General features: G+C 70.9%; 56 protein-coding genes and 2 pseudogenes (1 of these 58 cut by a window edge). 30 read left to right on the forward strand and 28 right to left on the reverse strand.

Annotated elements, in window-relative coordinates; translation table 11 throughout:
* The 3 genes in view from ACFZCY_RS03615 to ACFZCY_RS03625 are tightly spaced (at most 12 nt apart) and all read left to right on the forward strand, a layout consistent with a single transcriptional unit that may run on beyond the window.
* On the forward strand, positions 1-289 hold the 3' portion of the coding sequence (locus ACFZCY_RS03615) for an ABC transporter permease (protein ID WP_391169397.1). 530 nt of this gene lie to the left of the window's left edge; the window shows 289 of its 819 coding nt (coding positions 531-819); its start codon lies beyond the left edge, outside the window; the stop codon is at positions 287-289.
* Complete coding sequence (locus tag ACFZCY_RS03620) at positions 286-1374, forward strand: ATP-binding cassette domain-containing protein (protein ID WP_391169066.1); 1089 nt, start codon at positions 286-288, stop codon at positions 1372-1374. Before ACFZCY_RS03615 ends, ACFZCY_RS03620 begins: the two co-directional genes overlap by 4 nt.
* A 12-nt stretch (positions 1375-1386) precedes the next feature.
* Positions 1387-2133 carry a hypothetical protein gene (locus tag ACFZCY_RS03625; RefSeq protein WP_391169067.1) on the forward strand — a complete coding sequence of 249 codons (747 nt, stop codon included), beginning with the start codon at positions 1387-1389 and terminating at the stop codon, positions 2131-2133.
* A 14-nt stretch (positions 2134-2147) separates the two neighbouring features.
* On the opposite strand, the gene ACFZCY_RS03630 is transcribed toward ACFZCY_RS03625, so the two are convergent.
* Together ACFZCY_RS03630 and ACFZCY_RS03635 are read right to left on the reverse strand one after the other, a co-directional pair.
* Complete coding sequence (locus ACFZCY_RS03630) at positions 2148-3170, reverse strand: zinc-binding dehydrogenase (RefSeq protein WP_391169069.1); 1023 nt, start codon at positions 3168-3170, stop codon at positions 2148-2150.
* 20 nt (positions 3171-3190) lie between these two features.
* Positions 3191-4048 (reverse strand): PhzF family phenazine biosynthesis isomerase, encoded by an 858-nt coding sequence (locus ACFZCY_RS03635; RefSeq protein ID WP_391169070.1) that lies wholly within the window; start codon positions 4046-4048, stop codon positions 3191-3193.
* An 85-nt stretch (positions 4049-4133) separates the two neighbouring features.
* Here ACFZCY_RS03635 and ACFZCY_RS03640 point away from each other — a divergent pair, with 85 nt between their 5' ends.
* On the forward strand, positions 4134-5036 hold the full coding sequence (locus ACFZCY_RS03640) for a LysR substrate-binding domain-containing protein (protein WP_391169072.1): 903 nt from the start codon (positions 4134-4136) through the stop codon (positions 5034-5036).
* Here the strand turns inward: ACFZCY_RS03640 and ACFZCY_RS03645 are convergent.
* From ACFZCY_RS03645 to ACFZCY_RS03655, 3 genes are all read right to left on the reverse strand, one after another.
* Positions 5033-5464, reverse strand: coding sequence for an NUDIX domain-containing protein (locus ACFZCY_RS03645; RefSeq protein WP_391169074.1), 432 nt, complete (start codon positions 5462-5464; stop codon positions 5033-5035). The genes ACFZCY_RS03640 and ACFZCY_RS03645 overlap by 4 nt on opposite strands.
* A gap of 100 nt (positions 5465-5564) precedes the next feature.
* Positions 5565-6719: an SPFH domain-containing protein gene (locus ACFZCY_RS03650; protein ID WP_391169076.1), complete on the reverse strand. Its 1155-nt coding sequence runs from the start codon at positions 6717-6719 to the stop codon at positions 5565-5567.
* Positions 6720-6731: 12 nt separating this feature from the next.
* Positions 6732-6983, reverse strand: a complete 252-nt coding sequence (locus ACFZCY_RS03655) for a hypothetical protein (protein ID WP_391169077.1) — start codon at positions 6981-6983, stop codon at positions 6732-6734.
* 240 nt (positions 6984-7223) lie between these two features.
* Here ACFZCY_RS03655 and ACFZCY_RS03660 point away from each other — a divergent pair, with 240 nt between their 5' ends.
* Positions 7224-8294 carry a hypothetical protein gene (locus tag ACFZCY_RS03660; RefSeq protein WP_391169079.1) on the forward strand — a complete coding sequence of 357 codons (1071 nt, stop codon included), beginning with the start codon at positions 7224-7226 and terminating at the stop codon, positions 8292-8294.
* A gap of 14 nt (positions 8295-8308) precedes the next feature.
* On the opposite strand, the gene ACFZCY_RS03665 is transcribed toward ACFZCY_RS03660, so the two are convergent.
* Both ACFZCY_RS03665 and ACFZCY_RS03670 read right to left on the reverse strand, forming a co-directional pair.
* Positions 8309-8866, reverse strand: a complete 558-nt coding sequence (locus ACFZCY_RS03665; RefSeq protein WP_391169080.1) for a hypothetical protein — start codon at positions 8864-8866, stop codon at positions 8309-8311.
* Positions 8867-8936: 70 nt separating this feature from the next.
* On the reverse strand, positions 8937-11021 hold the full coding sequence (locus ACFZCY_RS03670) for a restriction endonuclease (protein ID WP_391169081.1): 2085 nt from the start codon (positions 11019-11021) through the stop codon (positions 8937-8939).
* Positions 11022-11211: 190 nt separating this feature from the next.
* Here ACFZCY_RS03670 and ACFZCY_RS03675 point away from each other — a divergent pair, with 190 nt between their 5' ends.
* The 5 genes from ACFZCY_RS03675 to ACFZCY_RS03695 are packed head-to-tail and all read left to right on the forward strand — an operon-like array spanning position 11212 to position 15657.
* The gene (locus ACFZCY_RS03675) at positions 11212-11640 is read left to right on the forward strand and encodes a hypothetical protein (protein WP_391169083.1); all 429 of its coding nucleotides are present in this window, start codon (positions 11212-11214) and stop codon (positions 11638-11640) included.
* Positions 11640-12299 (forward strand): hypothetical protein, encoded by a 660-nt coding sequence (locus ACFZCY_RS03680; RefSeq protein ID WP_391169084.1) that lies wholly within the window; start codon positions 11640-11642, stop codon positions 12297-12299. The genes ACFZCY_RS03675 and ACFZCY_RS03680 overlap by 1 nt, the downstream gene beginning before the upstream one ends.
* Positions 12299-13972, forward strand: a complete 1674-nt coding sequence (locus tag ACFZCY_RS03685) for a putative T7SS-secreted protein (protein ID WP_391169086.1) — start codon at positions 12299-12301, stop codon at positions 13970-13972. The genes ACFZCY_RS03680 and ACFZCY_RS03685 overlap by 1 nt, the downstream gene beginning before the upstream one ends.
* A gap of 52 nt (positions 13973-14024) precedes the next feature.
* Positions 14025-14321: a YrhB domain-containing protein gene (locus ACFZCY_RS03690; protein ID WP_391169088.1), complete on the forward strand. Its 297-nt coding sequence runs from the start codon at positions 14025-14027 to the stop codon at positions 14319-14321.
* 7 nt (positions 14322-14328) lie between these two features.
* Complete coding sequence (locus ACFZCY_RS03695; RefSeq protein WP_391169089.1) at positions 14329-15657, forward strand: YrhB domain-containing protein; 1329 nt, start codon at positions 14329-14331, stop codon at positions 15655-15657.
* Positions 15658-15719: 62 nt separating this feature from the next.
* Here the strand turns inward: ACFZCY_RS03695 and ACFZCY_RS03700 are convergent.
* The 3 genes and pseudogenes from ACFZCY_RS03700 to ACFZCY_RS03710 form a co-directional block, all read right to left on the reverse strand.
* Positions 15720-16037, reverse strand: a pseudogene (locus tag ACFZCY_RS03700) (GMC oxidoreductase); the annotation flags it as partial.
* Positions 16038-16137: 100 nt separating this feature from the next.
* Positions 16138-16308, reverse strand: a pseudogene (locus tag ACFZCY_RS03705) (GMC family oxidoreductase N-terminal domain-containing protein); the annotation flags it as partial.
* Between the two features lie 14 nt (positions 16309-16322).
* Positions 16323-16655: an NAD(P)-binding protein gene (locus ACFZCY_RS03710; protein WP_391169091.1), complete on the reverse strand. Its 333-nt coding sequence runs from the start codon at positions 16653-16655 to the stop codon at positions 16323-16325.
* A 124-nt stretch (positions 16656-16779) separates the two neighbouring features.
* On the opposite strand from ACFZCY_RS03710, the gene ACFZCY_RS03715 reads away from it, so the two are divergent.
* Entirely contained in the window at positions 16780-21687 is a 4908-nt protein-coding gene (locus ACFZCY_RS03715; RefSeq protein WP_391169093.1) for an RHS repeat-associated core domain-containing protein, read from the forward strand.
* A 9-nt stretch (positions 21688-21696) separates the two neighbouring features.
* Positions 21697-22068 (forward strand): DUF6193 family natural product biosynthesis protein, encoded by a 372-nt coding sequence (locus tag ACFZCY_RS03720; protein ID WP_391169095.1) that lies wholly within the window; start codon positions 21697-21699, stop codon positions 22066-22068.
* A gap of 64 nt (positions 22069-22132) precedes the next feature.
* Here the strand turns inward: ACFZCY_RS03720 and ACFZCY_RS03725 are convergent, their stop codons facing one another.
* Positions 22133-23530: a DUF1996 domain-containing protein gene (locus tag ACFZCY_RS03725; RefSeq protein WP_391169096.1), complete on the reverse strand. Its 1398-nt coding sequence runs from the start codon at positions 23528-23530 to the stop codon at positions 22133-22135.
* Between the two features lie 137 nt (positions 23531-23667).
* Here ACFZCY_RS03725 and rpmG point away from each other — a divergent pair, with 137 nt between their 5' ends.
* From rpmG to rpsR, 4 genes are read left to right on the forward strand one after another with little or no spacing between them, the layout of a single operon-like run.
* Positions 23668-23832, forward strand: a complete 165-nt coding sequence (gene rpmG / locus ACFZCY_RS03730) for a 50S ribosomal protein L33 (RefSeq protein WP_391169098.1) — start codon at positions 23668-23670, stop codon at positions 23830-23832.
* 5 nt (positions 23833-23837) lie between these two features.
* Positions 23838-24095, forward strand: coding sequence for a type B 50S ribosomal protein L31 (locus ACFZCY_RS03735; RefSeq protein ID WP_391169099.1), 258 nt, complete (start codon positions 23838-23840; stop codon positions 24093-24095).
* Positions 24092-25258, forward strand: a complete 1167-nt coding sequence (locus ACFZCY_RS03740; RefSeq protein WP_391169101.1) for a GTP-binding protein — start codon at positions 24092-24094, stop codon at positions 25256-25258. Before ACFZCY_RS03735 ends, ACFZCY_RS03740 begins: the two co-directional genes overlap by 4 nt.
* A gap of 29 nt (positions 25259-25287) precedes the next feature.
* Positions 25288-25530, forward strand: coding sequence for a 30S ribosomal protein S18 (gene rpsR / locus ACFZCY_RS03745; protein ID WP_391169103.1), 243 nt, complete (start codon positions 25288-25290; stop codon positions 25528-25530).
* Positions 25531-25542: 12 nt separating this feature from the next.
* On the opposite strand, the gene ACFZCY_RS03750 is transcribed toward rpsR, so the two are convergent.
* Complete coding sequence (locus ACFZCY_RS03750) at positions 25543-27750, reverse strand: PQQ-binding-like beta-propeller repeat protein (protein WP_391169105.1); 2208 nt, start codon at positions 27748-27750, stop codon at positions 25543-25545.
* Between the two features lie 515 nt (positions 27751-28265).
* Between ACFZCY_RS03750 and ACFZCY_RS03755 the strand changes: the two genes are divergently transcribed.
* Positions 28266-28991, forward strand: a complete 726-nt coding sequence (locus tag ACFZCY_RS03755; RefSeq protein WP_391169106.1) for a DUF899 family protein — start codon at positions 28266-28268, stop codon at positions 28989-28991.
* Positions 28992-28995: 4 nt separating this feature from the next.
* Here the strand turns inward: ACFZCY_RS03755 and ACFZCY_RS03760 are convergent, their stop codons facing one another.
* The 4 genes from ACFZCY_RS03760 to ACFZCY_RS03775 all read right to left on the reverse strand — a co-directional run bounded on the left by ACFZCY_RS03760 (position 28996) and on the right by ACFZCY_RS03775 (position 31304).
* Positions 28996-29160 (reverse strand): twin-arginine translocase TatA/TatE family subunit, encoded by a 165-nt coding sequence (locus ACFZCY_RS03760; protein WP_391169108.1) that lies wholly within the window; start codon positions 29158-29160, stop codon positions 28996-28998.
* A gap of 58 nt (positions 29161-29218) precedes the next feature.
* Entirely contained in the window at positions 29219-29800 is a 582-nt protein-coding gene (locus tag ACFZCY_RS03765; protein WP_391169109.1) for a TerD family protein, read from the reverse strand.
* 61 nt (positions 29801-29861) lie between these two features.
* Positions 29862-30635, reverse strand: coding sequence for a hypothetical protein (locus ACFZCY_RS03770; RefSeq protein ID WP_391169111.1), 774 nt, complete (start codon positions 30633-30635; stop codon positions 29862-29864).
* Positions 30636-30728: 93 nt separating this feature from the next.
* Entirely contained in the window at positions 30729-31304 is a 576-nt protein-coding gene (locus ACFZCY_RS03775) for a TerD family protein (protein WP_391169112.1), read from the reverse strand.
* 138 nt (positions 31305-31442) lie between these two features.
* Between ACFZCY_RS03775 and ACFZCY_RS03780 the strand changes: the two genes are divergently transcribed.
* On the forward strand, positions 31443-31838 hold the full coding sequence (locus ACFZCY_RS03780; protein WP_391169114.1) for a BlaI/MecI/CopY family transcriptional regulator: 396 nt from the start codon (positions 31443-31445) through the stop codon (positions 31836-31838).
* A 5-nt stretch (positions 31839-31843) separates the two neighbouring features.
* Positions 31844-32782 (forward strand): M48 family metalloprotease, encoded by a 939-nt coding sequence (locus ACFZCY_RS03785; protein ID WP_391169116.1) that lies wholly within the window; start codon positions 31844-31846, stop codon positions 32780-32782.
* Positions 32783-32808: 26 nt separating this feature from the next.
* Here the strand turns inward: ACFZCY_RS03785 and ACFZCY_RS03790 are convergent, their stop codons facing one another.
* The 4 genes from ACFZCY_RS03790 to ACFZCY_RS03805 form a co-directional block, all read right to left on the reverse strand.
* Positions 32809-33264: a TerB family tellurite resistance protein gene (locus tag ACFZCY_RS03790; RefSeq protein WP_391169118.1), complete on the reverse strand. Its 456-nt coding sequence runs from the start codon at positions 33262-33264 to the stop codon at positions 32809-32811.
* Positions 33265-33371: 107 nt separating this feature from the next.
* Positions 33372-34352, reverse strand: a complete 981-nt coding sequence (locus tag ACFZCY_RS03795; RefSeq protein ID WP_391169119.1) for a sporulation protein — start codon at positions 34350-34352, stop codon at positions 33372-33374.
* A gap of 37 nt (positions 34353-34389) precedes the next feature.
* Positions 34390-34611, reverse strand: coding sequence for a hypothetical protein (locus ACFZCY_RS03800; RefSeq protein ID WP_391169121.1), 222 nt, complete (start codon positions 34609-34611; stop codon positions 34390-34392).
* Between the two features lie 220 nt (positions 34612-34831).
* Positions 34832-35452 carry a helix-turn-helix transcriptional regulator gene (locus ACFZCY_RS03805; protein WP_391169122.1) on the reverse strand — a complete coding sequence of 207 codons (621 nt, stop codon included), beginning with the start codon at positions 35450-35452 and terminating at the stop codon, positions 34832-34834.
* Positions 35453-35556: 104 nt separating this feature from the next.
* Between ACFZCY_RS03805 and ACFZCY_RS03810 the strand changes: the two genes are divergently transcribed.
* Complete coding sequence (locus ACFZCY_RS03810; RefSeq protein ID WP_391169123.1) at positions 35557-36777, forward strand: FAD-dependent monooxygenase; 1221 nt, start codon at positions 35557-35559, stop codon at positions 36775-36777.
* 111 nt (positions 36778-36888) lie between these two features.
* Entirely contained in the window at positions 36889-38127 is a 1239-nt protein-coding gene (locus tag ACFZCY_RS03815) for a hypothetical protein (RefSeq protein ID WP_391169124.1), read from the forward strand.
* Positions 38128-38195: 68 nt separating this feature from the next.
* Here the strand turns inward: ACFZCY_RS03815 and ACFZCY_RS03820 are convergent, their stop codons facing one another.
* Positions 38196-39554, reverse strand: a complete 1359-nt coding sequence (locus ACFZCY_RS03820) for an aminotransferase class I/II-fold pyridoxal phosphate-dependent enzyme (RefSeq protein WP_391169125.1) — start codon at positions 39552-39554, stop codon at positions 38196-38198.
* A gap of 85 nt (positions 39555-39639) precedes the next feature.
* Here ACFZCY_RS03820 and ACFZCY_RS03825 point away from each other — a divergent pair, with 85 nt between their 5' ends.
* From ACFZCY_RS03825 to ACFZCY_RS03835, 3 genes are all read left to right on the forward strand, one after another.
* A complete protein-coding gene (locus tag ACFZCY_RS03825; protein WP_391169126.1) occupies positions 39640-41028 on the forward strand; it encodes an aminotransferase class I/II-fold pyridoxal phosphate-dependent enzyme in 1389 nt (462 codons plus the stop codon).
* 91 nt (positions 41029-41119) lie between these two features.
* Complete coding sequence (locus ACFZCY_RS03830) at positions 41120-41380, forward strand: ribbon-helix-helix protein, CopG family (protein WP_391169127.1); 261 nt, start codon at positions 41120-41122, stop codon at positions 41378-41380.
* Positions 41377-41820 (forward strand): PIN domain-containing protein, encoded by a 444-nt coding sequence (locus ACFZCY_RS03835; RefSeq protein WP_391169128.1) that lies wholly within the window; start codon positions 41377-41379, stop codon positions 41818-41820. Before ACFZCY_RS03830 ends, ACFZCY_RS03835 begins: the two co-directional genes overlap by 4 nt.
* A gap of 258 nt (positions 41821-42078) precedes the next feature.
* On the opposite strand, the gene ACFZCY_RS03840 is transcribed toward ACFZCY_RS03835, so the two are convergent.
* From ACFZCY_RS03840 to ACFZCY_RS03850, 3 genes are all read right to left on the reverse strand, one after another.
* Positions 42079-43323, reverse strand: a complete 1245-nt coding sequence (locus ACFZCY_RS03840) for a SpoIIE family protein phosphatase (protein WP_391169130.1) — start codon at positions 43321-43323, stop codon at positions 42079-42081.
* A 426-nt stretch (positions 43324-43749) separates the two neighbouring features.
* Positions 43750-44010, reverse strand: a complete 261-nt coding sequence (locus tag ACFZCY_RS03845; RefSeq protein ID WP_391169398.1) for a hypothetical protein — start codon at positions 44008-44010, stop codon at positions 43750-43752.
* Positions 44011-44065: 55 nt separating this feature from the next.
* Positions 44066-44644: a DUF5994 family protein gene (locus ACFZCY_RS03850; RefSeq protein ID WP_391169132.1), complete on the reverse strand. Its 579-nt coding sequence runs from the start codon at positions 44642-44644 to the stop codon at positions 44066-44068.
* Between the two features lie 263 nt (positions 44645-44907).
* Between ACFZCY_RS03850 and ACFZCY_RS03855 the strand changes: the two genes are divergently transcribed.
* Both ACFZCY_RS03855 and ACFZCY_RS03860 read left to right on the forward strand, forming a co-directional pair.
* Positions 44908-45432: a DUF5994 family protein gene (locus tag ACFZCY_RS03855; RefSeq protein ID WP_391169133.1), complete on the forward strand. Its 525-nt coding sequence runs from the start codon at positions 44908-44910 to the stop codon at positions 45430-45432.
* Positions 45433-45659: 227 nt separating this feature from the next.
* Positions 45660-46157 carry a GNAT family N-acetyltransferase gene (locus ACFZCY_RS03860; protein ID WP_391169134.1) on the forward strand — a complete coding sequence of 166 codons (498 nt, stop codon included), beginning with the start codon at positions 45660-45662 and terminating at the stop codon, positions 46155-46157.
* 284 nt (positions 46158-46441) lie between these two features.
* Here the strand turns inward: ACFZCY_RS03860 and ACFZCY_RS03865 are convergent, their stop codons facing one another.
* Genes ACFZCY_RS03865 through ACFZCY_RS03875 form a run of 3 tightly spaced genes read right to left on the reverse strand, consistent with a single transcriptional unit; the run spans position 46442 to position 49275 of the window.
* Positions 46442-47440, reverse strand: coding sequence for a zinc-binding dehydrogenase (locus ACFZCY_RS03865; protein ID WP_391169400.1), 999 nt, complete (start codon positions 47438-47440; stop codon positions 46442-46444).
* A 32-nt stretch (positions 47441-47472) separates the two neighbouring features.
* The gene (locus ACFZCY_RS03870) at positions 47473-48528 is read right to left on the reverse strand and encodes an aldo/keto reductase (protein ID WP_391169135.1); all 1056 of its coding nucleotides are present in this window, start codon (positions 48526-48528) and stop codon (positions 47473-47475) included.
* Between the two features lie 60 nt (positions 48529-48588).
* Positions 48589-49275: an SDR family oxidoreductase gene (locus ACFZCY_RS03875; protein ID WP_391169136.1), complete on the reverse strand. Its 687-nt coding sequence runs from the start codon at positions 49273-49275 to the stop codon at positions 48589-48591.
* Between the two features lie 117 nt (positions 49276-49392).
* Here ACFZCY_RS03875 and ACFZCY_RS03880 point away from each other — a divergent pair, with 117 nt between their 5' ends.
* Positions 49393-49953: a TetR family transcriptional regulator gene (locus ACFZCY_RS03880; RefSeq protein WP_391169137.1), complete on the forward strand. Its 561-nt coding sequence runs from the start codon at positions 49393-49395 to the stop codon at positions 49951-49953.
* Positions 49954-50449: 496 nt separating this feature from the next.
* On the opposite strand, the gene ACFZCY_RS03885 is transcribed toward ACFZCY_RS03880, so the two are convergent.
* Entirely contained in the window at positions 50450-51334 is an 885-nt protein-coding gene (locus ACFZCY_RS03885) for a LysR substrate-binding domain-containing protein (protein WP_391169139.1), read from the reverse strand.
* A gap of 219 nt (positions 51335-51553) precedes the next feature.
* On the opposite strand from ACFZCY_RS03885, the gene ACFZCY_RS03890 reads away from it, so the two are divergent.
* The 3 genes from ACFZCY_RS03890 to ACFZCY_RS03900 all read left to right on the forward strand — a co-directional run bounded on the left by ACFZCY_RS03890 (position 51554) and on the right by ACFZCY_RS03900 (position 53689).
* Positions 51554-51733 (forward strand): hypothetical protein, encoded by a 180-nt coding sequence (locus tag ACFZCY_RS03890; RefSeq protein ID WP_391169140.1) that lies wholly within the window; start codon positions 51554-51556, stop codon positions 51731-51733.
* A gap of 139 nt (positions 51734-51872) precedes the next feature.
* Positions 51873-52874, forward strand: coding sequence for an ATP-binding cassette domain-containing protein (locus ACFZCY_RS03895; RefSeq protein ID WP_391169141.1), 1002 nt, complete (start codon positions 51873-51875; stop codon positions 52872-52874).
* Positions 52871-53689 (forward strand): ABC transporter permease, encoded by an 819-nt coding sequence (locus tag ACFZCY_RS03900; protein WP_391169142.1) that lies wholly within the window; start codon positions 52871-52873, stop codon positions 53687-53689. Before ACFZCY_RS03895 ends, ACFZCY_RS03900 begins: the two co-directional genes overlap by 4 nt.
* Positions 53690-53774 lie beyond the last annotated feature (85 nt).

Genomic DNA, 53774 nt, shown 5'->3' on the forward strand with positions numbered 1-53774 from the left:
CCTCGGCGCCTCCCGCTTCACCGCCTTCCGGCGCGTCACCCTGCCGATGATCGCGCCCGGCGTGGCGGCCGGCGCGGTGCTCGCGTGGGCGCGGGCGCTGGGGGAGTTCGGCGCCACCATCACCTTCGCGGGCAACTTCCCCGGCCGCACCCAGACCATGCCGCTGTCCGTCTACCTCGCGCTGCAGAGCGACCCGGCCGCCGCCATCGCGCTGAGCCTGGTGCTGCTCGCCGTGTCCATCGCGGTCCTCGCCGGGCTGCGCGACCGCTGGATGGGGGCCTCCGCGTGACCACCCGCACCTCCGCGACACGGCAGGGCACCGGCGGCCTCGACGCCCATCTCCTCGTGGACCGCGGCGGCTTCCGGCTGGACCTGCGGCTGACCGCCGCCCCCGGCGAGGTGGTCGCCCTGCTCGGCCCCAACGGCGCGGGCAAGACCACCGCGCTGCGCGCCCTGGCCGGGCTCACCCCGCTCACGGCGGGCCGGCTGAGCCTGGACGGACGGGCGCTGGAGGAGCCGGAGCGGCGGCTGCGGATCCCGCCCGAGTCCCGCCCGGTCGGCGTCGTCTTCCAGGACTATCTGCTCTTCCCGCATCTCACCGCCCTCGACAACGTGGCGTTCGGCCCCCGCTGCCACGGCGTCCCCAAGGCCGAGGCGCGCACCCAGGCCGCCGGCATCCTGGCCCGGATGGGCCTGGACGGCCATACGGGCGCCAAGCCGCGCCGGCTGTCCGGCGGCCAGGCCCAGCGCGTCGCGCTCGCCCGCGCCCTGGCCGTCCGCCCCCGGCTGCTGCTGCTGGACGAGCCGCTGGCCGCGCTGGACGCCCGTACCCGGCTCGACGTACGGTCCGGACTCCGCCGCCACCTCGCCGAGTTCGAGGCGGTGGCCGTCCTGGTCACCCATGACCCGCTGGACGCGATGGTGCTCGCCGACCGGCTCGTCGTGCTGGAGGACGGGCACGTCGTCCAGGACGGCACCCCGTCCGAGGTGTCCCGCCGCCCCCGTACCGACTACATCGCGAGCCTCGTCGGCCTCAACCTGTACCAGGGGCGCGCCGAGGGCCACACCGTACGGCTCGACGGCGGTACGGCCATCACCACCACCGACGACCTCACCGGCCCGGCCTTCGTCGCCTTCCCGCCCGCCGCCGTCACCCTCCACCGCGACCGCCCCGACTCCAGCGCCCGCAACGCCTGGCACGCCGAGGTGACCGGCCTGGAATCGCACGGCGACCAGATCCGCGTCGCCCTCACCGGCGAACTGCCGCTCCTCGCCGACCTCACCACCGCCGCCGTGGCCGACCTCGGCCTCCACCCGGGCCGCACCGTCTGGTGCACCATCAAGGCGGCCCAGACACACGCCTATCCGGCCTGACAAGATGGCCCGATGAGCGGGCGGGGCGAGCGGAATCCGATATGGCGGCGGCGGCTCATCGCGGGGTCGGTGAGTCTGCTGGCCCTCGGGGTGGCCGTCGCCCACCTCGTGGCGCCGGACCTGACGATAGACAACGTCACCGTCGCGCTGCTGGTCATCGCCATCGTGCCCTGGCTGCGTGACCTCTTCACCAGCATCGAACTGCCCGGCGGGCTCCGGGTGGAGTTCCGGGACGTCGAGCAGCGCGTCGAGGCGGCCGAGGCCATGGCCGACGCCGCGCTCGTCGCCGGTGGCGAGGGCGCGGGGCAGACCGACGACCCGGCGGCCCTGGACGAGGTCCACCGGCTGGCCGCCGAATACCTGTCGGTGCGTGATTCCATGCGCCCCGGATCGGCCCGTACGCAGCGCATGAACGGCATCTTCGCCCGCCTGGTGCGCGCCACCCAGCGCATCGCGGACCCCGAGCTGGACGACTGGCTCACGTCATCCGACGGCGGTCTCCGGCTCGCGGCCTACGCCCGTCTGTACGCCGTACCGGACGGTGCCACGCTGGACATCCTGGCGTACGCCGTCACCGAGGAACCCCTCGCCTTCGGCCAGTACTGGGGGATCCGCGCCCTCGACAAGGCCGTCGACCTCGTCGGCCCCGAGAACGTGCGGTCGAGCGTCGTCCGCCGCCTGGAGGACTGCCGCCCGAGCGGCGCCGACCGGGCCCATCTGCTGAACCGCCTGACAGCGAAGATCCACGGCCTTCCGTAGGGGGCACAAGGGGGTCACGCGTCGGTGATGACCACCTTCCCGAAGTGGCCCCGGTCCGCGAAGTGGCGGTACGCGGCGGGCGCTTCGGGATACGGGAAGGCGCGGTCGATCACCGGGCGCAGCCGGTGCCGCTCCATCGCCCGGTTCATCTGCTCGAACATCTCCCGGCTGCCCACGAACATCCCCTGCAGCGTGACCCCCTTGCGCACCACCGCCATGGGGTCGACCCCGCTGCCGTCGGCCAGCACCCCGATGACGCTGATCCGCCCGCCGGTGCGGACGGCGGTCAGCGACTGGGGCAGCGTGCCCGCCCCGCCGACCTCCACGACGTGGTCCACGCCGCCGCCGGTCGCCTCGTACACCGTCTGCCCCCACGCGGGCGTCGTCACGTAGTCGATCCCCTCGGCCGCGCCGAGCGCGCGCAGCCGCGCCAGCTTGGCGTCGCTGCTGGAGGTGGCGATGACGTGGGCGCCGCTCAGCGCGGCGAATTGCAGCGCGAAGAGCGAGACGCCGCCGCTGCCGAGGGTCAGCACGGTCTGCCCGGGAGCGGCGCCGCCCGCGGTCACCACCGCGTGCCAGGCGGTCACGGCGGCGCACGGGAGGGTGGCGGCCTCGGCGAAGTCCAGGTGGGCGGGGGCGGCGACAAGGGCGTCCTGGTCGAAGAGGACGTACTGGGCGAGGACGCCGTCGGACGGGCCGCCGAGCGCGCCCGCGGTCCGGTCCGCGGTGGCCGCACCGGAGATCCAGTGCGGCATGAAGACGCTCGCCACCCGGTCACCGGCCGCCCACCGGGTGACCTCGGCGCCCGCGTCGACCACCTCGCCCGCGCCGTCGGACAGCGGCACCAGGCCGGGGGTGAGGGCGCGTCCGTAGCTGTCCGAAGCGATCATCAGGTCGCGGTAGTTGAGCGACCAGGCGCGCATCCGGACCAGCACCTGGCGCGGCCCGGGGGCGGGCACCTCGCGTTCGCCGGGGCGGAGGGCGTCCACTCCGGTGAAGCGGGGCAGTTCGAAGCAGCGTGTCGTCGTCGTTGTCATGGTCGTTGTCGTTTTCGTTGTCATGCGGGGATCCTCACGGCGTGGCCGCTGACGCGGACACGGGTGTCGTCGGGGTCGATGTCCACCAGCAGTTCGCTGGGCCGCCCCATGTCCTCGCCCTGCCGGATCCGGACCCGGGACGCCTCCGTGACCAGGCCGTTCGCGCGCAGATAGCCGCCGAACGCGGCGGCCGCGGCGCCGGTGGCCGGGTCCTCCACGACACCGCCGACCGGGAACGGATCACGGGCGTGGAAGTCGAGCCGGTCCGGGTCCGGGCGGTGCACCAGATGCACGGTGGTCCAGCCGTGCCGCCGCATCAGCTCCTCCAGCGCGCCGAAGTCGTACGCGAGGTCCGCGAGCCGGTCACGGGTGGCGGCGGCGAGGATCAGGTGGTCGTTGCCCGCGAACGCGACGTGCGGGGGCAGAGCCGGATCGAGGTCGCCCGAGGACCAGCGCAGCGCCGCCAGCGCGGGCGCGATCTCGGTGTCCTCGTCGGCGGGACGCGTCCGGGCCGGAACGGAGGTGAGGGTGGCGCGCGGCGCCCCGCCGCCGTCCGTGCCCGTCGCCACGCGGACCTCGCCCGCCGCCGTGTCGAAGACCAGCTCGCCGGGGCCGTCCCGCTCGGCGAGGGCGACGGCGGTGGCGACGGTGGCGTGCCCGCAGAAGGCGACCTCGGCGCGCGGGCTGAAGTACCGCACCCGGTAGCGGCGCCGGGTCTCGTCGTGTGCGGCCAGGAACGCGGTCTCGGAGTACCCGACCTCGGCGGCCAGCGCGGTCATGGCGGCCTCGTCGAGGGTCGCGGCGTCGAGGACCACACCGGCGGGGTTGCCGCCGAAGGGGTCGGTGGTGAAGGCGGAGTAGCGCAGTACCTCGGTCATGGCGCCCACGCTTCCACGGGGCGGCCATCGCGTCCAACGATTCCCTTCGCTGGCCACCATCGCAAAACCCGATACCCTCACCGTGATGGACACCAGACTCCTGCGGACGTTCGCGGCCCTGGCCAGGACCGGGAGCTTCACCGCCACCGCCGCCGAGCTGCATCTCGCCCAGTCCACGGTCACCGTCCAGGTCCGCACCCTGGAACGGGAGCTGGGCACCCGCCTGTTCGACCGGCTGCCCACCGGCGCCGTCCCCACCAGCGCCGGGCGGCGGCTGCTCAGCGAGGCCGAGGACGTCCTCGACGCCGAGGCCCGGCTGCGCGCGGCCGCCGCGGGCGTCAACGGGACGCACGGCACCCCGGAAGGGCAGGTCGCCCTCGGCGCGGGCGAGTCCCTGTGCGCCGCCCGGCTGCCCCGCGTGATCGCCTCCCTTGCCCGCAGCCACCCCGGCATCGAGCTGAACCTGCATCCGGTGGGCAGCGCCGCCGCCATCGAGGGGCTGCGCGCGGGCCGCCTCGACCTCGCGCTCCTGCTGGAGCAGCGGGTCGACCACGCCGACCTCACCGCCCGCCCCCTCGCCCGCGAACCCCTCGTCTACCTCGCCGCGCCCGGCCACCCGTTCGCGGGCCGCACCGTCGGCTGGGCCGAGCTGGCCCGGCAGAGCTTCTTCGTCCACGAGGAGGGGTGCTCGTACAGCGACCATCTGGTGCGCACCCTCCGCACCCTCCCCGGACCGCCGCCCCGCCTCACCCGCTTCGGCAGCATCGAGGCCGCCCGCTCCTGCGTCGCCGCCGGTCTCGGCCTCACCCTGCTCCCGCGGGCCACGGTGAGGCGTCAGCTGGCCGACGGCACGCTGGCCGAGGTCCACGGCCCCGGCATCCCCCCGGTCCCGGTGCAGCTGACCCACGCCCGCCGCCGCTGGACCAGCCCCGTCGCCCAGGCGGTCGCCACCGAACTGGCCCGCCTCATCCCGGCGGACACCCCCTAGAGCAGATGCGTGCCGTCGTGGGCGCGGACGGCGGGCGGGGCGGCGGTGTCGAGCGCGTCCAGGATGCGGGCCGCGTACGCCTCGGACGCCAGGTCCGGCACCTCCGCCCGGGTCGCCCAGCGCCAGGCCCGGGTTCGGGGTCCGGTGGCGGGGGTTCCGTCGAGGGCCCGGCAGCGGAAGACGAGGGAGACGGCCAGGCCGTTCATGTCCTTGTAGACGCCGGTCAGGGCCGCCGGAAGTGCGATCTTGACGCCGGTCTCCTCCAGCAGTTCGCTCCGCAGGGCGTCGGGAATGGTCTCGTCCGGGCCCAGTGCCCCGCCCGGCGGCTCCCAGGTGCTGCTGTCCCGGCGCTTGATCAACAGCGCCCGGTCCCGCTCGTCGACGATGACGCCGGCGACGTTCACTGTGTGCGGGCGGTCCACGGTCACGTTCCTCGGCCCTCTCGACTGGCTGCGCGCCCCTCACGGTAGCCCAAGTGCCGTACCCGCAAAGGGCGCACGAGCCCGCCCATGCCGAGAACCGGTGTCCCTAGCGGATGTCGACCACGCCGTCGTCCGGCCGGCCCCCGTCCCGTCCGCCACCCGCACGCCGGGACGGCGTCTCCGCGTCGCCCAGGTCGCGCCGTACCGAGTCCAGGATGGTCAGCCCCTGGCCCACCAGCCCGGCCGCCAGCTCGCCGAGTCCGTCCGCGCCGTTGAGGACGTTGACGTTGGCGCCGGACAGCCCGGCCGAAGCCTCCTTGACGATCTGCGGCAGCTGGTCGATGAGCATGCGGTCCAGCGCGACCCGGCCGTGCGAGGCCGCCGCCTCGGCCTGGATCTTCATCCGCTCCGCCTCGGCCGTCGCCAGTACCCGGATCCGCTCGGCCTCGGCCTCCGCCGGCTTCACGATCTCGGCCACCAGCTCCTGCTGCCGCAGATCGGCCGCCCGCTGCGCCAACTCGGTCTGCGCGGCCAGCACTTCCTGCTGCGCGTGGGCCTGCGCCAGCGGTCCGGCCTGGGCGGCCTGGGCCTGGGCGCGGTCCACCTCGGCGTTGTACTGGGCCTGCACGATGGCGGTCTGCCGGGCGTATTCGGCCTGGTTGCGGGCCGCCTCCTGCTCCGCCTCGGCCGACGCCTGGGTGGCCTGCGCCTGGGCGATCTGGGCCTGCCGCTGGATGGCGGCCTTGTGCGGGGCGGACATCGCGTCGATGTAGCCGGTGTCGCCGTCGTCGATGGACTGGATCTGCAGCGAGTCCACGATCAGACCGATCTTCGCCATCTCGGACTTGGAGGTGTCCAGCACCTCGGTGGCCAGCTTCTGCCGCTCGGTGATGATCTCCTCGACGGTCATCGAGCCGATGATGGCCCGCAGATGACCCGCGAAGATGCGGCCGGTGAGGACGGACATCTGGTCCTGGTCGGAGAGGAAGCGCTGTCCGGCGTTGACGATCGACTCGGTGTCGTTGCCGACCTTGAAGGCGATCACCGCGCGGACGGTCAGCACGATGCCCTGCCGGCTGACGCACGTCTCGGCGACCTCCGCCTCGCACATCGCCAGCGTCAGGAAGCGCACCTTGCGGAAGACGGGCAGCACGAACTTGCCGTGACCGGTGACCACCCGGAACGGCGCGCCCCCTTGGCCACGCCTGCCTCCGGAGATCAACATCGCCTGGTCAGGCGCGGGAACGCGGTATCCGAACATCGCTCGTCTCCCTCAAGCGGCGTCGCCGGCCGCGCCGGTCGACGCGTTCAATGGGTCGGCCCACTCCATGACATCGACCTGCCGGGTGCCCCGGGAGTCGATGACCAGCACGGACGCCCCCTGTGGCAAGGGGTCGGCGGACCAGGCGAGGAAGGTCTCCGAGCCGCCCCGCACGCGCACCAGGACCTCGCCCGGGCCGGCGGCCCCGCGCGTGCCGATCACCAGCACCCCGGTACAACCGATCACGGACTCGTCCCGCGCCATGTGACGGCATCCCCCTCGTCATGTGCACTGCATTCCGACCTTAGCCCGCCCCCGTCGCACCGGATACGGGCAAGCGCGGCCATTACGCGGCCCTTACCGTTCCGGGTCCGAATCGCGACGTAAGCCCATGTGAGCCCCGGTGTACCGACGTTCTACGCTGTCGGGGCCGTCGAGGACGGTGACACGAGACGCGGACAGCGCGGGAAGAACACGAACAACGGGGGACACATGCCGGTGCGCATGAGGATGGTCGGCGCGGTCACCGTGGCGGGCGCGCTGGCGCTGCTCGCCACGGGGTGCGGCGGCGCCGGGGGCGGCGGGACGGCGGACGCGGCGAAGAAGCCGGACAAGGCGTCGTCGACGCCAGCGCCCCCGCTGCCGATGGAGACCGCCGCGAAGAAGGCCACCTGGACGGACCGGGACCGCACGCGGCAGCTGAAGGTGGCGCCCGAGCGGCTGGTCCAGGGCAAGGAGTCGGACCTCGAGCGGGTACGGCTCGACGGCGACGTCGACGGGATGGTGCCCTTCTACCTCACCGTCTCCTACACCAACACCGGCAAGGAGACGCTGGACCTGCCCGACCCGGAGAACAACTTCACGATCACCCTCGCCGACGGAACCCCCGGCCGGCCGATCGCCCTCATGAACACGAACCCGCTGGCCACCGAGTCGGGCGTGCCCAAGGAATGCGACAAGTCCGGCCCCGCGACCCTGGCCCCGGGGCGTACGGGCGAGGCGTGCCAGATCGTCATGCTGCCCAAGGCCCGGACGCCCGCGATCGTCTCCTACACCGACGAGGCGAGCGGCGCCCTGACGTGGAAGATCGGCGACGGCGAGGGCTACACGGGCACCAACGGCCTGATGACGGTCGGCCAGTCCGCCGACGCCATGTGGCAGGACGACAACCGCGACGTCCCGATGACCGTCACCCTGACCGGCATGCGCAAGGGCGACATCGGGGACCTGAGCCGCTTCCAGCTGAGCGCGGACCAGAAGAAGATGACCCCGTACTACGTCACCCTCCGGTACCGGAACACCGGCGCACACGTGTTGCTGCCCACCATGCAGGACAACGTCGGGGTCAGCACCGCGGGCGGACAGCAGCTGCGGCCGACGACCTTCATGGACTTCTCCGCCCCGGGCAACGGGATCGAGGGCTGCCGCAGCGCCGTTGCCCACACCCGGCTGAAGCCGAAGTCCTCGCTCACCATGTGCTCGGTCCACCTCATGCCCGAGGGCGACCAGCCGGTCGCGGTCACCTTCAAGGGCGAGGGCAGGGGTGCCCACCAGTTCGGCTGGCGCGTGCCGTGAGGTGACGTGGCCCGCTACTCCGCCGCGGTGTCCTCGAAGTACGCGTCCAGGACCTCGTCCAGCTTCGCCGTCCACTCCTTGAGGGCGCCGCGGGCCGGAGCCTCCACGTCGGCGGCGTACCAGCGCTTGGCGGTCGTGTAGACGGTGACGCCGAAGCGGCGGCCGAAGCGGGGGGTGTCGATCTCCACCGCGCCGATCTCGTCCCACGAGAACTCGGCGTTCTCGCCGTCGAGCTGGAAGGCCACACCGGAGCGCTTGGCGGTGATCGAGCCGCGGCGGTCGGAGACCTCGAAGACCGGCCCGTCCCCGTCCTCGGCCTGCTCCTCCGCTTCCTCCGCCTCGTCCTCCGGTTCGGGACCGGCGTCGTCGGCGTCGGCATCGTCGTCGGCGTCGTCAACGGGCTGGTCGGCGGCCTCTGCCGGGGCTTCCGGGGCCTCTTCCGTGGCCGTCTTCGCCTCCGCCGTCACCTCCTCGGTCTCGTCCGGGGGCGGGGGCGTCAGGCCGGGGATGTGCCCCGGATCGGTCCCGGCGGCGGGTACGGGCGGGGTGATCGGACCTATGCGCTGCTCCACGCCCGGCAGTATGTCGGATGAAGCTGTGCCCGCGACACCCACTCCCCGAGTGTTCCGCCGCGCGTCACGGTCAGGCGACGTCGATGCCGTACTCCCGCACCAGCGCCTCCAGCCCGCCCGGATAGCCCTTGCCGCCGATCACGAAGTCCCAGTCGCCGCCCGCGCGGCGCCGGAACGAGCCGAGGACCAGGGCGGTCTCGCCGGGGCGGCCGTCGGAGACCTCCAGCCGGCCGAGTTCGGCGCCCGACGCGTCCAGGAGCCGTATTCGGGCGTCGGCGAAGCCGGACAGGTCCGCCCCGGGGCCGACCTCGGGGTCGACGGCCGCGGCGAGGACGAGGCGGTCGGCCTCGGGCGGCAGGGCGTCGAAGGCGACCCGGACCGCCGCCCGGTCGGGGGCGGTGGCGGGCAGCGCGCTGACGGTGCCGTCGGGGGTGCGGGGGTTGTTGAAGAAGACGAAGTGGTCGTCGCTCAGCACCCGGCCGCCGTCGCAGACGAGGGCACAGACGTCGAGGGCGACCTCGCCCGACCACGACATGCCCAGCACGTTGTGATCGGACGGCGCCGTATCGGCGTCGGCCCTCGGAGCAGCGGTCCCGTCGCCGAGCCGCCCCCGCAACCCATGCCGGTGCAGCAGGTCGACCAGCTCCGCCCCGGACACCAGCTCCAACGGCTTCCCATGGGCGAAGGTGTGCGAGCCGGGGCCGAACCGCGAGGTGGTGACCAGGACGCCCTTGTTCGCGCCGGAGCCCTGGACCGTGCCGTACAGATCGCGCACCGCCGTCGGCGGCACCGTGCCGCGGTAGCGCTTCACCTGCACCACGATCCGGCCGCCCCGGATCGGCGTCGGGTCCATCGCCTCCACGTCCACCCCGCCGTCGTTCGAGCGCCGGGTCGTCACCGCCCGCATCCCCATGGCCCGGAAGAGGTCCGCGACCAGCGACTCGAAGGCGATCGGATCCATCGCGTGCAGATCCGGCTCGTCACCCCCGCCCTGGGTGAGGACACCGGACCCGACGTCGTCCGGCGTCCGCCCGGGCGTTACGGCGGCGAGCTGGTCGGGGCGGGCGGACAGGCGGCCGCGTACGCCGTCGACCAGGCAGTCCACCGCGCTCACCTGCTCCAGCCGCAGTTCGGCGAAGTCCGTACGGGACACCGTGACGGTCGCCAGGACGATCCGGGCCCGGTGGCCCGTCGCCGGATCGTGGTCGTCCACGAACCCGTTCAGCGCGACCGACTCCAGCGCCCCCGTCTCGTCCGCCGCGAACAGGTCGCGCAGCGCCAGCAGCACGACTTGCGCGAGCACGTCCCGGTACAGCGCCCGGCGCTGCGTGGCCGGGCGCGCCGTATCCCGGTCCTCGTCGGCGCCGGGCATGTACCGCACCGACTTGATCGCCGGGACGATCTCGTACTGCGGCAGCTGCCAGTCCAGGACGAGCTGGCGCGCGGCCGGGTCGTACGCGGCGGACGCCTCCCGGGGAAGGCCCTCCGGCCACACCGTGGAGGTGTACGTGGAGTGGTAGAGCGCCGCCGTGAAGTACTCCACCACCGCGTCGGGATCACCGGCCCGCACCTCCGCGACCAGCTCCGCCACGCCCTCGTTGTGCCGCCGCAGCTCCGCGAGCCGCTGCGCGGCCCACCGCTCGTACTGCCGGTGGTACGCGTCCAGCCGCCGCAGCCGCTCGGCCTCCGCCGCCCGCGCGGCCCGCCAGTCCCGCTCGTACCGCTCCCGCGCATCCTCCTGCGCCCGCCGCCCGGCCCCGAACCCCCAGCCGCCCTGCGGCTGGTAGTGCCGCTGGTCCGGCATCGGTACGGGCTCGGCCAGCGCGCCCGGGTCGAACGGCTCGACCTGCTCGGTCCGTTCGAGCCCCCTCGGCCGGAACGCCGCCACCCGGCACCCGTCAACCAGCAGCGACCGCAACGCCTCGACCCGCGCGTCCAGTTCCTCCGTACGCCGCCGCGCGTCCGCCTCACGCTGCCGCCGGTACGCCGCCTGCCGCTCCCGCTGATCGCGCGCCCGCTCCCGCTCGGCGGCCCGCAGCCGCCGCTCCTCCTCCCGCTCCAGCCGCACCCGCGCCCGCTCCTGCGCCTCACGCTGCCGCTGCGCCTCGGCCCACAGGGAGATCAGGCCGCTCGAACGACCGGAGCGACGGCTCATGCGGTACCCACTCCCCCCCGGGCCCACCGGACCCCACACCTCACGCACCGGCCCCAAGCTGCGGTAACGCCCCGATTCTAGTGGCCGCTACCACCGCCGTCCCGCCGTTGGTGAGCTGGTGCTGAAGCGGTTGTACGTACACCTATCCTGGCCCCGTCGGCCTGCGCGTCAGGGGCCGGGGAATTATGGAATGCCGGGGGACATAGTGGAACTAGCGGGCCACATCGCAGCGGTGCGCGCCGGTGAAGGCGATCCGATAGCAATGATCGGGGAGTTCAGGCGTACGGCGGTACTGGTGCCGGTGTCCGAGGGCCGCTTCATGTCGGCCGAGTACGGCGGAATTCGATGGCTGTATGCCTTTACGGACCAGGAGGCGCTGGCGCGCTTCGCGCTCGTACGCGGCGCGGCGCCCGACGAGGCGTGGGAGTACCTGGCGATGCTGGGCGCGCGGCTCCTGGACGTGCTGGTCCCGCAAATGGACGGCCCGGCGGGGGTGGCGATGGATGTCGCCGACGAGGACGGCTCGATGATGTTTCCTCCTATGAAGGGCATCGTGCCGGATGAGGTCGCACTGGACGGCGGCCGGAACGGGGGACGTGGAATGGGCTGGTTGTACTGATGAGTGACGTCTTCTCCGGGTTCACCAGCACCCCGGATCTCAAAATCGACAAGGACTCCTTGGACAAAATCACCAAGGGGCTGCGCGACGCCATCGGTGAATTGAAGGATGTCGGGGACAAAACCGGCGCGCTCCAGGGCAGTGGTTTCGAGGACATGGCCTTGTCGAAGGCCGATGCCGGAGGCAGCAGCGTCGCCGACGCCTTCGAGGGTTTCTGCGACCGCTGGGAGTGGGGTGTGCGCGCCCTCGTGCAGGACGCGAACGAGCTCGCGGAGCGGCTGGGTCTCGCGGCCGGAATGATGTACGAGGAGGACAAGTACTGGGAGGGGACCTTCAAGATCGGTCTCAACTCCCTGGTCGGCAACCCTCATGCGACGGAGGACGAGGTCGTCAAGCAGGGGTACGGGGACATCGTCATGCCGGATGCCCCCGACTACAGCGCCGAATCCTTCAAGCAGGCCGGCGGCGAGATGGCGCAGACCTGGAAGGACACCGGGCGGTCGCTGGTGACAGAGGGCCGGGGCGGTATGCAGGCCGATCTGTTCAGGACCGTCGCCGGGGTGGACGAGGAAGAGTTCGACCGGGGCGTCGACCGGGCCTTCGGTCCCTCGCCCGAGGAGCGGGCACGGCAGTCCGCGGCCGGGCAGGGTGAGGGCTGATGGGGATCGGGGACTTCGTCCCGGACGGGGTCGAGGACTGGGTCGGGGACCGGGTCGAGGACGTCGGCGGGGCTATCGACGCGACGACGGACTGGGGTGCCGACCGGCTTGACGACGTCGGCCTGAATGACGCCGCCGACTACGTCCGGGACAAGGGCGACGAGGCGGCGAACGCGCTCGGCGCCGACGTCGACGAACTGCAGCTGGACCAGACCGAGGACGAGAAGAAGCTGATCCGCGGCAATCCGGAGAAGCTGCGTGGCGCGGCGAGTCATCTGACCGACTTCATGAAGGCGTTCGAGAAGGTCGCGGGTGGGCTGAAGGGCCTGGACTCGCACCATCTGAAGGGCAAGACGGCCGATGCCTTCCGGGAAAAAGTCTCCATCGAGCCGCCGAGGTGGTACAAGGCGGCGGACGCGTGCGAGAAGGCGGCCGCCGCCCTGAAGGACTTCGCCGGAACGGTGGAGTGGGCCCAGGGGCAGGCGAAGCTCGCGGTCAAGGCGTACAAGCGGGGCAAGAAGGCGTCCGATGCCCATCGGAAGAAGGTCGACGCGTACAACACCGCCGTCACGTTCTACAACGCCCAGCCCGAGGATGAACGCGACCCGGACAGCCTGCCGGACAAACCCGCCGCCGCGGACCCCGGCGCCGCCGCGATCAAGGAGGCCGAGGAGACTCTGGCCGAGGCGCGTCGCCAGCGCAACGAGGCGCAGACCACGGTGAAGAAGGTGATCGACGGCGCCCGGGACCTGGCCCCGGAAAAGCCTTCCTACGGCGAACAGGCCAAGGACGGGCTCACCGGACTCCAGCTGGACGCTTCCCATTTCGCCGGCGGCGTCATCAAGGGCAGCGCCGGAGTACTCAACTTCGGTCGCAGTCTGAACCCGACCGACCCGTACAACCTCACCCACCCGGCCGAGTACCTCACCGGTCTGAACAACACCGCGGCCGGTGTGGTCCGCATGGCCAACGACCCGGTGGGCACGGTCAAGAACGCGTGGAACGGGTTCAAACAGGATCCGGCGGAGGGCTTCGGCCGACTGGTTCCAGAGATGCTGGGCACGCGCGGCATCGGCACCGCGAAGTCGGCGTTGACAGCCGGAAAAGCGGCGAAGGCCGTGCCGAAACCGCCGATGCCGAAACCGCCGCCGCCCAAGGACTGGAGTCACCTCGCGAGGGCCACGCCGGAGTCCCCTGAAAGGGCGATTCACGCCGGTTCGGTGCAGCCACACGAGGCAAAGGCATTCATCGACGACCAGTATCCTTGGCTGAAGGACGTCAACAACACCGGTCATCCCGGATACACAAACAACTGCTCGCACAATGTTGTGGCGGTCGACCGCAGGCTGGACGGGCATGAGGTGTCGGCGGCGCCGAAGCAGGCCGGGGATCACATCCCTCCGCACCAGCTGGGGCTGTACGACCGGCCGAAAGGCCAATACAACATGGTCGAGGGCTACGACGACATCGTCAAGGACCTCAATGCCCGGGGAGAGGGCGCACGAAGTGCGGTCTATATTTCACGGTCCGACGGCAGTGCCCATGTTTTCAACGCGGTGCAGACGCGGCACGGCACTGTCTTCCTGGACGGCCAGAGCGGGCAGCTCGGCAAGTTGGAGTTGTGGGGCCCGAATTATGTGGTCAACGGAATCGGTCACATACCCTACCGTTAGAATGGTCGCCCTCGCGATCTGAAGATTCCCGAAAGATGCTCTGGAGGCGGATATGCTCTCAATGGAAGAAGCCAACGCGGCGACACGTGAGTTCCTTGGAACGGTTTATGCCGCCGGGGAGTACACGATCGTCATGGAGCCCGAGCTGTCGCAGGAGTACCCGGCGGCCTGGGCGATCCGGTTCACTTCTCAGGAATACCTCGACACCGGGAACATGGCACTCGCGCCCTTTACCCGAGTGGTGATCGTCCCCAAGAACGGCAGCGCCCCGCACTTCCCCCCGAGCCACCTCCCCGTGGAGCAGTACGTCGCCCAGCTCGCCACGGACAATCCGGCCACCGGAGCCTGACCCCCTCATGTCCGACTTCCACGTACCGCGGGGGCTCGACCCTCTGCGGCAGGCCCAGACCTGGCTGGACTCCACCTACCGCGGGCTGGTCGAACCGGCGGCGCCGGAGCCGGTGACCGAGGACTTCGGCACCTGGCACTTCGCCTGCCGGGCCAAGCGCCAGCCGGGCTATCCCGAGACGCCCATGCTGGCGGCGACGGTCGTCGTGCCGAAGGACGGGAGCGTTCCCTTCCACCCGGCCGCGAACGACCCGTGGGGTGATGTCGAGGACTTCATCAGGTCGCGGTCCCCGCGGACGGCGGAGGTCCAGGCCCGGAAGCTCAACTCCCGCGGCTGCGCGGTCACGGTGGGCTCTGCCGTGGCCGGGGCCCCGTCCAGCCCCCTTCCCTGGTCCCCCTCCCACGAGGCGCCTGGGTGGTGGGACATCCTGCTGCGCCGCTACTTCCCGGAAGCCGAGGTGCTGGAGTGCGCCGGCTGGGACGAGGTGATCGCGGCCGCGCGTGAGCCGGGGCCCGGCACCCAGGGAGTGGTGTGGCTGCGGCGCGAGATCAAGGGCCTCGAGGCCACGGGGCATCTGCTCTATGTGCACAACAACAACGGCAATGTCGTCCTCCTCGACGGCATGTCGAGCGGACTCGGCCGGATGGAGACCGAGGGCGTCCGCGCCCTGACCTTCGCGCGGTGCCGGCCCGCCGGTTCCCCCGAGGCCCCGCTCGCCCCGCCGTGGCAGCGCCCCGCCGACGGGTTCGCCGCGGCCGTGGCGAAGGCCGAGGCGTGGCTCGAGCGCACCTACCAGGAGCCGGTCGTCCTGGTCGCCCCCGGGCCCGACGACGAACGGGAACGCGGTTGGCTGTTCGCCTGCAACACCACGGCCTTCCTCGATCACCACGACGTGAATCACGCGATGCTGGACGCGGCGCTCGTGGTCCCCAAGTCCGCCGCCGAGCCCTTCGGCCTGCCCAACTCCACACCCTGGGCGTGGTTCGACGCCTGGAACCGGGCAGAGGGGGATGGCGCACTCCAGGCGCCTCCACCGCCCCGTCCCGGACCAGCTGCCTGGCTTCCCTCCACGCTGCAGGCGCTGGGCCGACCGCTGTCGGCGTCCGAACACGTGGGGTGGGACTCACTGCTCGCCGAACTCTCCGCCCTGCCGGTCGGAGCGCGCGCTCTGATCTGGGTACGCCGTACCGACGGAAAGGGACGGGAGACCGTGGGGCTGGTCCTCACCGCGCTGCGCACCGGTGAGGGGAGCGCGGTCATCGATGGTTCGGAGCACCCGGTGACCGACCTGAATGCCCTCGCGGCCTGGCGCATGCACCTCATCCGCTACCGCTGACACCGCTGGTATCGCTCGCCATGGCCCCGGACCACTGGTCCGGGGCCATTGGCGGGAGCGATTCAGACGCCGGTCAGGAGGTCGGCGGCCTTCTCGCCGATCATGATCGACGGGGCGTTGGTGTTGCCCGACGAGATCGACGGCATGATCGAGGCGTCCGCGACCCGCAGCCCTGCCACGCCGTACACCCGCAGTTCCGAGGCGACGACGGCAAGGGAGTCCTGGCCCATCTTGCAGGTGCCGACCTGGTGGTGGTACGTGCCGACCGCGCGCCGTACGAACTCCCGCAGGTCCTCCCGGGTACGGGCCTCCGGGCCCGGGGCGGCCTCGGCCCTGCGCCAGTCGCCGAAGGCGGCGTGGGCGCCGGTTCGCGGTGCCGGGCGGCAGCGGGCGCGTCGACTCGTACACGTTGCTGACCAGCGGGTGGTCGTGCAGGTTCTCGCCGACGCCCGGCAGGTCCACGGCCACCTCGACGCCGACGTCGCGCAGGTGTGCGGCCGGGCCGATCCCGGAGAGCATCAGCAGCGCGGCCGAGCCGATCACCCCGCCGCTCAGCACCACCTCGGAGGCGGCGCGGGCCCGGTGGAGGGCGCCGTCCGCCGCGTACTCCACCCCGGTCGCGCGGCCGTCCTCCAGCAGCACCCGGTGCACCCGGGCGCCGGTGGTCAACGCGGCCGCCGTGGGATGCGGTTCGGCGATCCGGCTGACCGGCAGCGGCCCGTCGCCGCCGTGCCACTCGCTCGCCCCGTCGACGTGGTTCTCGGCCCGCTTGAACAGCGGCAGCACACTGTCCAAGCCATGGCCGCCCAGTCCAGCTCGGACTGGAGCAGCAGCGGCCACCCCTGCGGGCTGTGCACCCGCTCGTCGGTATCGGCCGGGCCCGCCTCGAGCACATGGACCGAATGCCCCCGGTCCAGCAACCGCCGGGCGATCACGCTCCCCGAGGAACCCGCTCCGACGATGACGAAGTCGTGCTCCGCGTCCGGTGTCCGGCTCATGGAGTTCTGCCCCCTCGACTTGCTGTCACAACATCAAATTCCTAGGTCGGCAAGCGTTTTACTGGGAAACTTTCGTTCGCACGCGCATTCAGGTCATGCGCGCATATACGGGGGGATGGGGAACGTGGCCGTCACGGTGCCGGACTGGGCAGACACCCTGCTGGATCTCATCGGGGTGTCCTGGCCGAACGTGGACGAAGACGCCTACCGGGACATGGCGGACTCCCTGCGGGGGTTCGCCGACGACCTGGAGGACGACGGGCAGCTCGCCAACGGGCATGTTGAGCGGCTGCTGTCGTCGGGGTGGGGCGAGGCGATGGACGCGCTGAACCTGCACTGGGGCAAGGTCAAGGGCACTCACCTCAAGGACATCGCGTCGGCCGCGCGGACCATCGCCGGGGCGCTGGACACGGCCGCGACGGCCATCGAGGGGATGAAGGGCGCGGCCGTCGTCCAGCTCGGGTATCTGGCCAGTGAGGCCGGTATCGCGTTATCGCTGATCCCGGTGACCGGCGGGTTGTCGGCGCTGCTGGGCGCGGGGGCGATACGGGCGACCCAGGAGGCGGTCCGGCGGCTGATCAAGGAGTGCATGGAGGAGGCGGTCGGTTACATCGTCTCGGCGCTGACCGAACCGGCCGTCGCAGCCCTGGAGAGCCTGGCCGCCGACCTGGTGGTGCAACTGGGCGCCACCGCACTGGGATTGCAGGACGGGGTGGATGCCGACCAGGCCCAGCAGGCGGGCAAGGACGGCTTCAAGGACGGGGTGCAGGGCGCGAAGGACGCCATGCAGCTGGCCTCGGCGGGCGGCAGTGGCGGCGGCGGTTCCGGTGGTGGCGGCAGGGGCGCGGCGGGCAAGGGTTTCCACATCGAGCACAGCGAGCACGACCACGCCTCGACCCAGCTCAGCGGCCTCAGCGTCAACTTCCACACCAAGACGGCGGGCAGGCTCTCCACGGCGAAGTCGCATCACAGCCGCACCCGTGGCCGGGACGACATCGCCCGGGCCATCGACCCGGTCGCCGACAAGGCCATCGACGCCCTGGAGAAGGCGCTCAAGACCATGGGCGACCACGTCAGCACCAAACTGCCCAAGGCCGTCAAGCAGGTCTCCACCGACCACAAGAACACCGACCAGGACATCCGCTCCACGTTCGCCAGGGACCACCGGAAGAAGGACGGCGGTGACCTGGGCGGCGACGCCGGGGGAGGCAAATCCAAGGGCGGCGGCGGGACGTCCTCCCGCACCAAGCCGGACGCCCTCCGCGACGCCAAGGACGCGCCGCGCCGCAACGGCGTCTCGCTGGAAAAGACGGTCTGCAAGAACGACCCGATCGACGTCGCCACCGGCGAGATGCTGCTCCCGGAAACGGACCTGTCCCTCCCCGGCGCCCTCCCCCTCGTCCTCCGCCGCACGCATCTGTCCGAGTACCGCCACGGCCACTGGTTCGGCCGCAGCTGGGCCTCCACCCTCGACGAGCGCATCGAACTCGACCGCGTCGGCGGCGGCGCGTTCTGGGCCCGCGAGGACGGCTCGGTCCTCGTCTATCCCCGGCTGCCGCGCCCCGAGGCCCCCGAGCCCGTCCACCCCGAGGAGGGCCCGCGGCTGGCGCTCCACTACGGCGGCGAGGACAACTCCGCCACCACGTACCGCGTCACCGACCCGCACACCGGCCTGACCCGCTCCTTCACCGGCAGCCCGTACCACGCGTCGTCCGCGTACTGGCTCACCGAGATCGAGGACCGCAACCACCACCGCATCACCTTCGCGCGCCGCCCCGACGGCACCCCGACCTCCGTCGCCCACTCCGGCGGCTATCTGGCCACCCTCACCACCGACGACGCCCGCGTGCGCGAACTGGCCCTGCGCACCCCCGACGGCCCGGTCACCGTGCTGCGCTACGGCTACGACGCCCCCGGCAACCTCACCGAGGTCATCAACTCCTCCGGTCTGCCCCTGCGCTTCACCTACGACCCGGACGCCCGCATCACCTCATGGACCGACCGGAACGGCTCCACCTTCCGGTACGTGTACGACGCCGACGGCCGGGTCGTGCGCACCGTCGGCCCGGACGGCTGCCTGTCGTCCGTCTTCGCGTACGACGTCCACCCGGAGACCGGCGACCCGATCACCCGCTACACCGACTCCACTGGCGCGACGACCGTCCACTACCTCAACCGCCACCTCCAGGTCGTCGCCGAGACCGACCCCCTGGGTCACACCACCCACCAGACCTGGGACCGCTACGACCGGCTGCTCTCCCGCACCGATCCGCTCGGCCGCACCACCACCTACACCTACGACGACGGGGGCGACCTCACCGCCGTCGCGCACCCCGACGGCAGCACGGCCACCGTCACCTACAACGACCTGCACCAGATCACCTCCGTCACCGGCCCGGACGGCGCCACCTGGCAGCAGGAGTACGACGACCGCGGCAACCCCACCGCCTTCACCCGCCCCGACGGCACGACGACCCGGCTCACCCACGACGCCCACGGCCACCTCACCGGCGTCGACGACGCCCTCGGCGCGCTGGACCGGCTGCGCTGCGACCCGGCGGGCCTCCCGCTGGCCGTGCGCGGCCCGATGGGCACCGTCACCCGCTACACCCGCGACGCCTTCGGCCGCCCGACCCGCATCACCGGCCCCGACGGCGGCACCACCGAGCTGGAGTGGACCGTCGAGGGCAAGCTCGCCCGGCGCACCGACCCGGACGGCTCGACGCAGTCGTGGACGTACGACGGCGAAGGCAACTGCCTGCTCCACCGGGACGCCACCGGCGGCGAGACCCGCTTCGAATACACCCACTTCGACCTGCTCGCCGCCCGCACCACCCCCGACGGGGCCCGCCACGCCTTCGCCCACGACACCGAGCTGCGCATCGCGCAGGTCACCAACCCGCAGGGCCTGACCTGGAGTTACACCTACGACCAGGCCGGGCGCCTCACCGCCGAGACCGACTTCGACGGCCGCACCCTCGGCTACACCCACGACGCCCTCGGCCGCCTCGCCACCCGCACGGGCGGTCTCGGCCGAACCATCCGCTACACACGCGACACCGCGGGCCGCGTGGTCACCAAGGACGCCGACGGCGCCCTCACCCACTTCACCTACGACGCCCTCGGCCGCCTCTCCGGCGCCACCGGCCCGGACGCCGAACTGTCCTACGTGCGCGACGAGGCGGGCCGGATCCTGCGCGAAACCTGCAACGGCCGCGCCCTCACCCACACCTACGACGCCTCCGGCCGCCGCGTCCGCCGCACCACCCCCACCGGCGCCGTCTCCACCTGGACCTACCCGGCCGACCGGCGCGCCCTGCTGGACACCTCCGGACACCGCGTGGTCTTCGAGTTCGACGAAGCGGGCCGCGAAACCACCCGCCGCGTCGACGACACCCTGACCATCGACCACGGCTACGACACCCTCGGCCGCCTCACCGACCAGCTCGTCCGCGGCCCCGGCGACGCCACCGTGCAGCGCCGCGCCTACACCTACCGCCCCGGCGGCCACCTCACCGCCATCGACGACCACCTCCGGGGGAGACGGCAGCTGGATCTGACCCGGGAGGGCCGGATCACCGCCATCACCGCCGACAACTGGAGCGAGGCCTACGCCTACGACGAGGCGGGCAACCAGACCGAGGCCTCCTGGCCCCGCGACGGCGGCGCCGCCGGTCCCCGTGCCTACACCGGCACCCGCATCACCCGCGCCGGCGGCATCCGCTACGAACACGACGCCCAGGGCCGCGTCACCCTCCGCCAGAAGCGCCGCCTCTCCCACAAACCCGACACCTGGCGCTACGCCTGGGACGCCGAGGACCGCCTCACCTCCGTCACCACCCCCGACGGCACGGTCTGGCGCTACCTCTACGACCCGCTGGGCCGCCGCATCGCCAAGCTCCGCCTCGCCGACGACGGCACCACGGTCACCGAACGGGTCGACTTCACCTGGGACGGCGACACCCTCTGCGAACAGTCCACCCACACCGCGGGCACCCCCGAGACCACCGTCCTGACCTGGGACCACGACGGCCTCACCCCGGTCGCCCAGACCGAGCGCAAGCTCACCCCGGCGGCCCTGCCCCAGCACGAGATCGACCGGCGCTTCTTCACCATCGTCACCGACCTCGTCGGCACGCCGCGCGAACTCATCGACGAGCGGGGCCACATCGCCTGGCACACCCGCGCCACGCTCTGGGGCACCACCGCCTGGAACCGCACCGCCACCGGCTACACCCCCCTGCGCTTCCCCGGCCAGTACTTCGACCCCGAGTCGGGCCTCCACTACAACCGCCACCGCCACTACGACCCCGAATCCGCCCGCTACCTCACCCCCGACCCCCTGGGCCTCACCCCGGCCCCGAATCCGTACACCTACGTCGACAACCCCCTGTTATGGGTCGACCCCCTGGGCCTGGCGGGCTGTTCGCACCGGTCCAACGGCGAGCACCGGCACAGTGTGGTGCTGGGCCCGAACCAGCCAGCTCCCAACGGCCCCTCGAACCGGCTGGCGAAGCACCTGCGCAACGACCCCGACGGCCCGGAGCACGACCCGAACAGGCCACGGGATCCCGGAGCGCACACCTACAACGGGCGCGAGTACGCCAACGGTGAGCCACCCGATTGGATGACCAACGTGGCGGCCGCGATCGGCGACCGTGGCACCACCTTGTCGATCACGCTCGACGGCATGCCGAACGCGAGAGGCGAACTCGGCAGCTGGAACACCCCGGACAGCATCGTGGAGGCCTTCCAGCAGGCGGCCCAGTTCGGGGCTCAGTTCAACATGTCGCACCGGGACAACTACCCCCCGGCCGGCGTAGGAGGGACGGCCTGGGAGATGAGCCTCGTCGCTCTCGCCGTGCGCAACTACGAGGGATCCGCCGCATGGGGCGACCCTGAGGACGAACGCTTGGGCAGGCCCTGGGAGGAGATCCACTGGTACTCGAACAACGAGAGAATCCACGTACCGAAGCCGGACATTCCAGAGATCCAGCCGGACCTTTCGCAGCTGCCGAAGCACAAGAGGTGATGTCTCCACATGACGAAAGACGACGATTCCCGGACCGCCGCGGACATCGTGGCCGCCCAGTGGCGGCTCTTCCTCGACGGGGCCGAAGGCATGGTCGACCCGGCCATGGCCCGCGCCGCCCACGAGCAGCCGCGCCTCCGTGAGCTGTTTCCGGGGGTCAGCCATGGCGTCATGTTCTTCAGCCGGTGTACCGGGTTCCCGGCCGCTCACGTCGGGGGGCAGGTGTCACCCGAGGGGGCTCGTCGCTTCCGGGTCAGAGGGCCGCTCGGCGGGGCGACCCTCGGTGTGGTCGACACCCCCGAGGAGGCCTTCGAGCTGGTCGTCGCGAACCTTCCCGAAGGCTGCGGCCCGGCCATCGAGGGAACGGCCGCCGACCTGTAGAAACGGCCCGGCAGGATGGGGGCAGCCATCCTGCCGGGCCGGGCCCGGACGGTGCGGCGTCGCGTCAGCCGCACTTACGGCCGCTGTTGATGCACTTCACGGCCTGCTTCATCAGCGAGTCGGACATCACGTTGATGAAGTCACCGTGGTCCGTGACCGGCTTGTGGAGCTGCTCGGGGAAGCTGTCCACAGCGAAGACCGAGTTCGGCGCGATCTTGTAGGTGATGCGCTGGGTCAGGGCCGGGATGGCCTTGAAGCCCTTGCCGCACGCACCGTTGGCACCGGCGAAGGCCACATGCGTGCGGTGGTTGGCACTGTCGCTGTTCCGGCCGTCCCAGCAGCTCTGGAACTTGAACGTCCGCACCACGTTGCTGCCCTTGGGGCACAGCGGGTACTTGTCCTTGAGCTGGCGGTTCTCGAACCCGGTGCAGCTCCAGGAGGCGTTGGCGTTGGCCGTGCCGTTGGTGAAGGCCTTGGCGTCACCGGTGATGATCCGCAGGAACTTCGGCATCGCCACGACCTTGCCGACCGCGCTGCCGCGGAAGGTGAGCTGGACGGAGGTGGGCTGGAGGATGGTGCCGATGTTGCCTTCGGTGCCGCCGCCCGGGGCGTTCACGTCCTTCTCGTTCTTGCCGTTGCGCAGGCGCAGCACCGGCCAGTAGTGGGTGGAGCGGTCGCCGTTGGTGCAGGAGGTGGTCGCGGTGGCGAGGACCTGGTCGGTGGCGAAGGCGTCGTTCTTCTGGTTGCCCACGTAGTCGTGCATGTGGTGGGCGCCGTTGCTCACACCGGGGGCGACGATGACGTTGTCGGAGTTGAACTTCTTGTTCTCGTTGCGTCCGCAGCGCGAGGAGAAGGTGCCCTTGGAGGCGCCTGCCTGCTTGCGGGGGTTCTTGACGTTGGGCTGCACCTTGCGGATGTCCACGAAGTCGGCCTTCTGGGGGCCGGAGCCCTGCGCACCGGCCGCCGCGGGGGCGGCCGCCACGGCGTTCGTCTCGCCCTGCTTGACCGTGCAGGACGCCATCGAGCCCAGCCCGGACGCCTGCTGCGAGCCCTGCCCCATCCGGGTGGCGATGCGGTTCAGCGCGCCGCGGCGCTGGGTCGACAGCGGCTCCAGGACGCGGGTGCGCACCCACTCCTGGTCGGCGGCCTCGGTGCCCTGCGCGGCGAGCCGCTTGTAGGCGTCGGCGACCTGGGTGTCCAGCTGCGCCAGTTCCTTGTCGACGGCGGGCCGCGCCTTCTGCGGAACGTCCGACAGCCGGGTGGCGACGTCGGGACACTGGATGGTCATCGAGGATGGTCGGGCCGACTCGGTCCGGTTGGGGGACTGTCCGGCCGAGGCGTTGTTGTCGGTCATCAGCAGCGCGCCGCCGCCGATCGCCAGAGCCGTGACGCCGACAGCGGACACGACGAGCACGCGGGACCGCTTGTGTCTCTTCTTGTACCTCACCACTACGCCCCTCATTGGTAGTTGTCGTACTGCGATACGAAAACCGGGGCGGTTCCGCTCATCGGTGGCCGTAGCGGCTGAAGGTGTGGCGAGAAAGCACCGGCCTCACCCGTAGATGAAAATGAAAACCGATGCCATGTACTCTGTGCGTCATGGCCCGGAACGAACTACGCCCGCTCATCAAGCTCAGGTCCACCGCCGGCACCGGCTACACCTACGTGACCCGCAAGAACCGCCGAAACGACCCCGACCGCATGGTCCTGCGCAAGTACGACCCGGTCGTGGGCCGCCACGTCGACTTCCGAGAGGAGCGCTGACCGCCATGAAGCCCGGTATCCACCCCGCGTACGGGCCGGTCGTCTTCCGTGACCGCGCCGCCGGTTTCGCCTTCCTGACCCGCTCCACGGCCACCAGCGACACGGCAGTCGAGTGGGAGGACGGCCGCACGTACCCGGTCATCGACGTCGAGGTGTCCTCGGCGAGCCACCCCTTCTACACCGGCACCCAGCGGATCGTGGACACCGCGGGCCGCGTGGAGCGCTTCGAACGGCGCTACGGATCCGGACGGAGGGGACGGTGAACGGGGACGAGGCGCGGCTCGCCGTCGCGGTCGTCGGCGGGCTGCACGCCGACGCCCGACGGGCCGCCGTCGAGGAGATCCTGCGTACCGTGCCCGGCGCCGTCGCCCTGCACCACGACCTGTCGGCCGCGACCGACCGCGCCGTGCACCGCACCGTACGGGACGCCACCGGCCTGCTCGACAGCGGCGAGGCGCCGCTGGTGAACGACTGCGCGTGCTGCGCCCTGCGCGAGGACCTGATCCCCGAGCTGCTGCGGCTGGCCGCGGCCGGCGGCCGCCGGCCGGCCGTCGTGGAGCTGTGGGATTCCGTCGAACCGCAGGCCATGGCCGGGGTCATCGCCGCCGGGGGTGCGCCGCTGGCGCTGACCGGGGTGGCCACCGCGGTCGATCCGGCGCTGGTCGTGCCGTACCTCGGATGCGGCGACGACCTGGCCGACGCCGGTCTCGCCGCCGCCCCGACCGACCAGCGCACCGTGGCCGACACCTTCGCCCGGCAGCTGGAGTACCCCACGCTGATCGCCCTCGCCGAGGACACGTCGGCGGACGAGCCCGCCGACGACGCCGACCGCGCCCTGCTCACCCAGCTCACCCCCGGCGCACGGCAGGTACGGCTCGGCGACGGCGCGCTCGGGCCCGCCCTGCTGCGGGGCTTCGACGTCGGGGCGGCGGCCGCCCGTCAGCATCCGGCGTGCGCCCTGCTGCCCCAGGACGGCGACGAACACGGCGTGTCCACCCTCGTCTGGCGGCGGAGGCGCCCCTTCCACCCCGGTCGGCTCTACGCCGCGCTGGAGGACCTGACGTGCGCGGCGGCCCGCAGCCGGGGCCGCTTCTGGCTGGCCGACCGGCCCGACTCCCTCCTCTCGTGGGACGCGGCGGGCGGCGCGCTCTGCGTGGAGTCCGCCGGTCCCTGGCTGGCCGCCCTCCCGGACGCCGCCTGGGAGATGGTCCCCGCCGAACGCCGCGTCGCGGCCTCACTGGACTGGCACCCCGAACACGGCGACCGCTGCCAGCACCTCACCTTTACGTCCCCGGGTCTCGACCGCGACGGCCTGCCGGCCCTGCTCGACTCGTGCCTGCTCACCGACGACGAGTACGCGGCGGGCCCGGGCGGCTGGAAGCACCTGTCGCATGCCTTCGACGACCTCCTCGACCCGGTCGCCTGACAATCCGAGCCCGTACGGAAAGGACTCCCATGCGCTCCCGCCCCGCCTCCCGGCGCCCCGACCCCCGGCGCCGCCGCGTCAACCCGCTGGACGCCGCGGGCATCACCTACGTCGACTACAAGGACACCGACCTGCTGCGGAAGTTCATCTCCGACCGGGGCAAGATCCGCAGCCGCCGGGTGACCCATGTGACGCGCCGGCAGCAGCGGCGGATCGCCCGCGCGATCAAGAACGCCCGCGAGATGGCCCTGATCCCGTACGGCTCCCGCTGACGACCTCCGCGCTCACCCCGTCGCACCGGAGCGCGCGGACGACGGCGCCGCGGACGGCGTCGCCGTGGGCCGGTCCGGGCGTACGGAGAACACCGTGTCCCCGGCCATCGCCACGATCGCGTCCTTCACGAGCAGCACGGACGGCGGTCGCTCCTGCGCCGTGTCCCCGGGGGCGTCCAGCGCGGCGGTACGCCACACCTCGGCCCCGGTGTCGCTGTCCAGCGCGAGCAGACGGCCGAAGCGGTTGGAGAAGTAGAGCCTGCCGTAGCGCTTCGACTCCACGGGCGCTGACAGGCTCTCCGTCTCCGTCGTCCGCTGCCACAGCTGCTTTCCGCTGCGTGCCGACACCGCGGTGACCGTCCCGTCGGTCCGGACGGCGTAGACGACCCCGTTCAGCAGGGTGGCCGTGCCGCGCAGGGGCTGCCGCAGCGGGACGCGCGTGGTGTCGCCGGTGCGCGGATCCACCCGGATCAGCGCGTTGTACGGGCGCTCGTACCCGGCCTCGTACACCTCCTTCGCGGTCTGCGGCGCGAGGAAGACCGGCGCCCCGTCGTCGGAGCCGAGGCTCAGCGCCTTCCGGGGGAGGGTCGCGAGCGCGCGCTGCGCACCGTCGTCAGGGTTGAACCGCAGCAGGGTGTACGGGCCCTCGGCGCTCAGCCCGGACGAGGTGAGGGGCGAGCACAGCGCGTACGGGACGCCGGACGCGACCGGCGTCGCCGGATCGCAGAACTGCCCGGCCGGCGCGGGCGACCGCCACAGCAGCCGGCCCGACTTCCCGTAGGCGGAGAGCTGACGGTCGTCGGGCGACAGCGTCAGCAGCCCCCCGCGGAACAGGCGCACCGACGCCGACTGGCTGATCTCGCGTACCCACCGCTGCTTCTTGGTGCCGGTGTCCAGGGCCACGATGCGGCGGCCCTCGTTCTCCGGCTCGGAGTAGCTGTAGACGAGCCCGTCCCGTACCCCGATGGGGCGCGCGTCCTGCGGCCTGGTGCCGCTCCGCCACTGGACGCGACCGGTGGCGGCGTCGACCTTGGCGACGGTGAAGCCCTTGCCGCCGCAGTACAGGGCGGCGGCGTGGTCCTGTACGCACGCGGCGTCCTGGTACACGAGCGGGGGCAGCGGCGCCTCGTACCGCAGCGTCGTCCGCCACGGGCGCCAGCCCTCGGGCAGGGACACGGGGCCCCCGTCGTCGGTGGCGGACGCGGAGGGGCGGTACGGCGGCGTGCCCGCGGTCAGGTCGTAGGCCGCCGTCGCGACCAGCACCCCGACGGCCACGGCGCCGGCCCCGATGAGGATCAGCCGCTTCCGGCGGCTCCCGCCGGGCCCCTCCGTCCGCGGAGTTTCCGCCTCCGCGGGCGCGGGCGGGAACTCCGCCCGCACCGGGACCCTCTCCGGGGAAGCCGCGGCGGCGAAGTCCGGCAGCGCGCCGAGCATGCGGTGCAGCTCGTCCAGGCCCGCCCGCGCGGCCGGATCCTTGTCCAGGCACCGCTTGGCCAGCCGGAGGAGCGGTTCCGGGACCCCGCTCAGCGTCGGCGCCTCGTACATCACCTGATACCCCGACAGATACGGGCTCTCGGCGTCGAACGGCCCCACGCCGGTGGCCGCGTACACCACCAGCGCCCCCAGCGAGAACACGTCCGAGGCCGCGGTGACCTCCCGCGGACTGCGCAGCTGCTCCGGCGACATGAAGCGCGGCGTACCGAGCACCCGCCCGGCGGTCAGGGTGAGCGTCTGGCTGTCGGCGGCCCGCGAGATGCCGAAGTCGATGACGCGCGGCCCGTCCTCGGCCATCAGGATGTTGGCCGGTTTCAGGTCCCGGTGCACCACCCCGGCCCGGTGGATGTCCCGCAGCGCCTCGACGAGCCCGAGACCCAGCGTCCGCACCTCCCGCCCGCCCAGCGGCCCGTCCTGCCGCACCACATCGGCGAGGGTGCGCCCCGGCACGTACTGCGTGGCCATCCACGGCCGCTCGGCCTCCGGATCGGCGTCCACCACCGGAGCGGTGAACGCCCCGCTCACCCTGCGCGCCGCCGCGATCTCCTGCCGGAAGCGGGCCCGGAACTCCTCGTCCTGCACGTACTGCGCGTGCACGAGCTTGACCGCGACCTGCCGCCCCGAGGCCGATCGCGCCAGGTAGACGACCCCCATACCGCCCGAACCGAGCCGGTCGAGCAGCCTGTAGCCGCCTATGGACGCCGGATCATCGGTACTCAGCGGCATCGCCGTTCCCCTTTCCCCTTCCCCAACGCCCGTGACAGCCCCCTACATTAGGCCGCCCCGCCCCCGCCCCCACGGCACCACACCCCCGTGCGCGTCGCCCGGGCGGCTCACCGGCGCGGGGCGGTCGGGATGAGGTGATCATGCCCAGGACGTGTGTAACGGCCATGCAGTGGGGCCCGTTGGACGGAACGGCTCCTGTCCGCCCTGGGGGCTCGATGATCAGTAAGGCTCACTCCCGAGGTGTGAGTGGCACCGCCCTGAAAGAGAAACGATGCGCGTAAACATCGCCGCCTCGGACGACTCCGCCTCGGGCATCAAGGCCGACCCGGTCGGCAGCGGCAAGTAAGGGCTGCTCGCGCATCACCCCAGCCCCAGCCCCAGGTCAGTGGCCTGGGGCTTTCTGCTGGAGCGGAGGTATCGTCGAACGTACATTCGATGACCCGGCGTGCGCCCGCGCCCACGGCGACCGACCCTGGACGGAGGGAGCGCGGACCGGCCCGGAAGGGGACATCGCCATGAAGACACCCCCGATCGTTTCGCCGCAGGAGTGGGAAGACGCACGCCAACAGCTGCTGGTGGAGGAGAAGCAGCTGACCCGCGCCCATGACGCGCTGGCCGCCAAGCGTCGCCGGATGCCGTGGGTGGCGGTGGAGAAGCCGTACGCGTTCGAGGCGCCCGAGGGCACGGTGAGCCTGCTCGACCTGTTCAAGGGGCGCCGTCAGCTGATCGTCTACCGCGCCTTCTTCGAACCCGGCGTCTTCGGCTGGCCCGACCACGCCTGCCGCGGCTGCTCCATGGTGGCCGACCACGTCGGCGACCTCGCCCATCTGAACGCCCGCGACACCACCCTGGTCTTCGCCTCGCGCGCGCCCCAGCCGAACATCGAGGCGGTGAAGGAGCGGATGGGCTGGACGATGCCCTGGTACACGATCACCGACGACTTCGACGCCGACTTCGACGTGGACGAGTGGCACGGCACGAACGCCTTCATCCGCGACGGCGACCGCGTGTTCCGCACCTACTTCATCAACGCCCGCGGCGACGAGGCGCTGGGCAGCACCTGGAGCTACCTCGACATGACCGCCCTCGGACGGCAGGAAACCTGGGAGAACTCCCCCGAGGGCTACCCCCAGACCCCGCCGTACGACTGGTGGAACTGGCACGACGCCTACGGCGACGCCGAACCGGCCCCGGAATGGCTGGAACAAACCCGCCGCGGCCCCCGCCACCTGCCCGCCTGAGTCCTCACCGAGGCGGGCGGATGTCGTGGTCGGCTTCCATCGCCTTGGTCTCGCTCTTGAAGATCCGGGCCGACTTGCCCATGGAGCGGACCAGTTCCGGGAGTTTCCTGGCCCCGATGACGACGATCACGACGATGAGGAGGAGAGCCAGCTCACTGAGCCCCAGCATGGGTGTCTGCTTTCAGTCGAATGCGGTCACTTGAGATCAGGCGCCGATCGGAGGCCGGTCAGAGGTGCACGGCGATGGCGGGCAGCAGGTCCTGGAAGGTCTGTCCGGTGGCGGGCGCGCCGATCGCCGACATCTGCCAGGCGCCGCCCGAGCGGTGGACCTTGGCCATGATCTGGGCGGTGTAGGGGCCGCCGCCGCTGAGGGTGTAGCGGGCCATCTCCTGGCCGTTGGTCTCGTCGACCAGTCGGCAGAAGGCGTTCTCCACCTGCTCGAAGGTCTGTCCGGTGAAGGAGTTCACGGTGAAGAAGATCTGATCGACCTGGGCCGGGACCCGCTCCAGGTCGATCAGGATCGACTCGTCGTCGCCGCCCTGGCCGGTGCCGCCCACGAGGTTGTCGCCGGTGTGGCGTACGGAGCCGTCGTCGCTGCTCAGATGCTGGAAGAAGACCACGTCGACCGGCTGCCGCCCGGCGAAGAGCACCGCCGAGGCGTCGAGGTCGATGTCGCGGGCGGTCATCCGCGCGAAGAAGCCCTTGCGGGGCGCGGCCTGCCAGCCCAGGCCCATGCGCACCGCGCTGAGCGCGCCGCCGTCGGACTTGCTCAGGCTGATCTGCTGGCCCTTGGCCAGATTCACGGTCATGTGCTTCCTCTCACGTTTCCGGGTTCGCGTTTCCGGGGGTGTCATGCGGTGCCATGCGGCGTCATGCGGTGTCGTACGAAGACGGCGGCACGGTGAAGCCGGGGCCGGTGTATTCGGGGGCGGCGAAATCCGGGCTGGTGTAGCCCAGCCGTAGGCGGCGGCCGGGAACAGCGGTCCGGCCCGGCCGCGCCTGCCGCAGCCGGGCGCGCAGGAACGGCAGGATGCCGCGTTCGAGGAGAGCCCGCCGCCATGCCTCGCGGGCCTCGGCCACGCCCGGTGCGCCGCCGACCCGGGCGGGCGGGGCGGCAGGACGTTTCGGGCCGGTCGCCGGGGTGCGGTGGCGGGCGGCGGTGACGAGGATCCAGACCACTCCGCCCGCCGTCGTCACCGCCGTGATCACGGCGGCGGTCTGCCCCGCGGTCAGCAGCTCGTCACCCAGCTCGCGCCCCGAGGAGCTGAGCCCCAGGAGGCAGCCGAGGAGCAGGAAGACCGCGGTCGCGGCCGCCGCCAGCAACGGCGCCAGGACCGCGACCGCGGGCAGCAGTCCGCGCACGCCCGTCGCGGCGGACGGCGCCCCGGGGGTCCGGCCGGTGCGTACGCGAGAGCCATCCGTGGCGCGTTGCCGCAGGTAGGCGGCGTACTCGGGGCCGGCGGCCGCGGCGATGCCCGCGCGCTCGGCGAGCGCCTGCGCGCGTAGCCGCTCGGCCGCCGCGCCCCCGGCGGCGCCGTGCCGCCGCAGGGCCGCGCGGATCTCCGTGGTGTTCAGGGCCTGCCGCAGCGCCCGCTCGAAGTCGGGTCGGTCCTCCGGCCGTAACTCGGGTGGTGTGCCGGTCATGTCAGTGTCCTCGATGAGTGCGGGCCCGCACCGCCGGGCGCGGCCTTCCGGCGCGGGCCCGGCGGTCGGCCCGGCGGTCGGCCCGTACGGGTGTCAGAGGTTGACGCCGAAGTCGGAGGCGATGCCCGCCAGGCCCGAGGCGTACCCCTGCCCCACGGCGCGGAACTTCCATTCCGCGCCGTGGCGATACAGCTCGCCGAAGACCATCGCGGTCTCGGTCGCGGCGTCCTCGCTGAGGTCGTAGCGGGCGAGTTCGGCATTGTCGGCCTGGTTGACCACCCGGATGAAGGCGTTACGGACCTGGCCGAAGCTCTGGCCGCGGCTCTGGGCGTCGTGGATGGAGACGGGGAAGACGATGCGGGCGATGTCGGCGGGGACCGCCGCCAGGTTCACCTTGATCGACTCGTCGTCGCCCTCGCCCTCACCGGTGAGGTTGTCGCCGGTGTGCTCGACCGAACCGTCGGGGCTGGTGAGGTTGTTGTAGAAGACGAAGTGCCGGTCGGACGCGACCTTCCCGGCCTCGTCGCACAGCAGCGCGCTGGCGTCGAGGTCGTAGTCGGCGCCCGTGGTGGTCCGTACGTCCCAGCCCAGGCCGACCAGGAGCGCGGTCAGGCCCGGCGCCTCCTTGCTGAGCGAGACGTTGCCGCCTTTGGACAGGGAAACTCCCACGATCTCCTCCTGAATGCCGTATGCGAACACAGAAGAATCTACAACACTGTAGAAGTATTCGGGTGGGCGGAGTGCGGTCGCGGACCCTGTACCGTCACCTGACGGCTGGTTGTGAGCGGCGTGCTGGAGGGAGATGGCGTGAGGGACCAGGACAAGGACGAACCGCACCCGCGCTTCCGCCGGCGCGGCCAGGGGGAGCTGGAGGCGCAGGTGCTGGCGGTGCTGCGGCAGGCGGAGGGTCCGGTGACGGCCGCCTGGGTGCAGGAACGGCTCGAGGGCGACCTCGCCTACACCACGGTCATGACGATCCTGTCCCGGCTGCAGGCGAAGCAGGCCGTGACCCGGGAGCGCGCGGGCCGGTCGTTCGTATGGCAGGCGCAGTCGGACGAGGCGGGGCTCGCGGCACTGCGGATGCGCCGGGTCCTGGACGGCCAGGACGACCGGGGGGCGGTTCTGGCCAGCTTCGTGACGGGGCTGACGGCCGACGACGAGCGGTTGCTGCGCGGCCTGTTGAGTGAAGCGGAGGGTGACTGAGCGCCTTGGGTATGTTCGTCTTTCTGCCCCTGGTCCTGCCGTTAACTGCGCTGCCGATCACGCGTCTGGCCGAGCAGTACCTCCATCCGCGCCGCGCCACCCGACTGTTGTCGCTGGTGGGCGGCGTACTCGCGGTGTCCTCCACGCTGTGCCTGGTGCTGCTGGTGGTCGTCGGTACGGCCCAGCTGCCGGGCAACCCGCTGCCGGACGGCTGGTCGGACCCCGAGGTGCGGGCGGCGGTGCCGTTCGATGAGGTGGCCGGGAAGGCGGCCATCGTCGCGCTCGTCCCCGTGGCCGTCGGTTGCGCCGGTACGATCCGGCGGCACCGCCGGGCGCGGCGGCGCGCCCAGGAGGCGCTCGCCGGACTGGCCGACGAACTGGTCACCACCCTCCCCGACGACGAGCCGTACGCGTACGCCCTGCCCGCCACGTCCGGCAAGCCCGGCCGGATCGTCGTCTCCACCGCGATGCTCGCCTGCCTGAACGCCTCCGAACGGCGCGCCCTGATCGCCCATGAGCACGCCCACCTGGCCGGACGGCACCACCGCTATCTGCTGGCCGCCCAACTGGCGGCCCGGGCGAACCCCCTGCTCCGCCCGCTGCGGGAAGCGGTCGCCTACTGCGCCGAGCGGTGGGCGGACGAGGAGGCGGCGGGCGCGGTGGCGGACCGTAAGGTCGTGGCCAGGGCGGTCGGCAAGGCCGCGCTGGTCTCCCGTGGCACCCCCGCCCCGACGCTGGCCGGGTTCGCCGCGCCCGGACCGGTCCCGCGCCGGGTGGCCGCCCTGCTGGGCCCGGTGCCGTCCGCCCGGCACTGGCCGCCCGCCTGTACGGCGGCGGGCGTCGCCGCCTGGGTCGCCGCCGGCGGAACGACCGCGTCCGCGCTGTCCTCGGCGAACGCGGCGATCGCGCTCTTCCGGGTCCTCCAGGCGGCGACCCCGCTGTAACGGGCCCCGGGGCACCCCGGGGTCCGTTACAGGTCGAATTCGGCCGGGTCCAGATCCAGGCTGAAGCAGGCCTCGCGGACCACGGCCCGTTCGGTCTTGTCGAAGTCGCCGTCGGCGCCGCCGATGACGATGCCGATCTGGATGACGGCGCGTGCCTCGGCGGGCTTCTTCTTCGCCTTGGCCACCTCCTGCAGGATGCTGACCTTGCCGAAGTCGAAGTCGGCGGTGAGCTTGTCGAGGTAGTCGTTGAAGCGCGACCGCAGGTCGTCGGCGGCGAAGTTCTGCAGCACCTCGTTGGTGGCGATCAGCTGGGCGACGCGCTGCCGCTCGGACGGGTCGATCGAGCCGTCCGCCGCCGCCACCAGGGCGCACATCGCCATGCTGGCGTCGCGGAACGCACCGCTCTTGAGGTCGTTCTTCTTGGCGAGCAGCTGGCTCTGCATCGTCTGGGCGGAATCCTTGATGCGGTCCCACAGGGCCATGACCAACTCCGTACATCGTCGGGGCGCCCGGGCCGGAGGCATGCCGGCCCGGGCTTGTTTCTACATTGATGTAGAAGTTAGCAGAGTGGCCGAGTGTCCGAGCGGGCTCAGTCCTCTTCGTCCTCGAACGCGTCGCCGATCTCGTCGACGACCTCCGCCGCGACCATGCCGCCGACGACACCGACCGCGACGCCCGCCGCGACACCCCCGACGATGGCCCCCGTGCTGGGCCCGGAGCGGCGCTCCCCGTGGCCGTGCCCGTGGTCGTCGTGGTGGTGCTCCCCGAACCCATGGGAGCCGTGGGCCGCCCGGCTGGGCTGCTGCTCCACGAGCTGCCGAATCCAGGCGTCGACCTCTTCGTTCCAGTCGCGGTGCTCGACCCCGTCGTGGCCGACGGTGAAGCGGGTGAGGGCGTCATGCCCCCCGGAGAAGAACCCGCCGCGCTTGTCGGCCTCCAGGACGACGTCCAGGCCGCCCGGGTTCGCGAGGAAGGTCACCTCGAGCTCGCCCAGGGCGTGGGCGTACTGCGGGGCGGGCGTCAGCTCGATCTCCTGGTAGAACGGCAGCCGCTGCCCCGTACCGCCGATGTGCCCCAGCTCCAGATCGGCCGACTTGAAGCCGAATCCGAGCTGCCCCAGCGCCTCCAGGATCGCTTCCTGGACGGGCAGCGGACCCACCGTCAGCTGGTCCAGATCGCCCTTGTCCTTCGCGCTCGCCACTTCCAGCCCGGTACGGACCCCGAGCACGATGCCCAGCGGCTGCCCGTACAGCTCGGTGACGGGCGTCTCCCAGGGAAGCTGAATGGTGAACGGCAGGCTGCGCTGCTCCCCTTCCCCGAGCCGGAACCCGCCCCCCACCGTGAAGTGGTCGAAGACGACGACGCCTTCGCGCTCCTCGTCCCCGTGCTCGTCCTCGACCCGCGCGACGAGGTCCAGGGTGATGGACTCGATCTCGAAGTCCGCCTTGCCGCCCTGCAGGCGGACCTGCCCGCTCAGCGGCCCGCCGGGACGTACGGGGCCGCCCTCCAGCACGGTGTCCACGGTGGGGCCGCCGACACCGAGTGAGCCGAGTAGTCGTTTGAACACCATCGTGGCGTCCACTCCTTATGTACGTATGCGCCTGTGGCTACTTGCTGGTGGTGTCGAGCGCGGCCAGGGCCGAGGCCCAGCGGGCGAACTTCAAATCGGCCAGATCCTTGACGGTCCTGATCCCGAACGCCTCCTCCAGCAGGCCCCCCTGCCGGTCGGAAACCCCCTTGAGCGCCGATACGGGCGCGGCGAGAATCTCCGTCAGGTCCTTGTCGGCCCATGCCTTGTCCAGCACCGGCTCGAGGTCTATGGAAGCCATGCCTGCCCTCCCGGGGTGAGCGTGTGGTGAATGTGCGCGCGCGTGCGTGGCACGGCAGGGAACCTCGCCGGCCGACGGCACGTTGACCGGTTCGAGTCACCGCAGGGGCGGACCCGTTCCGCGTTTCTACACGCATGTAGAAGCATAGGGTCTCACCCCACCCCGCCGGGCACGCATCGCGTCACGCCACCGAGGGAAGTCCGAAAAGGTCCCGGCCTCGTCAGGTAGCGGCCGAATCGGAAGCGGACGCCTCCTGGAACGCTGCGAGCATCTCCGGGGACCAGGTCAGGCTTCCGTCCCGCAGGTCGCCGATCACCCCGCGCAGCCAGCGTTCCTCGGCGTCGAGGACGGCGAGCAGGTATTCGTTCTCGATCAGCGTGATGCGCGGCAGCCCGGACGCGGCTTCGGCGGTTTGCCGCGCCAGTTCGGCATGTTGGGCGGCGACTTGTGCTGCCCGTCGTTCCAGGATCGGCGCCACCTCGTCCGGGCTGAGCAGGAGCATGTTCGACAGCGCCGCCGGGAACACGGGGAACTCCGCCTTGGGTACCGCCAGCATCTGCTCCAGCCACTCGCGGGTGACCGCCCGGCCCTCCTCGGTGACCTCGTAGACGGTCCGCTCGGGGTACTGCTGGTCGCGCTCGGTCTGCCGGACGGTGATCAGCCCGCCTGCCTGCAGCCGCTCGATGGTGCGATACAGCCCGGCCCGCTGGCCGACGTTGACGACCTGTTCCTTGCCCCACTGCTTGAGCAGTTGCTGGATCCCGTACGGATGCAGTGGCCGATGGTGCAGCAGCGCCAGCACGGCCAGTCCGAGCGGCGAGCTTTTGACGGAGGCGGTCATGGAGGCATCGTAGACATGGCGTAACTAGTTGCAGATCTACTAGTTGCTTTGCAACTATAGTCCGGCGTTCATACGGCGCATCCACATGACCCACGGGAGGGGTTATGAGCGACAACCGCGGCCACGGCTCCGGCGTACGGACGGCACTGGTCATCGGGGGCGGTGTGGCGGGCCCGGTCGCGGCGCTCGCACTGGGCGAGGCGGGCATCGCGGCGACGGTCTACGAGGCGTATCCCAGCGCTGCGGACGGCGTGGGGGCCTGGCTGGGTCTGGCACCGAACGGTCAGGCGGCGCTGGCGACGGTCGGTGCCGACGCGGCGGTGAAGGCCGTCGGGCAGCCGGTGCCCGGCATGGTGATGGCGGATGGCGCCGGCAATCACCTCGCCCGTTTCGGCGGGTTCCCGGAGCTGCCCGCCACGCTGACGCTGCCGCGCGACGGGCTGTTCCGGGTCCTGGCCGACCATGCGGTCGCCGCGGGCGTTCGGTTCGCGTACGGCAAGCGGCTGGTCGCTGCCGAGGAGACGCCCGATGGCGTCACCGCACACTTCGCCGACAACACCTCCGCGACCGCCGACATACTGATCGGCGCCGACGGCATCCGTTCCACCGTCCGCACCGTGATCGACCCGCGATCACCCGTTCCCGAGTACGGCGGCGTGCTGAGCTTCGGCGGCTACGCGGCGCCGGGCGGTGAGGCCGGGGCCGAACCGGGCACCATGTACTTCGCGTTCGGCCGCGCCTTCATGGGCTACTGGCAGGGCCCGGACGGGCGCACGATCTGGTTCGCCGGCCTGCCCATGGACACCCCGCCGAGCCCGGCCGACCTCGCGCGAGTGCCCCACGCCGAGTGGCTGAGCCGGCTACGTGATCTGTACGCCGGTCATGTCCCGGGTGAGCGGCTGCTGCGGCACACCGGCCCCGGCGAACTGATGGTGGTCGGCCGGATGGAGCGCATGCCGCCCGTACCGCACTGGTACCGCGGCCGGATGGTGCTGGTCGGAGACGCGGTGCATGCCCCGTCCTCCAGCTCCGGACAGGGTGCCTCGCTCGCCATCGAGAGCGCGGTCGAACTCGCCCGCTGCCTGCGCGATCTGCCCACGCCGGACGAGGCCTTCGCCGCCTACGAGGCCCTGCGCCGCCCACGTGTGGAGGCGATCGGCCGCAACGCCGCGGCCGTCAACAAGGTCAAGTCCGGCAAGAGCGACGCTCTCGCGTCGGCGTTCCCCAGTCCCGAGGAGTTCCTCCGCCCGCTCCACTTCCATCGCATCGAGTGGGAGGCGAAGGTGAACGCGAGGGAGAAGGGCGCGCCCGGCCCCACCGCCTGACGTGTGGCGAGGCCGCCGCCATGTTCCACGGGGACGCACCACGATCCGAAGGAAGACCCTGGTGGACGACTCGAGATGTTGCCCTGTTTGTCCGCATTTAGGGTTGATGTCATGAGTCGAATACACAAGATCGTCCCGTCCCTGACGGTCGTCGTCTTCGTGTTATTGCACGTCTTCGCCTATCCAGGCACGCGCTTCAGCAATGACTCATACCGCTACGCCCGCTCAGCGTACGAGTTCTTGGGCGCCCCCCACCGGGAGGCCCAGGACAAGGCGCTGCGGGCCTACTGCGCGGACACCGCGGCCATGCTTCAGCGAAACCGCATGCTGCATCAGATCGACTTCCGGGCCCCGGTGCGCCGCCATGAGTTCCAGGAGTGCCTGACTCAGTACGCGAAGGGCCTCAACCCCAGCAACCCGCGGTACGAGGCGCTCTTTCACGCTCGCCCCGCCTATCCGCTGATGGCCGCGCCGTTCGTCCGGCTCCTGGGGGCCAAGGCGGGGCTGACCGCCGTAGCCCTGGGTTTCACGGCGCTCGGAGGGCTGCTGGTCCTGGTGCTCTTGCGCGCGCTGCGTGCACCGCCTTCGGTGGCATGGCTCGGTCAGTGCCTGTACTACGTCACGCCCATAGGGCTGTGGGGCAGCCGGCCCATGACGGAGGGGCCGGTGCTTGCCCTCATGGTGGCCATGCTGCTCGCTGCGGTGTGGCTGTACCAGGGTCGGCGGGCGGCGGGGGCTCTGCTGTCCGTGGGGGCCTTCGCGCTGGGTTTCGCGGTCAAGTACTCAAGCTTCGTCCTGGTGGCGCCATGCCTGGTGGCGGCGAGTGCCATGGCGCTGATGTCCGTCCCGCAGGCCCGGCACAAGGGCACGCACTGCCTGCTCATCGTCTCGCTCTTCGAGTCCCTGGCCGCCTTTGCGATGAGCAGGGTGCTCCGGTTGCCCGGATTGGAGGCATCGCTCCAGGACACCTTCACCCTCCACTGGACGTATTCCGAAGTCACTCACCCATGGCGGCTGCTGGTCCGGCTCGATGTCAACTACTGGTGGCAGTGGCTGCAGAGAGAGGCGTTGGCTCCCTCGCTGCTCTTCCTCCTGGCGTTGGGCGTCTGGGGCGCGATGAGCCGGTCGGTGCCCATCGCGCTCTGCCTGATCGCCGTGGGCGGTACGGGCCTGCTGACGACCGCGGCCCACCCGGTGGCGTTGGAGGGCGACAGGCTCTACGTGCAGGTGTGGTTGATAGTCGTCGTCGGGCTGCCTCTCCTGGTCGAGCGGCTGCGCATGAGCGGCCGGTCCTCCGACGCGCTGCCTGCGCGAAGTGATCCTCTGCTGAAGAGCGACGGGCGCCGGTGAGGAACAGTTCATCTCCGGCACCTGCCCGTGACCTCGACCCCCCGGGGGAGACTCCGAGCGGTGTCATCTCAGCAGGCGTCGTCGAGGACGTCGGCGATCTGCTCGAGTACGTGGCGCGGTGGGGTGAAGGGCACGCGCAGATAGCGGGTGAGGGTGGCGTCCGCCGCGAAGCGCGGGCCCGCCGCGAGTGCGACGCCGTTCCGGCCGGCCCGTTCGACGACGGTGTCGGCGAGGGCGGTGGTCAGCCGTAGCCACAGGGCGAGTCCGCCGGGCGGGAGCGTGAAGCGCCAACGGGCGTCGTCGGCGAGCAGACCGCCGAGGTGGTCGCGCTGCTGCCGCAGCTCGTGCCGACGCCGTCCGAGCACGGATTCCAGGTCATCGAGCAGTTCGACGGCGACGAGCTGCTGCACCGGGGGCGCGGACAGCGGCCCCGACAGTGGGTGGTCCCACAGTGCCCGGACGAGCGAGGCACGGGCCCGGATCCAGCCGATGCGCAGCCCGCCCCAGATGGACTTGCTGGTCGAGCCGATCAGCAGCGCGCCGGGGATACGGGGCATGGGGTCCGGCTGGTCGCGCAGATCGAGGTCGCGCATGGTCTCGTCCACCACGAGGGTGACCTGGTGCTGGGCGGCGAGCTGGGCCACGGTCCGGCGGGTGTGCGGGGGCATCAGCGCTCCCGTCGGGTTGTGGAAGTCGGGCACCAGGTAGGCGAGGTGGCCGCGCGCGGTGGCGAAGGCGTCGCGCAGTTGGTCCAGGTCCCAGCCGTCGGCGGTGACCCGGCAGCCCACCAGCCTCGCTCCGGCATGGCGGAGCACCTGCAGCGCGTTGAAGTACGTGGGGGTCTCCACCACCGCCACACGAGGCCCGAAGTGTGCCGCGACCAGGGTCAGCGCGGCCCGCGCCCCGCTGGTGACGAGGATCTGCTCGGGCCGTGTCGCGGTGCCCTCGCGGCTGTACCATGCGGCGATCGCCGCGCGCAGCTCCGGGATGCCCGGGCCTGGTTCGCCGTGTTCGGCCAGCAAGGGCCCTGCCCGCTCGGTGGCGCGCCGGGCCGCCTCCAGATAGAGCTCCTGTGGCGCGGCGGGTGCGGCCCGGCGCAGGTCGATGAGGGAACCGGCCTCCCCGGTCGCCGACAGGGGAGCGATCCGTTCCGTAGCGGCCGCGGGGAGTTGCACCGTGCTGGCGCTGCCGTGCCGGGTGCGGACCCATCCGGCGTCGCGCAGCCGCTCCAGGGCGGCTGTCACCGTGCCCCGGCTCACTCCGAGAGCGGCGGCGAGGCGGCGTTCGGCGGGCAGCTCGCTCCCGGGGCGTATCCGGCCGTCGAGCAGCGCCTCCCGTAGCGCACGGGCCAGCGCCGCGCTGAGGGGCGCCTTGGCGTTCCGCCAGGGCCCCAGCGCCTGCACCACGTAGTCGTCCCTCACGCGCACTGGTCCAGTTTTCCATGATTGGACCAGGCGCCGGACCGGTGTGCTGCCTACGGTCGTGGCCACCCGATACGAACGGAGACATGGCATGCACCCACGACTCGCCGCCGATCGCGACGGGCTGCCGCACCTGCTGGAGTCCGTCCGGCAGCACGCCGCCGAGGTGCTCGGGCAGGTCGCCGAGCGGGACGTCGTTCCCGCGGCGCCGGTTCCGGAGCCGGATCCCTTGTCCGAGCAGGGGGTGGGAGCGCGGGCGGCGCTGGAGGAGTTCATCGCCTGCTGGGAGCCGGTGCTGTCGGCGAGCGCCGGGCCGCGCTATCTCGGATTCGTCACCGGCGGCACGACGCCGGCCGCGCTGGCGGGCGACTGGATGACCACGACCTGGGATCTGAACGCCTTCTCGTCACTGGACGGGGCGGGACAGAGCCTGGAGCGCGAGACGATCGCCTGGCTGCGGAGTCTGTTCGGCCTGTCCGACGAGCACCATGGAACCTTTGTCAGCGGCGCCACCATGTCCAACACCGTCGGCCTCGCCATCGCCCGCGAATGGCTCGGAGAGCGACTGGGCGTCTCACCCGCGGAGCACGGAGCGGGCGTACTCGGCGCGGCACAGGTGCTGTCGGGATCAGCGCACTCGAGCGTGCCCAAAGCGCTGTCGATGCTCGGGCTCGGACGCCGGGCCCTCCTCCCCGTGCCGACCCTGCCGGGACGGGAAGCCGTCGATGTGTCGGCCCTGGAACAGGCGCTTCGTGAGGCCGAGCCCGACGGCCCGTGCGTCGTGGTCGCCAACGCCGGCACCGTCAACACCGCCGACTTCGACGACCTGCGCGCCATCGCCGCGTTGCGCGAACGCTACGCGTTCTGGCTGCACGTGGACGCCGCCTTCGGCGCCTTCGCCGCACTGTCACCCGATCACGCGCACCTGGTCGGCGGCCTCGACCTGGCCGACTCGATCTGCGTCGACCTGCACAAGTGGCTGAACGTCCCCTACGACAGCGCCGTGCAGTTCACCCGGCGGCCCGACCTGCAAACGGCCGTCTTCCAGAACGCGGCGGCCTACCTGGGCCCGCTCGGCGACACCCCCGACCTGGCCCACCTCACCCCGGAGAATTCCCACCGCCTGCGGGCCCTCGCCGCCTGGTTCACCCTGCGGGCCTACGGGCGGGACGGCCACCGCGAGATCACCGAGCGGTGCATCGGCTGCGCCCGCGCCCTGGGCACCGCCATCGAGAGCATGCCCGGCCTCCGGCTGCTGGCACCGGTCCGGCTGAACGTCGTCTGCTTCACCCTCGCCGACAACCCCACCGCCGAACGCCTCACCGCCCTCACGGGCCAACTCGCCGACGAGGTCTTCCTCACCCCCACCGTCCTCGACGGCGTGCCCGCACTGCGCGCCGCCTTCAGCAACTGGCAGACCACCGAAGCCGACACCCGCCGGATAGCCGCGGCGTTGCAAGCCGCGGTACACGATGTGTGACCCCGGCACCGGAACCGGACAACCGCGGCCCGCTTGTACGTCGAGGCGGCACTGACATACACCAATCTGGTGTATGTGTCACTCTAGGTACATGTCCATGAAGCGCACCAACGTTTACGCGGACCCGGAAGACCTCGCCATCATCAAGGAGGCGGCCAAGCGCCGCGGCATCAGTGAGGCCGAGATCATCCGGCAGGGCATCCATCTCGCCGCGATGGCCAATCGTGTGTGGGATGAGCCGCTGTTCTCCCGCACCTTTGCCGGTCCTGGGCGCACCCTTGCCAAGGACGAGGTGCGTGATGTCGTTGCTGATGCTGCCGGGCGCGAAACCGATGCGGGAACCGCTGCGTGATCATCGTTGTCGCTGACACCTCCGGCTTGCTGGCCGCACTCGATTCCACGCACCCGGAGCACGAAGCGGCCCAAGAGGCGATCATGGCTGCCGGGCTGCTCGTCATGTCTCCCTTGCTGCTCGCTGAACTCGACCACGTAGCCACTCGCGAACTGGGCCGCGAAGCCGCGGTGAGCGCGATCGACGACATCCGGGGCTGGATGCGCCGCGGCCGTGTATCCGTACCGGAGATCACCGAGGGGCACCTGCGCATCGCTCAGTCCGTCCGATCCCGCTACCCGGCGCTCGACCTTGATCTCACCAACGTGGTGAACGTCGCCCTGGCAGCCGACTACGACACCGACGCGATCCTCACCTTGGACCGCCGAGACTTCCGCGCCGTACGTCCCCTCGGTCATCACAAGGCGTTCCGCGTCCTGCCCGACGATCTGCCCGTCTGAAGTCCTGCACGCACTCCGTAAGACCTCGAAGGCCGGTCCGCTTCACGGGGCGGTCGACGCGGGGCACGCGGTTGACCAGCGCAAACGAGCACTGACGGCAAGCCGCCGGGCCTGCCGCAGCACCCGTCGTCGACCGCTGTTCACCGCCCCTGTCCGGTGCGCATCCGGTGCGTCCGGGAAAATTGTGACCAGCGGGGCGTGTGGGGGTGGACTTGATTGCCCCGATTTTGACGCGAGCGCCAGTGGCGGATCTGCTGGTCATATCTCTACCGTGACGAGACGGTCGGCGGTGCCCCCGCACCACTCGACCAGGAAGAGCGTCGCGTCGTCAGTGGTGACTCCGCCCCGTTCCTGCATCAGGGCGTGGGACAGGCCGCGCACCATTTCCTGTACGCCTTCTCCTTCGCATCCCGCGCGGTTCACGAAGTCGAGCAGTCGCTCCTCGCCGAACGGCTCTTCGCCGGCGAGGTGCTCCTCGACGAGACCGTCCGTGAAGAAGAGGATCCGGTCCCCGCGGGACAGCGCCTGCTCGCTGATCTGCGGAATGGCGCCGCCGAAGCCGACGGGCAGGGTGCCAGGGCTCTCCAGCGCCTGGAGGACGCGGTGGTCGCGGATCAGCAGGGGGGCCGGGTGCCCGGCGTTGACCCATTGCAGGTGGCCGGTTCCGATGTTCAGGCGCATCATCTGTGCCGTGACGAAGTGGTCGGGCCCGAACTGCTCGTTGATGGCCGTGTCCATGAACATGTACAGCTCGGCGAGCCCGACGTCGGCGCGTCTGGCGTGCCGGTAGGCGCTGACGGCAACGGTCGCCAGCACGGCGGCGTCCAGCCCGTGCCCCATGGCATCGATGACGGCCATGTGCAGGATGTTGTCGTTCAGGGCGTAGTCGAAGCTGTCACCTGCGACGTTGTAGGCAGGCTCGAGGATTCCGGCCACCGCGACCTGCGGTGTGATCATGGTCAGCGGGGGCAGCAGCGCCCATTGGATCTCCGCGGCCAGACTCATCGGCTCACGGCGCCGGGCCCGGAAGAACTGATCGGTATAGCTGTTCTTGGTGACCAGCATGTCGGCGACCAGGCCGGCGAGGCGCCGCAGCAACCGCCGGTCGTCGTCATCGACGCTGCTCAGGGTGACGGCCAGCACCCCCACCTCGTCGCTGCCGTCCAGCAGCGGCAGGAATACCCGTACGCCATCGGCCTGCGGCTGTTCCACCGGCACCGCGCCCAGAAAGGCCCTGCCGGCCTCGGAATCGTCGATCCGCTCGGGTTCCCCGACCACGAGCCTCATGCCCGGCAGGGGGCCCAGTACGAGCTGTTCGTAGTCCTGAAGGAGGATCGAGACGTCCCGACCGCCGATCCTGCCCACTTCCTCCGCGACCAGCGGGGCGATCAGCTGGGGTGGCATCTCGTGAGCCCGGTCCAGCAGCACACCCAGCAGCCGCTCACCGAATCCCTCTGACCGATCCACTGTGACTTTACGGAAGCCCTGTTCGCCTTCTGCCATGGCGACCTCGATTCGCCGCACTGTGCTCACACAGGGATGAGCCTTGTGCTGTTTGCCGCACTGTGGTCCTGCTGCCTCCTCCACCCCAGTATCGGGAGCTCCCCGACGCCCCGCGACACCTCTGAAGATCGCCGTGAGATCGCTTCCCGCGCGTCGGCGACGCGACCGGCGACGCTGCTGATCACGCCCTGTTCCCTGCCGTCCTGTTCCCTGCCGTCGCGCCGATATCGGCACAACGGCCCCGGCGCAGAAACACCGGGGCCGCCCTTTCGGGTCGGTCGCACGTGAGAGTGAACCGGCCCATTCACCATGCTATGCCTGGCGCACCTTTCCGGCATGAGGGACTTTTCGGGGGTCCTGGAGTTCCTCCGCCGACGTGGACACGGGGCGTGAGCGACGTGCCCGCACCCGCTGAGGGGCATCCCTTCAGACTTCGTCCGTCTGCGTGGGGTCTTGCCCGGAGGACCGGCTTGCTACCAGCCAGGACCGTGGTGGCTCTGCCGTGTGCGCGGTATCCACGATGAGATGGAGGCGGGTTCCGCCGTCCGCGCCGGCGGGGTAGCTCCGCTGTTCGGTGCCGTCGAAGCAACGACGGAGTACCTCCGCGACCTGGCGGGCTGCCTCGGGGTACGCGGCGACAATACGCACCTCGGCGCGCCCTGCCGAGGGGGGATCCGGTGGCTGCATGGTGACCCCGTTCATCCGGCTGATCGCGGACACGGTGATCACGGTCTCCATGTCCTCACCTCCCTCGGCCGGAGTCCAGAAGTCCGGCCGGTCGGCTTCGGCTTCCGGCCGCCATAGAGGGCCCGCCATCGGTCTCCCACTCCTCCTCCTGGCTGAGATACTCCCGGGCATCACGGGTGGCGGTCTCGTTCGCCATCAGACTGCCGGCGGTGAGGAGGCTGCCGGGGGTTGCCGCGGCGCCCATCAGCCGGGAGGCGGCTGCCGCACTCGTCTCCGGTGGGATCACCAGAAGGTCCCAGCGGCCTGCGGTGTAGGAGAGCAGAATCAGTTTGTGCGGGTCCTGCTCGTCGGTGAACCAGCCGACGTGCACGGTGTGCCCGGTCGCAGGCACCTTGCGCGGGATCACGGGCCAGTGGGCCGGGTTCACGGAGACGCGAGTGATCCGGCCCCAGCGCGCGTCCAGCACGTCCGTCAGGGCGGGCAGCTCACGGAGGAGATCGCGGGAGCGAGGCCACCACGCACCGTCCAGAAGACCCGGAACCGGGCCGGCCGGAGTCAGTGACAGGCGAACCGGGCGAATCGGTGGCGACGGCACGCGCTCATGGGCGGTCGTACGGTCGATGGTCATGGTCATGGCGCGGACCTGTCCCCGGACGCGTCTTCAACGTCCCGGCGTTGTCGCTCCCCGAGAACGACACCAGCGTGGAAGCCGGTGTGCGGAGTACTCCCGGTGTTTTCACTGTACTCCGGGACGTTGCCCCGCTGAGCCCACGTATGATCCGCCACTTCTTCAAGAGCCCGGGCCCGGGTCCGCAGGGCGCCGATGGGCCTGGGCGCGGGCTCTCGGAGTACGGTGAAACCGGCGGGCCACCGAACCCCGTAAGAGGGCGAGCAGCCATGTCCGACGCCGACACCCCGCGTGAAGTGAAACTTCTGCCAGACGCGATCCACCATGCTGTGAAACCTGGAACAGCCCTGCTGCGGTTGGCGACGACACATACCCGCGAGGGCATTCTCGACGGTGCGTGGTGGCCGCGTTCCCGCGACATAGGCGCCGAACTTCCCGCCCTGATCACCGCATTGACCGAGCACCTCGGACCCGTCACGCGCGTCGGCCTGGACGCCGACGCCTGGGAAGAACTGCCGACACGACTGATCATCGACGACCGCATCGTGCATATCGACTCGTTCCCTGTGGGCGACGGCACCGTCCTCATCACCCGAGGCGATCAGGACCACTTCTCCCTGCTGGTGGTCCCACCGCACGCGACGCCCGACGCGGCACGCACCGCGATGGCCCAGGCCGTCCGCGTCGACAACATCGCGCAGGCCCAGCAGATCCTCATCGACACCGGCACCGGCCGAGCCCGCCCGATCGCCGAGGAAGGCCCGCGGGCAGGCCCGGGCCGTGGCACGTCCTGACGCCTCATCCCGGCGCGACTGCAGCCGCAGCCCCAGCCCGCCGACGTCCGGAAGGACACCGACACCACCCTCTCCGATGAACGGCCGGCCGAGCTGTGCGCCCCTTCCAAGCAGGTCCGAACAACGCCCCGTTCGGCCCGCCCACTCGTGGTTCCGGTTCGCAGCGGGCGGACTGAGATACTCCGGCCATGGATGCTGGGGTGATGCGGAGCGGTACGCGATCAGACATGGCAGTGCCTGCACGGACCACGCCGGCGCACGCGGGCTGGGTGCTGCGTTCTGCGGTGGCGGCGGACATCGAGGTGATCGCGGAGTTGCGGGCCACGGTCATGCGTGTGGACTTGGAACGCCTTGGGCGCTACGACGAGCACCGAGTACGGCAGCGGCTGCGGGACTCCTTCTCCTCGCAGCACACATCGATCATCATGATCGGCCGTGAACTCGCGGGATGCGTTACGGTCCGGCCCGCCGAAGGCAGGCAGTGGCTGGAGCACTTCTACCTTGCTCCGCACTGGCAGGGCCGAGGGCTCGGATCCGCTGTGTTGCGCACGGTACTGGAGCGAACGGACGCGCAGGGCATGACCGTGGGCTTGAACGTCTTGCAGGGCAGTGCTGCTCGTCGACTCTACGAGCGCCACGGATTCGTCGTGGAAGCCCAGGACCCGATCGACGTCTTCATGATGCGCCCGCCAGGGGCGATGGCCAACCCTCCTGCGCAAGCCTGACCTGCGGCGGTGCGACGGCCTCGACTCGGTTCGCGAGGCCGTCCTCTACGGCCGTGACGTGACCCGCGGTGTACTCGCCGCTGCGGTAGACGAAGGGGACGCCGCGGACGGACACCGAGCGGGTCGGCGCGTCTCGGTACGACGAGGGTGGTCGGGAGAGGGGGGCTGAGGGGAGTGCTCATGTCCGGGTCCTTCTGGCGGTGGGGCCCTTGTCCTTGGCTCTCGCCGGCGTGCGGCGGTTTCGGGCCACCGCACGATGACCTTGCCGGTCGGGAGACATCCGTTCATGTCATCGTGACGACGACCTTGCCGGCCGTGGCGCGTCCCATCTCGACGTACGCCATGGCCTCCCGGGTCTCCTCGAACGGGAAGACACGATCGACGACGGGGCGGATCTTCCCGGCGTCGACGAGCGGGGTGAGTTCGCGCAGCTGGTCGCCGTCGGCCTTCATGAACAGGAACGAGTACGTCACGCCTCGGCGCTTGGCGCGGCGCCGGGTGGTGAAGCTCAGCGCGCTCATCGCCAGCCGGAGGAACGCGTTCGCGCCCAGCTCACGGGCGAAGGCCGCGTCGGGAGGGCCTGCGACGCTGATGACCTTCCCACCGGGTTCGAGTACCCGCAGGGACTTCTCCAGCGTCTCACCGCCGAGGGTGTCCAGGACGACGTCGTAGCCGTCGAGGACCGTCTCGAAAGCCTGCTTCTTGTAGTCGACGACGATGTCCGCGCCCAGCTGCTCGACCAGGTCGACCTTGGCCGTGCTCGCGGTGGTGGCCACGTGGGCGCCCAGGTGTTTGGCCAGCTGGATGGCGATGGTGCCGACGCCGCCGGAGCCCGCGTGGATCAAGATCTTCTGCCCTGGCCGTACCTGTGCCCGCTCGACCAGCGCCTGCCATGAGGTCAGGGCGACCAAGGGAAGGGACGCGGCCTCGGTCATGGTGAGCGTGGCCGGTTTGATCGCCACGTCGTCCTGGTGGACGGCGATGAGTTCGGCGAACGTGCCGATGCGGTCCTTGTCGGGCCGCGCGTAGACCTCATCGCCCACCGCGAATCCCGTGACGGCCGATCCCACCCGGACGACCACCCCGGCGAGGTCGTTGCCCAGGATGAGCGGGAGACGGTACGGCAGGATCGCCTTGAAGGCCCCGTCACGGAGCTTGAGGTCGAGCGGGTTGACGCTCGCCGCGTGAACCCGGACCAGGACATCGTCCGCGCCCACCCGTGGGTCGGGCATGTCACCGGCGCGCACGTCGTCGCCGTACCGCTCGACCATGAACGTCTTCATCGTCGTCTCCGTCTCGTTCATGCCTTCGCGTGTCAGGCCACGGTTTGAGCTGGGGCGATGACGCGGCTGGAGTCGCCGCCCCGGATGCCGTCCAGGGATGCGGCGATCGCCTCGTGAGGAACGCCGAGCGGCGCCGCACTGATGTCCGAGAGGCGGGCGAACTGCTCGGGGTTCAGCTGGACGTCGAGGGCGCCCAGGTAGCTGTCGAGCTGGGCGAGGTTGCGCGGCCCGATGATCGGGACGAGTGAGGTCGCGGACCGGGCGGCCCGCTCCCGCACCCAGGCCACCGACACCTGGGCGGGCGTCACGCCGGTCTCCTCTGCGATGGCCAGCACGGTGTCGACGACGGCGGTCTTCTGGCCGGTGCTCTCGGTGTGGATGACCGCCCCCAGGTCACTCAGCCGCCCCTCGCTGCTGAGCCGGTACTTTCCGGTGAGCAGTCCGCCGCCGAGCGGGGACCACAGGGCGGCGCCGAGTCCGAGGCTCTCGGCCATCGGCAGCAGCTCGCGGTCGGCGGTCCGCTCGACGAGGCTGTATTCGTTCTGGATGCCCACGATGGGCGACCAGTTCTTCAGGTCCGCGAGGGTCACGGCGCGGGAGACCCGCCAGGCGGGGAAGTTGGACAGGGCGGCGTGATGGATCTTGCCGGAACTCACCAGATCGTCCAGCCCCCGCAGGATCTCCTCCATGGGGGTGAGCTGGTCGGGGAAGTGCACCCAGAGCAGGTCGATGTAGTCGGTGCCCAGGCGCTTCAGACTGGACTCCACCGAGGCGACCATGTTCTTGCGGCTGTTGCCCGTGGCGGAGATGCCCGGCCGAGGAGCGGCTCCGAGAGTGAACTTGGTGGCCAGGACGAAGTGGTCCCGATCGGCAGAGATGAACGTGCCCGTCAGCTCTTCCGACTCGCCGAACTGGTAGGTGTCCGCAGTGTCGAGGAAAGTGCCCCCGGCTTCGGCGAACCGGTCGAAGATCCGGCGCGCCTCGTCCGGCTCGGCGCCGGCGCCCCAGCCGGTGCCGAAGTTCGCCGTGCCGAGCGCGTACTCGGACACGCGCAGCCCAGTGCGGTGTCCGAAGGTCGTGTAACGCATCAGGTGTCCTTGCTCAAGATCAAAGATCGATAGGAGGAGGGAGGGGCGTGGCGGGGCGCCTCAGGCCGCATTCGGCGAAGTGGCCAGGGTCTGCTTGACGTACCGGGTGGTCTCATCGGCGAGGATCTCGGGCAGGCCCGTCTCGATGCCGTGCAGGGCCTGCGCGGCGACCTCGGCGGGGTCGGCCTTCTGGTCGGCGGGAACGCCTGCGGCCATGTCGGTGTCCATGTATCCGACGTGCAGTGCCGAGACGGTGATGCCGCGGGGTGCCAGCTCCTCCCGGGCCGCGTCGGTCAGCGCCCATGCCGCGGCCTTGGCCGCCGCGTAGGACCCGAGGCCGGCCGGGTGCAGCCAGGACAGCACGGACAGGACGTTGAGCACAGCGCCGCCGCCGTTGCCCTCGATGACCGGGGTGAAAGCCCGCGTCACGGCGAGCGGACCGAAGAAGTTCGTCTCCATCTCCAGGCGCACCGCGTCCAGGCCGCCCGCGACCAGCGGCGTGGCGGTGGAGATGCCCGCGTTGTTCACCAGCAGTGTCACGTCGGATGCAGTCCGGGCCGCGGCCCGGATCGACTCCTCGTCCGTCACATCCAACCGCAGCGGGGTGACGCCCGGAAGATCCACCGTCTCGGGGCGGCGGGCCGCCGCGTAGACCTTCGCTCCGCGCTCCACGAGCTGGACGGCCAGGTGGCGGCCCAGTCCCCGGTTGGCGCCGGTGACCACCGCGACAGCGTTCGTCAGATCCATGTGTGCTCCCAGCGATGCGGGGCCGATCGACCCGACCCGCAGCTAATTAGATGATGACTGTAATCTAAAACCGCGCCTAGGATAGATGTCAACCGGCATCCAATCGGGAGGTGGCTGATGGGTCGCGTATCGAAGGCGCAAGCGGAGGAGAACCGCAGGCGGGTCGTGGAAGCCGCCTCCCGGCTGTTCCGGGAACAGGGAACCCAGGTCAGCGTCACCGACCTCATGAAGGCGGCCGGCCTGACCCACGGCGGCTTCTACAAGCAGTTCGTCTCCAAAGAGGCGCTCGTTGACGAAGCCACCGCCCACGCGTTCGACGGACTCACCCGGCTCCGCGACGAGGGCCTCAAGCGGCACGGCGGGCAGCGCGGCGCCGCTCAGCAGGAGCTGATCGACACCTACCTGTCCATCGAGCACCGCGACAGCGCGGCAGATGGGTGTCCCGCTGCCGCGCTCGCCGCCGACATGGCACGCGAACCCGGAGATCGCGAGGCCCGCCGCGTCTACGCCGAGGGAGTGGGCGAGTTCGCCGAGTGGCTCGCCACCGAGGACCAGGACGGCATCGCCCGGCTGTGCACCATGCTCGGCGCACTGGTCCTGGCCCGGGCTACCAAGGACTCCCCGCTCTCCGAGGAGATCCTCACCGCCGCGCGCGCAGCCTTGACGACAACCAGCTGATCAGGGATGCGGTGGCGGACGGCAGGCCGCAGGACATCACCGGCCTGTCGGGGGCAAGGTCTCATGCATGGCGACGGTGAGAGCGCGCCATTGCCCCTGGAGGCTCACCCGCCCAGGCTGCCTTGTGGAGTTGGGGGCGCGGCAGGCGATGTAGTGGCCTGTCAGTGCGGTTGGCCGCGATGGTGGTTGCAGGTGTGCAGCCAGTCGGGGAATGCTTCCCGGTGCTCGGCCTCTGAAGGGTGGGGCCCTGCCTGGGCGCTCGCAGGGAGCCGGGGTTGAGCAAGCTGCCGGTCAACGGCCTTGTGGTCGCCGTCGTCGAGGACGTTGGCATCGCCGGATGCCCGCCTGCTACCGCCGACTCACTCAATTGACCTCTCCGTGGACACGAGGCACGGCGCCGCACGGACTGACGTGCAGGCGGTCGGGGGCGCGGCCGAAAGGCGGTTCCTCCGCCAAGCCACCAGGGCCAGGAAGATCTGGGTTTCGCGGAACTCCATCAGACCGCGGCTGTTTCGAGGACGGTCTGGACGAACGCGCACACCTTCGGGGTGTTTCCCGTGGCCGACCACAGGAGGCCGTACTCCACCGGCGGGGCGTCGCGGAAGGGGACGTAGACGATATCCGGCCGGGAGTAGTAGTGCGCCGCGCGTGCGGAGGTGGGGGAGACTCCCTTGCCCGCGCCGACCAGGGTGAGCACTTCCTGCCAGGCGGTGGTCGACGGGCCGCGCGGGATGGGCCGGCCCTTCGGTGTGCGGTGGGGGTAGTGGAGGTCGAGGAAGTACTGGGGCTGTCCAGTGATGGTGACCAGTGGGGCCTCCGCGAGGTCCTCCACTGAGACGGTCTCCCGCTCGGCGAACGGGTGGTCCGCGGGGACGACCAGTGCGCGGGGCTCCGAGAAGAGGACCGGGCCGTTGACGATGTCGGGCTCGTCGATTGGCAGCTCGATGAGCTGGAGGTCGCGACTGCCGTCGCGCAATGGGCCGAGCGGGTCGAGCATGGGGGACTCGTAGATGTGGATCAGACAGTTGGGGTGGCGGGTCCGGAAGGTGTCGGCGGCTGCCACTATGAGATTGCCGCACCACGCGGTGGCGTAGCCGATGTGGAGTTCCCCGGTGATTCCCTGTCCCGCGGCGGCCGCGGCGGCCAGCGCCTCCTGGATCTGCTGATAGCCAACGGCGAGGCCATCTCTCAGTCGTGCGCCAATGGGTGTCAGTTGGACGCTGCGGCTGGTCCGCTTGAACAGTTCGGCGCCGATGGTGCGTTCCTGCTTCTTGATGGCCTGGCTGACACGGGCCGGAGTGACGTGTAACCGGTCCGCCGTCCGGCCGAAATGTAGCTCCTCCGCCAAGGTCAGGAAGATCTCTATCTCTCGCAGCTCCACACTCCCCACCCCCGGTTCGTGAACCGCTGTGTTAACCATCGTTGCGAGATGCGTCGTTGATCCGCCTTCCCGCAGTGACGATGCTTGAGCGTGACGGCAGGTGGATGCGCGGAGGGGGTCAGTATATGAATATCAGTGCGTCAGCGGTGTTGTTGACCGTCGGCGATCCTGCGGTCTCCAGCCTTCTTCACCTGCCATCTGGGATTCAAGGAGGTGTTGGTGGCCGAGGGAGTCCTCCACCCTTCGCGTGACGACGCAGCCACGGATCTTGGCGTCCTGGAACGCGATCCGGCACTGCATTCGGGGCGGCAGCATTCGACCGCGCAAGGCGAAGTGGTGGTGTCCTTCACCGTCACCGGCCTCGCCGCTGTGGAGTGGCTGCCACCCACCGGCACCTGACGGCTTCTCCATTTCTGCGTGAACACCGTTCGCTTTGGCGTCCATGTATGCCGCTGTGCAACGGAGCGCCCCCATCTCCCGCATCATCCTCAACTCATCCGATCCCCCCGCAACTTCAGCCTTCGAACTGGAGGGCCTCATGCCTTCTTCTGTCATGGCCACGCCCATACGGCATCACGGTCCGCAGTCGACCGCCGCCGTCTCTGCGATCGGTCTGCGCAAGTCGTACGGCGACAAGACCGTCCTCGACGGCATCGATCTGCGCATCCCGGCCGGGGCCGTGTTCGCGCTGCTCGGGCCGAACGGCGCCGGTAAAACCACGGCCGTGAAGATCCTTTCTACGCTCATCGCCGCCGACGGCGGGCAGGCCGAGGTCGCGGGCCACGACGTCGCCGCCGACGCCCAGGCGGTGCGGGCCGCGATCGGTGTCACCGGGCAGTTCTCCGCCGTCGACGGGCTGATCACCGGCGAGGAGAACATGCTTCTCGTGGCGGACCTGCACCATCTGTCCAAGCGCGAGGGGCGGCGGGCCGCCGCCGAGCTGCTGGCCCGCTTCGATCTGGTCGAGGCGGCGAAGAAGCCTGCCGCCACCTACTCCGGTGGCATGAAGCGCCGCCTGGACATTGCCATGACGCTGGTCGGCAATCCGCGGATCATCTTCCTCGACGAGCCGACCACCGGCCTCGACCCGCGCTCCCGCCACACCATGTGGCAGATCATCCGCGAGCTGGTCACAGGCGGCGTCACCGTCTTCCTCACCACGCAGTACCTGGAGGAGGCCGACGAGCTGGCCGACCGTATCGCCGTGCTCAACGACGGGAAGATCGCCGCCGAAGGGAGCGCCGAGGAGCTGAAGCGGCTCATCCCCGGCGGGTACGTGCGGCTCCGTTTCACCGACCCGTCCGCGTATCAGTCGGCCGCCTCCGCGCTGCGTGAGGTGACCCGGGACGACGAGGCGCTGGCGCTGCAGATCCCCAGCGACGGCAGCCAGCGCGAGCTGCGCTCCATCCTCGACTGGCTGGACACGGCCGGCGTCGAGGCGGACGAGCTGACCGTGCATACCCCCGACCTCGACGACGTGTTCTTCGCCCTCACCAGCCCGGCCGACGTCCCCAACCAGTCCAAGGAGACCGTCCGATGAACTCCGCCCTGGCTCCCGCCCGACCGACCCGGATCTCCCTCGCCGTCCGCGACTCGTCCACGATGCTGCGCCGCAATCTGCTGCACGCGCGCCGCTACCCGTCCGGAACCCTGAACCTGCTGCTCGCGCCGATCATGATGCTGCTGCTCTTCGTCTACATCTTCGGCGACGTGATGAGCGCGGGCATCGGCGGCGGTGGCCCCGACCGCTCCGCGTACATCGCCTACATCGTCCCGGGCATCCTGCTGATGACCATCGGCAGCACCGTGATCGGGGCCGCGGTGTACATCTCCATGGACATGAGCGAGGGCCTCATCGCCCGCTTCCGTACGATGGCGATCCACCGCGGATCTGTGATCATCGGGCATGTCGTCGGCAGCGTGCTGCAGTGCATCGCCAGCGCGGTTCTCGTCGGTGCCGTCGCCGTGGCCATCGGATTCCGCTCCAAGGACGCCACGGCCCTGGAGTGGCTGGCGGCATTCGGACTGCTCGTGTTGTTCGCCCTGGCGTTCACCTGGATCGCGGTTGGCATAGGTATGGTCAGCCCGAACGCCGAGGCGGCCGCCAACAGTGCACAGCCGCTGATCCTCCTCCCGCTCATCTCGAGCGCCTTTATCCCGGCCGACACGATGCCGGGCTGGTTCCAGCCGATCGCCGAGTACCAGCCGTTCACGCCCGCCATCGAGACCCTGCGCGGCCTGCTGCTCGGCACCGAGATCGGCAACAACGGGTGGATCGCGATCGCCTGGTGCGTCGGTCTGGCCGCGCTCGGCTACCGCTGGACGACGGCGCAGTTCAACCGCGACCCGAAGTAACCGCAACATCAGCGTGGGCCACGTCCCTCCCGCGACTCGTCCCGCCCAGGGCGGCGTACTCCGACACCACGTCGCTTGTACGCCG

Origin of the sequence: Streptomyces sp. NPDC007983, from assembly GCF_042958345.1 — a bacterium.
Classification (GTDB): Bacteria; Actinomycetota; Actinomycetes; order Streptomycetales; family Streptomycetaceae; genus Streptomyces.

What these genes read in the sequence shown, in the direction of transcription:
- ACFZCY_RS03625 (WP_391169067.1), top strand. Translation starts at nt 1,387, where the DNA reads ATGAGCGGGCGGGGCGAGCGGAATCCGATATGGCGGCGGCGGCTCATC.
- ACFZCY_RS03630 (WP_391169069.1), bottom strand. Translation starts at nt 3,170, where the DNA reads ATGACAACGACGACGACACGCTGCTTCGAACTGCCCCGCTTCACCGGA.
- ACFZCY_RS03635 (WP_391169070.1), bottom strand. Translation starts at nt 4,048, where the DNA reads ATGACCGAGGTACTGCGCTACTCCGCCTTCACCACCGACCCCTTCGGC.
- ACFZCY_RS03640 (WP_391169072.1), top strand. Translation starts at nt 4,134, where the DNA reads ATGGACACCAGACTCCTGCGGACGTTCGCGGCCCTGGCCAGGACCGGG.
- ACFZCY_RS03650 (WP_391169076.1), bottom strand. Translation starts at nt 6,719, where the DNA reads ATGTTCGGATACCGCGTTCCCGCGCCTGACCAGGCGATGTTGATCTCC.
- ACFZCY_RS03655 (WP_391169077.1), bottom strand. Translation starts at nt 6,983, where the DNA reads ATGGCGCGGGACGAGTCCGTGATCGGTTGTACCGGGGTGCTGGTGATC.
- ACFZCY_RS03660 (WP_391169079.1), top strand. Translation starts at nt 7,224, where the DNA reads ATGAGGATGGTCGGCGCGGTCACCGTGGCGGGCGCGCTGGCGCTGCTC.
- ACFZCY_RS03670 (WP_391169081.1), bottom strand. Translation starts at nt 11,021, where the DNA reads ATGAGCCGTCGCTCCGGTCGTTCGAGCGGCCTGATCTCCCTGTGGGCC.
- ACFZCY_RS03675 (WP_391169083.1), top strand. Translation starts at nt 11,212, where the DNA reads ATGCCGGGGGACATAGTGGAACTAGCGGGCCACATCGCAGCGGTGCGC.
- ACFZCY_RS03680 (WP_391169084.1), top strand. Translation starts at nt 11,640, where the DNA reads ATGAGTGACGTCTTCTCCGGGTTCACCAGCACCCCGGATCTCAAAATC.
- ACFZCY_RS03685 (WP_391169086.1), top strand. Translation starts at nt 12,299, where the DNA reads ATGGGGATCGGGGACTTCGTCCCGGACGGGGTCGAGGACTGGGTCGGG.
- ACFZCY_RS03690 (WP_391169088.1), top strand. Translation starts at nt 14,025, where the DNA reads ATGCTCTCAATGGAAGAAGCCAACGCGGCGACACGTGAGTTCCTTGGA.
- ACFZCY_RS03695 (WP_391169089.1), top strand. Translation starts at nt 14,329, where the DNA reads ATGTCCGACTTCCACGTACCGCGGGGGCTCGACCCTCTGCGGCAGGCC.
- ACFZCY_RS03710 (WP_391169091.1), bottom strand. Translation starts at nt 16,655, where the DNA reads ATGAGCCGGACACCGGACGCGGAGCACGACTTCGTCATCGTCGGAGCG.
- ACFZCY_RS03720 (WP_391169095.1), top strand. Translation starts at nt 21,697, where the DNA reads ATGACGAAAGACGACGATTCCCGGACCGCCGCGGACATCGTGGCCGCC.
- ACFZCY_RS03725 (WP_391169096.1), bottom strand. Translation starts at nt 23,530, where the DNA reads ATGAGGGGCGTAGTGGTGAGGTACAAGAAGAGACACAAGCGGTCCCGC.
- rpmG (WP_391169098.1), top strand. Translation starts at nt 23,668, where the DNA reads ATGGCCCGGAACGAACTACGCCCGCTCATCAAGCTCAGGTCCACCGCC.
- ACFZCY_RS03735 (WP_391169099.1), top strand. Translation starts at nt 23,838, where the DNA reads ATGAAGCCCGGTATCCACCCCGCGTACGGGCCGGTCGTCTTCCGTGAC.
- rpsR (WP_391169103.1), top strand. Translation starts at nt 25,288, where the DNA reads ATGCGCTCCCGCCCCGCCTCCCGGCGCCCCGACCCCCGGCGCCGCCGC.
- ACFZCY_RS03750 (WP_391169105.1), bottom strand. Translation starts at nt 27,750, where the DNA reads ATGCCGCTGAGTACCGATGATCCGGCGTCCATAGGCGGCTACAGGCTG.
- ACFZCY_RS03755 (WP_391169106.1), top strand. Translation starts at nt 28,266, where the DNA reads ATGAAGACACCCCCGATCGTTTCGCCGCAGGAGTGGGAAGACGCACGC.
- ACFZCY_RS03760 (WP_391169108.1), bottom strand. Translation starts at nt 29,160, where the DNA reads ATGCTGGGGCTCAGTGAGCTGGCTCTCCTCCTCATCGTCGTGATCGTC.
- ACFZCY_RS03765 (WP_391169109.1), bottom strand. Translation starts at nt 29,800, where the DNA reads ATGACCGTGAATCTGGCCAAGGGCCAGCAGATCAGCCTGAGCAAGTCC.
- ACFZCY_RS03770 (WP_391169111.1), bottom strand. Translation starts at nt 30,635, where the DNA reads ATGACCGGCACACCACCCGAGTTACGGCCGGAGGACCGACCCGACTTC.
- ACFZCY_RS03790 (WP_391169118.1), bottom strand. Translation starts at nt 33,264, where the DNA reads ATGGCCCTGTGGGACCGCATCAAGGATTCCGCCCAGACGATGCAGAGC.
- ACFZCY_RS03795 (WP_391169119.1), bottom strand. Translation starts at nt 34,352, where the DNA reads ATGGTGTTCAAACGACTACTCGGCTCACTCGGTGTCGGCGGCCCCACC.
- ACFZCY_RS03800 (WP_391169121.1), bottom strand. Translation starts at nt 34,611, where the DNA reads ATGGCTTCCATAGACCTCGAGCCGGTGCTGGACAAGGCATGGGCCGAC.
- ACFZCY_RS03805 (WP_391169122.1), bottom strand. Translation starts at nt 35,452, where the DNA reads ATGACCGCCTCCGTCAAAAGCTCGCCGCTCGGACTGGCCGTGCTGGCG.
- ACFZCY_RS03810 (WP_391169123.1), top strand. Translation starts at nt 35,557, where the DNA reads ATGAGCGACAACCGCGGCCACGGCTCCGGCGTACGGACGGCACTGGTC.
- ACFZCY_RS03815 (WP_391169124.1), top strand. Translation starts at nt 36,889, where the DNA reads ATGAGTCGAATACACAAGATCGTCCCGTCCCTGACGGTCGTCGTCTTC.
- ACFZCY_RS03825 (WP_391169126.1), top strand. Translation starts at nt 39,640, where the DNA reads ATGCACCCACGACTCGCCGCCGATCGCGACGGGCTGCCGCACCTGCTG.
- ACFZCY_RS03830 (WP_391169127.1), top strand. Translation starts at nt 41,120, where the DNA reads ATGTCCATGAAGCGCACCAACGTTTACGCGGACCCGGAAGACCTCGCC.
- ACFZCY_RS03840 (WP_391169130.1), bottom strand. Translation starts at nt 43,323, where the DNA reads ATGGCAGAAGGCGAACAGGGCTTCCGTAAAGTCACAGTGGATCGGTCA.
- ACFZCY_RS03845 (WP_391169398.1), bottom strand. Translation starts at nt 44,010, where the DNA reads ATGCAGCCACCGGATCCCCCCTCGGCAGGGCGCGCCGAGGTGCGTATT.
- ACFZCY_RS03850 (WP_391169132.1), bottom strand. Translation starts at nt 44,644, where the DNA reads ATGACCATGACCATCGACCGTACGACCGCCCATGAGCGCGTGCCGTCG.
- ACFZCY_RS03855 (WP_391169133.1), top strand. Translation starts at nt 44,908, where the DNA reads ATGTCCGACGCCGACACCCCGCGTGAAGTGAAACTTCTGCCAGACGCG.
- ACFZCY_RS03860 (WP_391169134.1), top strand. Translation starts at nt 45,660, where the DNA reads ATGGCAGTGCCTGCACGGACCACGCCGGCGCACGCGGGCTGGGTGCTG.
- ACFZCY_RS03865 (WP_391169400.1), bottom strand. Translation starts at nt 47,440, where the DNA reads ATGAAGACGTTCATGGTCGAGCGGTACGGCGACGACGTGCGCGCCGGT.
- ACFZCY_RS03870 (WP_391169135.1), bottom strand. Translation starts at nt 48,528, where the DNA reads ATGCGTTACACGACCTTCGGACACCGCACTGGGCTGCGCGTGTCCGAG.
- ACFZCY_RS03875 (WP_391169136.1), bottom strand. Translation starts at nt 49,275, where the DNA reads ATGGATCTGACGAACGCTGTCGCGGTGGTCACCGGCGCCAACCGGGGA.
- ACFZCY_RS03880 (WP_391169137.1), top strand. Translation starts at nt 49,393, where the DNA reads ATGGGTCGCGTATCGAAGGCGCAAGCGGAGGAGAACCGCAGGCGGGTC.
- ACFZCY_RS03895 (WP_391169141.1), top strand. Translation starts at nt 51,873, where the DNA reads ATGCCTTCTTCTGTCATGGCCACGCCCATACGGCATCACGGTCCGCAG.
- ACFZCY_RS03900 (WP_391169142.1), top strand. Translation starts at nt 52,871, where the DNA reads ATGAACTCCGCCCTGGCTCCCGCCCGACCGACCCGGATCTCCCTCGCC.